This is a genomic window from Asticcacaulis sp. P4_H10, assembly GCF_056400965.1.
The window spans coordinates 1-52,879 of the sequence record NZ_JBFUKH010000006.1 but is presented as its reverse complement, the minus strand read 5'-3'; the positions used below and the strand labels follow the sequence as shown (position 1 = coordinate 52,879).

The 52,879-nt window shown below is 61.3% G+C and carries 64 protein-coding genes and 2 tRNA genes (1 of these 66 cut by a window edge); 8 read left to right on the top strand and 58 right to left on the bottom strand.

From position 1 onward, the window contains the following. Positions 1 to 152, bottom strand: the start of a protein-coding gene (locus AC1DON_RS11950) for a gamma carbonic anhydrase family protein (protein ID WP_476935026.1). Its footprint begins 370 nt before the window's first position; the window shows 152 of its 522 coding nt (coding positions 1-152); it begins with the start codon at positions 150 to 152; the stop codon falls past the left edge of the window. Positions 153 to 533: 381 nt separating this feature from the next. Here AC1DON_RS11950 and AC1DON_RS11945 point away from each other — a divergent pair, with 381 nt between their 5' ends. Next, complete coding sequence (locus AC1DON_RS11945; protein WP_476935025.1) at positions 534 to 1,316, top strand: PhoH family protein; 783 nt, start codon at positions 534 to 536, stop codon at positions 1,314 to 1,316. A gap of 54 nt (positions 1,317 to 1,370) precedes the next feature. Here the strand turns inward: AC1DON_RS11945 and AC1DON_RS11940 are convergent, their stop codons facing one another. Continuing rightward, complete coding sequence (locus AC1DON_RS11940) at positions 1,371 to 1,793, bottom strand: Lrp/AsnC family transcriptional regulator (RefSeq protein WP_476935024.1); 423 nt, start codon at positions 1,791 to 1,793, stop codon at positions 1,371 to 1,373. Between the two features lie 159 nt (positions 1,794 to 1,952). Between AC1DON_RS11940 and AC1DON_RS11935 the strand changes: the two genes are divergently transcribed. Together AC1DON_RS11935 and AC1DON_RS11930 are read left to right on the top strand one after the other, a co-directional pair. Then, the gene (locus AC1DON_RS11935; RefSeq protein ID WP_476935023.1) at positions 1,953 to 2,321 is read left to right on the top strand and encodes a RidA family protein; all 369 of its coding nucleotides are present in this window, start codon (positions 1,953 to 1,955) and stop codon (positions 2,319 to 2,321) included. Then, positions 2,318 to 3,199 (top strand): hypothetical protein, encoded by an 882-nt coding sequence (locus AC1DON_RS11930; protein WP_476935022.1) that lies wholly within the window; start codon positions 2,318 to 2,320, stop codon positions 3,197 to 3,199. Before AC1DON_RS11935 ends, AC1DON_RS11930 begins: the two co-directional genes overlap by 4 nt. Before the next feature lie 4 nt (positions 3,200 to 3,203). On the opposite strand, the gene AC1DON_RS11925 is transcribed toward AC1DON_RS11930, so the two are convergent. The 4 genes from AC1DON_RS11925 to AC1DON_RS11910 form a co-directional block, all read right to left on the bottom strand. After that, positions 3,204 to 3,875 (bottom strand): DUF1345 domain-containing protein, encoded by a 672-nt coding sequence (locus tag AC1DON_RS11925; protein ID WP_476935021.1) that lies wholly within the window; start codon positions 3,873 to 3,875, stop codon positions 3,204 to 3,206. Between the two features lie 34 nt (positions 3,876 to 3,909). Continuing rightward, a tRNA-Leu gene (locus AC1DON_RS11920) sits at positions 3,910 to 3,995 on the bottom strand. Between the two features lie 73 nt (positions 3,996 to 4,068). Beyond that, the gene (locus tag AC1DON_RS11915) at positions 4,069 to 5,544 is read right to left on the bottom strand and encodes a M20/M25/M40 family metallo-hydrolase (protein ID WP_476935020.1); all 1,476 of its coding nucleotides are present in this window, start codon (positions 5,542 to 5,544) and stop codon (positions 4,069 to 4,071) included. 22 nt (positions 5,545 to 5,566) lie between these two features. After that, positions 5,567 to 6,361, bottom strand: coding sequence for a competence/damage-inducible protein A (locus AC1DON_RS11910; protein ID WP_476935019.1), 795 nt, complete (start codon positions 6,359 to 6,361; stop codon positions 5,567 to 5,569). Here AC1DON_RS11910 and sfsA point away from each other — a divergent pair. Beyond that, positions 6,360 to 7,109, top strand: coding sequence for a DNA/RNA nuclease SfsA (sfsA, locus tag AC1DON_RS11905; protein ID WP_476935018.1), 750 nt, complete (start codon positions 6,360 to 6,362; stop codon positions 7,107 to 7,109). The two genes, AC1DON_RS11910 and sfsA, sit on opposite strands and share 2 nt — an antisense overlap. Here sfsA and AC1DON_RS11900 read toward each other — a convergent pair. After that, a complete protein-coding gene (locus AC1DON_RS11900; RefSeq protein WP_476935017.1) occupies positions 7,106 to 8,740 on the bottom strand; it encodes a phosphatidylglycerol lysyltransferase domain-containing protein in 1,635 nt (544 codons plus the stop codon). The two genes, sfsA and AC1DON_RS11900, sit on opposite strands and share 4 nt — an antisense overlap. 65 nt (positions 8,741 to 8,805) lie before the next feature. Further along, positions 8,806 to 9,516, bottom strand: coding sequence for an SPOR domain-containing protein (locus AC1DON_RS11895; protein WP_476935016.1), 711 nt, complete (start codon positions 9,514 to 9,516; stop codon positions 8,806 to 8,808). Positions 9,517 to 9,647: 131 nt separating this feature from the next. Here AC1DON_RS11895 and panC point away from each other — a divergent pair, with 131 nt between their 5' ends. Then, positions 9,648 to 10,496 (top strand): pantoate--beta-alanine ligase, encoded by an 849-nt coding sequence (gene panC / locus AC1DON_RS11890; RefSeq protein ID WP_476935325.1) that lies wholly within the window; start codon positions 9,648 to 9,650, stop codon positions 10,494 to 10,496. A gap of 1 nt (position 10,497) precedes the next feature. Here panC and AC1DON_RS11885 read toward each other — a convergent pair whose 3' ends face one another. Continuing rightward, on the bottom strand, positions 10,498 to 10,899 hold the full coding sequence (locus AC1DON_RS11885; protein WP_476935015.1) for a DUF1489 family protein: 402 nt from the start codon (positions 10,897 to 10,899) through the stop codon (positions 10,498 to 10,500). Between the two features lie 132 nt (positions 10,900 to 11,031). Between AC1DON_RS11885 and AC1DON_RS11880 the strand changes: the two genes are divergently transcribed. Beyond that, on the top strand, positions 11,032 to 12,924 hold the full coding sequence (locus tag AC1DON_RS11880) for a patatin-like phospholipase family protein (protein ID WP_476935014.1): 1,893 nt from the start codon (positions 11,032 to 11,034) through the stop codon (positions 12,922 to 12,924). 55 nt (positions 12,925 to 12,979) lie between these two features. On the opposite strand, the gene AC1DON_RS11875 is transcribed toward AC1DON_RS11880, so the two are convergent. The 4 genes from AC1DON_RS11875 to AC1DON_RS11860 form a co-directional block, all read right to left on the bottom strand. Beyond that, a complete protein-coding gene (locus tag AC1DON_RS11875) occupies positions 12,980 to 15,526 on the bottom strand; it encodes a lysozyme (RefSeq protein ID WP_476935013.1) in 2,547 nt (848 codons plus the stop codon). A gap of 143 nt (positions 15,527 to 15,669) precedes the next feature. After that, positions 15,670 to 17,148, bottom strand: a complete 1,479-nt coding sequence (gene mgtE / locus AC1DON_RS11870) for a magnesium transporter (protein ID WP_476935012.1) — start codon at positions 17,146 to 17,148, stop codon at positions 15,670 to 15,672. A 58-nt stretch (positions 17,149 to 17,206) separates the two neighbouring features. Beyond that, positions 17,207 to 17,291 (bottom strand) — tRNA-Leu (locus tag AC1DON_RS11865). 105 nt (positions 17,292 to 17,396) lie between these two features. After that, positions 17,397 to 17,648 carry a FliM/FliN family flagellar motor switch protein gene (locus AC1DON_RS11860; protein WP_425353176.1) on the bottom strand — a complete coding sequence of 84 codons (252 nt, stop codon included), beginning with the start codon at positions 17,646 to 17,648 and terminating at the stop codon, positions 17,397 to 17,399. Positions 17,649 to 17,751: 103 nt separating this feature from the next. Between AC1DON_RS11860 and lipB the strand changes: the two genes are divergently transcribed. Next, positions 17,752 to 18,468 carry a lipoyl(octanoyl) transferase LipB gene (gene lipB, locus AC1DON_RS11855; RefSeq protein WP_476935011.1) on the top strand — a complete coding sequence of 239 codons (717 nt, stop codon included), beginning with the start codon at positions 17,752 to 17,754 and terminating at the stop codon, positions 18,466 to 18,468. Here the strand turns inward: lipB and AC1DON_RS11850 are convergent. From AC1DON_RS11850 to rpsJ, 41 genes are all read right to left on the bottom strand, one after another. Further along, positions 18,452 to 18,859, bottom strand: a complete 408-nt coding sequence (locus AC1DON_RS11850; RefSeq protein ID WP_476935010.1) for a DUF805 domain-containing protein — start codon at positions 18,857 to 18,859, stop codon at positions 18,452 to 18,454. The two genes, lipB and AC1DON_RS11850, sit on opposite strands and share 17 nt — an antisense overlap. 74 nt (positions 18,860 to 18,933) lie before the next feature. Further along, positions 18,934 to 20,769 (bottom strand): TadE/TadG family type IV pilus assembly protein, encoded by a 1,836-nt coding sequence (locus AC1DON_RS11845; protein WP_476935009.1) that lies wholly within the window; start codon positions 20,767 to 20,769, stop codon positions 18,934 to 18,936. A gap of 186 nt (positions 20,770 to 20,955) precedes the next feature. Continuing rightward, positions 20,956 to 22,701, bottom strand: a complete 1,746-nt coding sequence (locus AC1DON_RS11840) for a vWA domain-containing protein (RefSeq protein ID WP_476935008.1) — start codon at positions 22,699 to 22,701, stop codon at positions 20,956 to 20,958. A gap of 168 nt (positions 22,702 to 22,869) precedes the next feature. Next, positions 22,870 to 23,694, bottom strand: a complete 825-nt coding sequence (locus AC1DON_RS11835) for an RluA family pseudouridine synthase (protein WP_476935007.1) — start codon at positions 23,692 to 23,694, stop codon at positions 22,870 to 22,872. A 40-nt stretch (positions 23,695 to 23,734) separates the two neighbouring features. Further along, the gene (locus AC1DON_RS11830; RefSeq protein WP_476935006.1) at positions 23,735 to 24,211 is read right to left on the bottom strand and encodes a DUF805 domain-containing protein; all 477 of its coding nucleotides are present in this window, start codon (positions 24,209 to 24,211) and stop codon (positions 23,735 to 23,737) included. A gap of 5 nt (positions 24,212 to 24,216) precedes the next feature. Beyond that, positions 24,217 to 25,503 (bottom strand): replication-associated recombination protein A, encoded by a 1,287-nt coding sequence (locus AC1DON_RS11825; RefSeq protein WP_476935324.1) that lies wholly within the window; start codon positions 25,501 to 25,503, stop codon positions 24,217 to 24,219. Between the two features lie 113 nt (positions 25,504 to 25,616). Then, complete coding sequence (locus tag AC1DON_RS11820) at positions 25,617 to 25,829, bottom strand: hypothetical protein (RefSeq protein ID WP_476935005.1); 213 nt, start codon at positions 25,827 to 25,829, stop codon at positions 25,617 to 25,619. Between the two features lie 151 nt (positions 25,830 to 25,980). Continuing rightward, a complete protein-coding gene (locus AC1DON_RS11815; RefSeq protein ID WP_476935004.1) occupies positions 25,981 to 28,701 on the bottom strand; it encodes a TonB-dependent receptor in 2,721 nt (906 codons plus the stop codon). 174 nt (positions 28,702 to 28,875) lie between these two features. After that, positions 28,876 to 30,327: a Do family serine endopeptidase gene (locus AC1DON_RS11810; protein ID WP_476935003.1), complete on the bottom strand. Its 1,452-nt coding sequence runs from the start codon at positions 30,325 to 30,327 to the stop codon at positions 28,876 to 28,878. A gap of 96 nt (positions 30,328 to 30,423) precedes the next feature. Then, positions 30,424 to 30,798: a VOC family protein gene (locus AC1DON_RS11805; protein ID WP_476935002.1), complete on the bottom strand. Its 375-nt coding sequence runs from the start codon at positions 30,796 to 30,798 to the stop codon at positions 30,424 to 30,426. A gap of 111 nt (positions 30,799 to 30,909) precedes the next feature. Next, on the bottom strand, positions 30,910 to 31,278 hold the full coding sequence (locus AC1DON_RS11800) for a DUF1801 domain-containing protein (protein ID WP_476935001.1): 369 nt from the start codon (positions 31,276 to 31,278) through the stop codon (positions 30,910 to 30,912). Then, positions 31,275 to 32,510, bottom strand: coding sequence for a TCR/Tet family MFS transporter (locus tag AC1DON_RS11795; protein WP_476935000.1), 1,236 nt, complete (start codon positions 32,508 to 32,510; stop codon positions 31,275 to 31,277). The genes AC1DON_RS11800 and AC1DON_RS11795 overlap by 4 nt, the downstream gene beginning before the upstream one ends. Positions 32,511 to 32,565: 55 nt before the next feature. After that, positions 32,566 to 33,834, bottom strand: a complete 1,269-nt coding sequence (locus AC1DON_RS11790) for an alkaline phosphatase family protein (protein WP_476934999.1) — start codon at positions 33,832 to 33,834, stop codon at positions 32,566 to 32,568. A gap of 155 nt (positions 33,835 to 33,989) precedes the next feature. Continuing rightward, positions 33,990 to 34,157 (bottom strand): hypothetical protein, encoded by a 168-nt coding sequence (locus tag AC1DON_RS11785; protein WP_476934998.1) that lies wholly within the window; start codon positions 34,155 to 34,157, stop codon positions 33,990 to 33,992. A gap of 252 nt (positions 34,158 to 34,409) precedes the next feature. Further along, complete coding sequence (rplQ, locus tag AC1DON_RS11780) at positions 34,410 to 34,826, bottom strand: 50S ribosomal protein L17 (protein WP_476934997.1); 417 nt, start codon at positions 34,824 to 34,826, stop codon at positions 34,410 to 34,412. A gap of 237 nt (positions 34,827 to 35,063) precedes the next feature. Continuing rightward, entirely contained in the window at positions 35,064 to 36,080 is a 1,017-nt protein-coding gene (locus tag AC1DON_RS11775; RefSeq protein WP_476934996.1) for a DNA-directed RNA polymerase subunit alpha, read from the bottom strand. A 72-nt stretch (positions 36,081 to 36,152) separates the two neighbouring features. After that, the gene (rpsK, locus tag AC1DON_RS11770) at positions 36,153 to 36,542 is read right to left on the bottom strand and encodes a 30S ribosomal protein S11 (RefSeq protein ID WP_192619740.1); all 390 of its coding nucleotides are present in this window, start codon (positions 36,540 to 36,542) and stop codon (positions 36,153 to 36,155) included. A 10-nt stretch (positions 36,543 to 36,552) separates the two neighbouring features. Beyond that, positions 36,553 to 36,921, bottom strand: coding sequence for a 30S ribosomal protein S13 (gene rpsM, locus AC1DON_RS11765; protein ID WP_476934995.1), 369 nt, complete (start codon positions 36,919 to 36,921; stop codon positions 36,553 to 36,555). 321 nt (positions 36,922 to 37,242) lie between these two features. Next, positions 37,243 to 37,803 (bottom strand): adenylate kinase, encoded by a 561-nt coding sequence (locus AC1DON_RS11760; RefSeq protein WP_476934994.1) that lies wholly within the window; start codon positions 37,801 to 37,803, stop codon positions 37,243 to 37,245. Further along, entirely contained in the window at positions 37,800 to 39,182 is a 1,383-nt protein-coding gene (gene secY, locus AC1DON_RS11755; RefSeq protein ID WP_476934993.1) for a preprotein translocase subunit SecY, read from the bottom strand. Before secY ends, AC1DON_RS11760 begins: the two co-directional genes overlap by 4 nt. A 141-nt stretch (positions 39,183 to 39,323) precedes the next feature. Then, the gene (gene rplO / locus AC1DON_RS11750) at positions 39,324 to 39,806 is read right to left on the bottom strand and encodes a 50S ribosomal protein L15 (protein ID WP_476934992.1); all 483 of its coding nucleotides are present in this window, start codon (positions 39,804 to 39,806) and stop codon (positions 39,324 to 39,326) included. 168 nt (positions 39,807 to 39,974) lie between these two features. Next, positions 39,975 to 40,151, bottom strand: coding sequence for a 50S ribosomal protein L30 (rpmD, locus tag AC1DON_RS11745; protein WP_476934991.1), 177 nt, complete (start codon positions 40,149 to 40,151; stop codon positions 39,975 to 39,977). 3 nt (positions 40,152 to 40,154) lie between these two features. Beyond that, a complete protein-coding gene (gene rpsE / locus AC1DON_RS11740; RefSeq protein WP_209726176.1) occupies positions 40,155 to 40,730 on the bottom strand; it encodes a 30S ribosomal protein S5 in 576 nt (191 codons plus the stop codon). A gap of 11 nt (positions 40,731 to 40,741) precedes the next feature. Beyond that, positions 40,742 to 41,095 carry a 50S ribosomal protein L18 gene (gene rplR / locus AC1DON_RS11735; protein WP_476934990.1) on the bottom strand — a complete coding sequence of 118 codons (354 nt, stop codon included), beginning with the start codon at positions 41,093 to 41,095 and terminating at the stop codon, positions 40,742 to 40,744. 3 nt (positions 41,096 to 41,098) lie between these two features. Then, positions 41,099 to 41,632 (bottom strand): 50S ribosomal protein L6, encoded by a 534-nt coding sequence (gene rplF, locus AC1DON_RS11730; RefSeq protein ID WP_476934989.1) that lies wholly within the window; start codon positions 41,630 to 41,632, stop codon positions 41,099 to 41,101. Positions 41,633 to 41,674: 42 nt separating this feature from the next. Further along, positions 41,675 to 42,073 (bottom strand): 30S ribosomal protein S8, encoded by a 399-nt coding sequence (gene rpsH / locus AC1DON_RS11725; protein ID WP_192619731.1) that lies wholly within the window; start codon positions 42,071 to 42,073, stop codon positions 41,675 to 41,677. A gap of 18 nt (positions 42,074 to 42,091) precedes the next feature. Next, a complete protein-coding gene (rpsN, locus tag AC1DON_RS11720; RefSeq protein WP_476934988.1) occupies positions 42,092 to 42,397 on the bottom strand; it encodes a 30S ribosomal protein S14 in 306 nt (101 codons plus the stop codon). Positions 42,398 to 42,415: 18 nt separating this feature from the next. Continuing rightward, positions 42,416 to 42,970, bottom strand: coding sequence for a 50S ribosomal protein L5 (rplE, locus tag AC1DON_RS11715; RefSeq protein ID WP_476934987.1), 555 nt, complete (start codon positions 42,968 to 42,970; stop codon positions 42,416 to 42,418). Next, positions 42,963 to 43,277: a 50S ribosomal protein L24 gene (gene rplX / locus AC1DON_RS11710; RefSeq protein ID WP_476934986.1), complete on the bottom strand. Its 315-nt coding sequence runs from the start codon at positions 43,275 to 43,277 to the stop codon at positions 42,963 to 42,965. The genes rplE and rplX overlap by 8 nt, the downstream gene beginning before the upstream one ends. Beyond that, complete coding sequence (gene rplN, locus AC1DON_RS11705; protein ID WP_192619727.1) at positions 43,277 to 43,645, bottom strand: 50S ribosomal protein L14; 369 nt, start codon at positions 43,643 to 43,645, stop codon at positions 43,277 to 43,279. The genes rplX and rplN overlap by 1 nt, the downstream gene beginning before the upstream one ends. Before the next feature lie 17 nt (positions 43,646 to 43,662). Further along, positions 43,663 to 43,899 carry a 30S ribosomal protein S17 gene (rpsQ, locus tag AC1DON_RS11700; RefSeq protein ID WP_476934985.1) on the bottom strand — a complete coding sequence of 79 codons (237 nt, stop codon included), beginning with the start codon at positions 43,897 to 43,899 and terminating at the stop codon, positions 43,663 to 43,665. Positions 43,900 to 43,911: 12 nt separating this feature from the next. After that, positions 43,912 to 44,118 carry a 50S ribosomal protein L29 gene (rpmC, locus tag AC1DON_RS11695; protein WP_192619725.1) on the bottom strand — a complete coding sequence of 69 codons (207 nt, stop codon included), beginning with the start codon at positions 44,116 to 44,118 and terminating at the stop codon, positions 43,912 to 43,914. A gap of 5 nt (positions 44,119 to 44,123) precedes the next feature. Then, positions 44,124 to 44,558, bottom strand: a complete 435-nt coding sequence (gene rplP / locus AC1DON_RS11690; RefSeq protein WP_476934984.1) for a 50S ribosomal protein L16 — start codon at positions 44,556 to 44,558, stop codon at positions 44,124 to 44,126. Positions 44,559 to 44,561: 3 nt separating this feature from the next. After that, positions 44,562 to 45,323, bottom strand: a complete 762-nt coding sequence (gene rpsC / locus AC1DON_RS11685) for a 30S ribosomal protein S3 (protein WP_476934983.1) — start codon at positions 45,321 to 45,323, stop codon at positions 44,562 to 44,564. Next, entirely contained in the window at positions 45,323 to 45,706 is a 384-nt protein-coding gene (rplV, locus tag AC1DON_RS11680; protein WP_209726158.1) for a 50S ribosomal protein L22, read from the bottom strand. The genes rpsC and rplV overlap by 1 nt, the downstream gene beginning before the upstream one ends. Positions 45,707 to 45,708: 2 nt before the next feature. Next, positions 45,709 to 45,987, bottom strand: coding sequence for a 30S ribosomal protein S19 (gene rpsS, locus AC1DON_RS11675; protein ID WP_476934982.1), 279 nt, complete (start codon positions 45,985 to 45,987; stop codon positions 45,709 to 45,711). A gap of 3 nt (positions 45,988 to 45,990) precedes the next feature. Beyond that, on the bottom strand, positions 45,991 to 46,827 hold the full coding sequence (gene rplB / locus AC1DON_RS11670; protein WP_476934981.1) for a 50S ribosomal protein L2: 837 nt from the start codon (positions 46,825 to 46,827) through the stop codon (positions 45,991 to 45,993). A gap of 14 nt (positions 46,828 to 46,841) precedes the next feature. Then, on the bottom strand, positions 46,842 to 47,138 hold the full coding sequence (locus AC1DON_RS11665) for a 50S ribosomal protein L23 (RefSeq protein WP_192619719.1): 297 nt from the start codon (positions 47,136 to 47,138) through the stop codon (positions 46,842 to 46,844). A gap of 5 nt (positions 47,139 to 47,143) precedes the next feature. Then, on the bottom strand, positions 47,144 to 47,776 hold the full coding sequence (gene rplD / locus AC1DON_RS11660; RefSeq protein ID WP_476934980.1) for a 50S ribosomal protein L4: 633 nt from the start codon (positions 47,774 to 47,776) through the stop codon (positions 47,144 to 47,146). Positions 47,777 to 47,778: 2 nt separating this feature from the next. Continuing rightward, positions 47,779 to 48,507 (bottom strand): 50S ribosomal protein L3, encoded by a 729-nt coding sequence (gene rplC, locus AC1DON_RS11655; protein WP_476934979.1) that lies wholly within the window; start codon positions 48,505 to 48,507, stop codon positions 47,779 to 47,781. Positions 48,508 to 48,519: 12 nt separating this feature from the next. After that, positions 48,520 to 48,828, bottom strand: coding sequence for a 30S ribosomal protein S10 (gene rpsJ, locus AC1DON_RS11650; protein ID WP_006273890.1), 309 nt, complete (start codon positions 48,826 to 48,828; stop codon positions 48,520 to 48,522). A gap of 430 nt (positions 48,829 to 49,258) precedes the next feature. Between rpsJ and AC1DON_RS11645 the strand changes: the two genes are divergently transcribed. Beyond that, positions 49,259 to 49,690 carry an META domain-containing protein gene (locus tag AC1DON_RS11645; RefSeq protein WP_476934978.1) on the top strand — a complete coding sequence of 144 codons (432 nt, stop codon included), beginning with the start codon at positions 49,259 to 49,261 and terminating at the stop codon, positions 49,688 to 49,690. Positions 49,691 to 49,697: 7 nt separating this feature from the next. Here the strand turns inward: AC1DON_RS11645 and AC1DON_RS11640 are convergent, their stop codons facing one another. From AC1DON_RS11640 to AC1DON_RS11625, 4 genes are all read right to left on the bottom strand, one after another. Continuing rightward, complete coding sequence (locus AC1DON_RS11640) at positions 49,698 to 50,843, bottom strand: GNAT family N-acetyltransferase (RefSeq protein WP_476934977.1); 1,146 nt, start codon at positions 50,841 to 50,843, stop codon at positions 49,698 to 49,700. 350 nt (positions 50,844 to 51,193) lie between these two features. Beyond that, on the bottom strand, positions 51,194 to 51,823 hold the full coding sequence (locus AC1DON_RS11635; protein ID WP_476934976.1) for a glutathione S-transferase family protein: 630 nt from the start codon (positions 51,821 to 51,823) through the stop codon (positions 51,194 to 51,196). 106 nt (positions 51,824 to 51,929) lie between these two features. Then, a complete protein-coding gene (locus tag AC1DON_RS11630; protein ID WP_476934975.1) occupies positions 51,930 to 52,379 on the bottom strand; it encodes a hypothetical protein in 450 nt (149 codons plus the stop codon). 220 nt (positions 52,380 to 52,599) lie between these two features. After that, positions 52,600 to 52,879: EF-Tu C-terminal domain-related protein (locus AC1DON_RS11625; RefSeq protein WP_476934974.1), on the bottom strand; the 280-nt coding region annotated here is incomplete at its 5' end.

Sequence of the window (52,879 nt, the reverse complement as noted above, 5' to 3'; positions counted from 1 at the left end):
ATTATCGGCTCATTGTCGCCACGCACCACCGCGTTGAACCAGATGCTGGCGCCCTCATTCATGACGACATCACCTAAGACCAGGGCGCCCGGCGCAACCCAGGCTGTCTCGGCCAAACGCGGCTGTGTCCCACCCAATCGATAAAGCGGCATGACCAACTCCCGGCGCGCAACCATGACAGTTCTGCGAAATTCGCGCCTTATGGTTAATTTTCATCATTCGGTAATGTTCGGAGCAGATTCTCATAGCAACCTTACGGCAGAATCAGCTTTACTCCCTAAGGTACGGCGATGGAGGAATCCCCGCCGGTACAAAGGCTTTGTACCTTAAGAGGTCCGAGTGGCAATACCGCGTTCGATGTTGGGCATTGCACTTCCGCCGCCGCCGACCTTCGGCCCCGGCGGACCTTCGCGGTTCTGCCTTTTTCTGTTCCCTATCTCGTATGTCACGGCGACGCCACTTATGGCCTCGCCTTTTTTCATGCCTTTTTGCGGCCGGCACAGCCGCGCAAGGCAATTTGAAGGAGCATGTTCATGACCAAGCGATCCGCCAAGCGTTTCCTGCGTGAAGGCCACCTGGACGAGTCGGCCTTTTCGACCGATTCGAAAGTGCGTCGGCTGAACGTGCATGTCGGCGGCGGCGGCGGTGGCGCCTGGTCGCCGATGGGCAATGCCAATGATGAGCGGGAACAGGGCTACCTCAAAACCATAAAACCCAAATCCGAAGGCCAGGCTGCCCTGCTCAGCGCCATCGACGAAAAGAACCTGGTCCTGGCACTGGGCCCCGCAGGCACCGGCAAGACCTACCTAGCCATCGCCAAGGCCGTCGAAGCGCTGGAAAGCGGCAAGGTTGGCCGCATCGTCCTGTCGCGCCCGGCGGTCGAAGCCGGCGAATCGATCGGCTTCCTGCCCGGCGACATGGAAGACAAGCTGGCGCCCTACCTGCGCCCCCTCTACGACGCCCTCACCGACCGCCTCAGCATGAAGCGCGTCAAGGCGCTGATCCAGGAAGGCCTGATCGAAATCGCCCCGGTCGGCTATATGCGCGGCCGCACGCTCAACAACGCCTTTGTCGTCATCGATGAGGCGCAGAACTGCACCTATACGCAGCTCAAGATGCTGCTGACGCGCCTGGGCTGGAACTCAACCATGGTCGTCACCGGCGACCCGGCGCAGTCCGACCTTTTGACAGGGCTGTCGGGCCTGGCCGATGTCGCCGACCGCTTCGAACCGCTCGACACCATCGCCGTCGTCCGCCTGAAGGACAAGGACATCGTCCGCCATCCGCTGGTCGCCACCATGCTGGGCGTGCTGTAATCTCCGGGCAGCATGAACGGCAAAAGGCGGCAGGTTCTCCTGCCGCCTTACTTTTTACCCCGCCTTGTCCCGCTTAAGGATCAGAAAAGTCCGCGCTCGAACGACGCCGGGCAGCACCGACAGACGGTCACGGGCATCGTTGAGGCCGGCAGAATTCATGTGCGATATCTCGACAAGGAGGTCGATTTCGCCTGCCAGGGAATAACAGCGGTCGACCGCCGGGTCCGCGACAATGGCCGCCACCGCCTGGGGCATGGGCGTACTGGCAAGTTCCAGGCAGACCATGGCCGCCACCCCACCGACCTTTTCCAGCGCTATCTCGGCCCGGTATCCCGTAATCAGTTGCTCCGCTTCGAGACGCGCAATGCGCGCCCGGATCGAACTGCGGGCAAGCCCAATCTTTCCGGCGATGGTCTTGAGCGGCGCCCGCGCATCCTGGCGCAAAAGGGCGACAATCTGACGGTCGACATCATCCATGCTGAGGTCTCGATGGTTCAAATGGCGGCGAAACCGCCATTCGGGCGGAAGACGCAGGCGCGTTGCCCGACTATTTAAATAGGCATGCTAAACCGGCGCTTTGCAATCACGCTTTTACTCAACGCCCTGTATGCGCCGGGTGCAACGAAAGCCAGGCCTGTGAAAATCGAACCCATTCATCCCGAAAACACCTCCTACGCTCAGGCCGTGCAAGTCACCTCACCCAACCGGTGGCTGTTCATCAGCGGCCAGGTGCCGGCCGATGAAGACGGCAATGTGCCTGGCGATTTCAGCGACCAGGCGCGGCTGGCGTGGCGTAATGTTGTCAGGCAACTGGCGCATGCCGGCATGACGACAGACAACCTCGCCAAGGTGACGATCTTCCTGTCCGACAGAGGCTATCGCGCAGAGAATACCACGGTGCGTCATGAGATTCTGAAGGGCCATAAGCCCGCGCTCACCGTCGTTATTGCCGCGATATTCGACGAAGCATGGTTGATCGAGATTGAGGCCGTGGCTGTCGCATGAGATTGTCTTTTCCCGCCTGCCTCATCGTCGTGGCCGCACTTGCCGGCTGCACATCCAAAGCCTCACTGCCGGCGTCTGAGGCCCAGCGATGGACCCCCCAAGCGATCGCCAGCGACCAGTACGAAACCACGCCGACCTTCACGGCCGATGGCCGCGAGATATACTTTTTCAAAGCCGATCCGGCCTTCAGCGCCTACAGGCTTTACTGGTCGCGATGCGAAGCAAACGGATGGAGCCCGGCGATGCAGGTGCCCTTTGCAGCCCCGCCCCCGGCGATCGAATCCGACCCCGGGATCACGCCGGACGGCAAACGCCTGTACTACATATCTACCCGCCAGGCGCCGGGCAGCGACGATTTCGATATCTGGTACGTCGATCGCGTAAGCGATGGCTGGGGACCACCGCAAAGACTGCCCGCGCCAGTCAATTCGACGGCCTCGGAACTGCTTCCCCGTGCCGACGCGTCGGGAAACCTCTATTTTGGCTCAGCACGCGACGGCGGGCATGGCGGCGGCGACATCTACGTCGCGACTCAGCGCAACGGCCGGTGGCAGGTCGCCAATGTCGGCGCACCTGTCAGCACCGCGGCCTTTGAATACGAAGCGGAAATCTCACGCGACGGCCGCACCATGGTGATCGTCGCCGATCGGGGCGACAAATCGCATCTCTACCGCTTCGAGAAGACCGGAGATGGCTGGGTGGAGCGTGGGCGTATTCCCGCAAAGCCCGACGTCTTCCAGGTAGGCCCGCTGCTGTCGCCCGACGCTAAGCGGCTGTTGTTCGCACAGGCCGATCCGCAGCGTTCGGGTGAGATGTATATTGTCGACCTTGTCCCCAAAGCCGAGGAAGCCTGGCCGCCGAAATGCAACGGCCGTTAAGCCCTCATCCAATCAGGCTGGCGGCGAGATTGATCGCCACGGCCAGGATGGTGGTATTGAACGCAAAGGCAAAGACGCAGTGGCCGAGGGCCAGCCTTCGCATACCCTTCGAAGCTATGGCGACGTCCGCCGTCTGCGACGCCGCACCGATGATGAAGGCGAAATAGGCAAAATCGAGATAGTCCGGCGTACCGGTCTTGTCAGGAAAAATTAACGGCGGCTCCGAATCCCGCTGGATCGCCAGGTAATAGCCGTGGGCGTAATGCAGGGCGAAGATCGTATGCACAAACAGCCAGGTCGTTAGCAGCGTAGCCGCCGCAAGCAAAAGCGCCAGCAAACGCAGTCGGCCGTGCAGTCGCGTCGCCTCGGATAACTCCGTGGCAATGGCGGTGATACACACCAGTACCGCCAGTCCGGTAAGGATCAGGATCGCCTGGCGCCCGACATCCTGAGCCGCGGCACGCTGGCGGACGTCTTCAGCATCACCACCAAACATGATGCGCGCCGCCATCAGGAGGTACAGGGTGGCTGATGCGTTCCAGGCGATGAGTATGGCCTGCGACACCCGCAAATGAACCAGTTGGGTAAGGCCAAGAGCAAGTACGACCGCAAAAGCAGCCGCAGCGACAAGCCAGGGGTGGCTGCGGACGACACGAACAAAAGGATGACCAGGCATCGACAAGACTCCGCTAAGTCGGCCTCTGCGAAGTTGGTGCGGGCGGCCGGACTCGAACCGGCATGGGATTGCTCCCGACGGATTTTAAGTCCGTAGCGTCTACCATTTCGCCACGCCCGCGTTTCATCTGCTCAAATATTTTGGGGCAGAAGGACAAGCCTTCTGCCCCAATTGGCCAGTCAGGTAAAGGCCCTTACTTCTTGATTTCGGGGCGCGTGAAGGTGACGCTGGTGTTAGCCATCATCCACACCGTTGCCGTCCAGGCTGCGACGTTCTGCTTCATCTGCGCCGGATCGATGCGTTCGATGACGTCGTTAGCCGTGTGGTGAACGTCGAAATAATCGTAACCGTCCTGCTCGAGGTCAAACGCCGGCACACCCGATTCGTGCAAGGGGCCGCTGTCGGTGCCGCCAGTTGGCACCGCCTTGGCGTCGATATAGACGGCCAGCGGATAAAGGACATTGCCGAGATTGGTCAGGAAGGCCTTGTCCTCGGTCGGCATCAGGCTGATCGCATAGATCTTGCCGGCGCCGAAATCCGATTCGCCTGCGGCAATGAAGTTGGGCAGGTTGTCGCGATAGGTGTCGCGGAACTTGCCGCCGCCGGCGTCATTGAAGCCGTCCGGCTGCGACACCTCTTCCGAGCCCCAGAAAACGACGCGAATGGTGCGCTTGGGTTTCAGTCCGGAATCGATGATCGTCTTGGCCGCCGCCATGGTGATGGCCAGGCCGGAGGCGTCGTCGATGGCGCCGGTCCCTAGGTCCCAGCTGTCGATATGGCCGCCCATGGCGATGACTTCATTGGGCTTTTCAGTACCGACAACGTCAGCCACGACATTTTGCGATTGGCCGAGGCCAAGGAACTTCGCGCCGCTGGCCATGCGCAGACGCAGCGGCCCGGCCTCACCCTTGGCCTGCATCTTCAGGATGCGTCTCAAGGCTTCTGCGTCGGGCGTGCTGATCGCCATGGATGGGATGCCCTTGCCGTCGGACCAGGTCGTAGCGCCGGTATGGGCAAAACGGTCGGTCTCGGTGCCGAGTGAACGCAGGACAAAGCCGACTGCGCCGCGTTTCTGGGCGACACCCGGGCCGCCGGAACGAACGCTGCCGGACATGCGGCCGTAGCCAGAGCCGTTGCTGGCGCGCGCCATCGGCTGAAGGATGACGACGATCTTGCCCGCGACGTCGGTCTTGCTGTCGAGAAAGGCCTGGTAGGTTTCGAACATGACGGCTTCGGCGTCAGCGACACCGGCCGTTGAGCCGCCAAGCGCCGTACCGACCAGCTTTTGCGGGAACGGCGCGGTGATCTCGATGCTTTCGGCGCCACGTTCCCAGCCGTAGAGCGGGAAGGTCTGGATGTGGACGTTCTGGAAGCCCATCTTCTTCAGCTCTTCCGCCGACCATTCCGCCGCCTTGCGCTCGGATTCGCCACCGGCCGGACGGGCGCCGAAGCGCGTCGTCATCTGGGCGACGAAGTCATAAGCGACTTCGGACTTCAGGGCGGCGTCGCGCAAGGCCGCAGCCTGGACTTCGACGGGTTCGGCGCCAAGTGCCGGCGCAGGCGCCGCTACCGGCTTGGCCTTGGGCTTTGACGCTGCGGTTGCGCTGACGGCGCCCATCCCGGTTGTAAGGGCAAGAGCGGCCAGCAGGCCTGCGGTCACGGTTTTCATATCATGCGTCCTTTTGATTTTCTTACCCGGTAATTTCTTCGAGACTGGCCTGCGGATTGCGCTTGCGGCTCTCTTCGACCACAGGCTCTAACGCGGCCTTCAACTCGGAAACGGCAGCATCGAGTGTGTCGGGGTTCTGGCCGCGCACCACCAACTGCGTGCCGAACTCACCCGGCAGCAGGCCAAACGGATAGCTGCCCAGCGACAGGTCGGCATAACGCTTGTCGATGTCGCGCAGGGCATCGGCAGCCCAGCTTTCGCCGACGAAGTTGAGGCGCAGCGTGCGCGACAGAACCTTGCGCCCGGTCCGGAGACGCGGCGCGACATCGGCCAGCATGCCTTCCATGATCTTGGGCACGCCGGCCATGACGAAGACATTGCCGATCTGGAAGCCAGGCGCCGCCGATACCGGATTTGCAATCAACTCAGCGCCATGCGGAATGCGCGCCATCCGGCGGCTGTTGTCGTTCAATGTCCAACCGGCCTTCTCGGATCGCTCCTGCAGCAATTTCAGCGCCGCGGGATGCTCGCTGATATCAACACTGAAGGCCTTGGCCATGCAGTCGGCTGTGATGTCGTCGTGCGTCGGGCCTATGCCGCCGGTCGTCAGGACGTAGTCATAGGTCACGCTCAGGCTGCGCACCGCCTCGACAACCTGGGCTTCATCGTCGCGCACCATGCGCACCTCATTGAGGTCAATCCCCATTGCCCCCAGAAAACGGGCGATTGTGTTGACGTTCGAATCCACGGTACGACCCGAAAGGATTTCGTCGCCGATAATCATGATGGCGGCGGTTGGATTGGAAGTCGTCGTCATGGATAAAGCTCCGGAAGGTCCGCTGATCCGCTTCGCCGGTCTGAAAACAGGCCGGCTGCGTATGCGATACAAGCGATTCTTCGCTGATGTCGAACTGGATGAGGAAGTAATTACGGGTGAGACCACTACAGCACACTGCCCCAACCCGGGCAAGGTGCTGGGGCTGCTTGAGCCCGGTAATGACGCACTGCTGACCTTTGTCGGTGACCCAAAGCGTAAATTGCAATACCGGCTTGAGGCGCTGCGGGCCAAAGACGCTTTTGGGGGTGTTTGGGTCGGCGTCAATACGCAATGGCCGAACCGCGTCATTCCCGTGGCTATCCGTGCCGGCCTGATCCCGGAATTGTCGGGCTATGCCGACCTGCGCCCAGAGGTCAAATACGGCGTCAATGCGCGTATCGACCTGCTGGCGGCCGGGCACGCAACGCAGCCGGATGCCTATATCGAGATCAAGAATGTCCATCTGTCGCGTAACCCCGGTCTGGCCGAATTTCCCGACTGCGTGACCGAACGGGGCGCCAAGCACCTTTACGAACTGATCGCGATGATCCACGCCGGCTTCCGCGCCGTCGTCATCTTCTGCGTCCAGCGCCACGACGTGGAACGCTTCGATATCGCGCGCGACTGCGACCCGGGCTTTGCGCGCGCCTATGACGCCGCGCGCGCCGCAGGTGTCGAATTTCTGGCGACCAGTTTTGAGCTGGCGCCCGACGGCCTGTATTTCCACCGCGCCTTGCCGGTCGCTTAGGCGTCGTCGTTTTTGGCAGCCGGCTTGTTGCCCAGCGCCACCACCGCCATCAGGGCCGCCCCAAGGGCCTGTTCCTGACCAGGTACGGCCATGTAGCGCGGCTCCCAGCGCGGCTTGAACTTGTCCTTGTAGGCGCGCAGCCCCTGAAAGTTATAGATGTCGCCGCCCAACTGGTAGATCACAGAGGCGATCTTGGGCCAGGCGCTCGACAGCGGCCGCGCCTCAAGCCCGGCCAGCGGCGCCAGCCCCATGCTGAAACTGGCATAGCCGCTTTCACGGGCATGGTTGATCAGACGCAGGAACAGGTATTCCATGATGCTGGGCGGCGACTGCGGATGATAACGCATGAGGTCGAGCGTCAGGACAGTGCGCGACTGCAACGGCCACAAATTGGCAAAGGCCATGATCTCGCCGCCGATCCATACCACCGCCACCGGCGTCAGTCGCATATAGTCGGGATCAAAACTGCCGAGCGAATAGCGCTTTTCCTTGGCGTTCTTGCTGTCGAGCCAGGCGTCCGACACCACCTTGAGGCGCGCCATATGGGTATCAAGCGCTTCAGGCGCGATGACTTCGAACCGCGCTTCCAGTGTCTCGTATTTCTTGAGCGTTTGCCGGAAGCCATAGCCCTTCTTGCCCGACAGGTCGAAAGCGGCCGCGTCAACCATGGCCTCCTCACCGATCTTGTACGGCCTGAGGTCCAGGTCGATCATCAGCGGCAGGACGCCCGGCCCCACTTCGTAAAAGCTGAGACGCGCATTGGCCAGCGACGCCATTTCCTTCAGCTTCCACGCCAGGTCTTCCGCTGCCCGCGCATCACCGACCGGCTCGCCCATCACGACCCATTGCCGCCCCGACGTGCCGTACATCAGAAACGCCGTGCGATCGTCGTTCCAAAGGATGTGCTTGTCGCGCAGCAGGGCCAGCCAGGCCTGCGGGTGGGTGGCGTCGGCAATGACTTGTTGGATGCGGTCGGCGTCCTCATCGTCCGGCAGCGGCGGCAGCCAGCGCGCGATGCCGAACAGGCGATAGAGCATGAAGACCGCTATGGTCACGGCGACGATCACCAGCCCGCGCAGGAAGCGCGAAGCGTTGCCGTGATAGGCGAAGTCGCCCCACAGGGTGTGGGCGTAGGGTATGTGTTTATAGAGGTAGAAACCGGTCCAGACGATGGTTCCTAGCGTCGCCACGGTCACGATGATCCATAGCGGGTTAATGGCCATGGTCAGCAGGCTGGAGCGGCGGTTGAAGGCACGATGGCAGGGCAAGAGCAGCAGACCGCACGCCGCCATGGCCATCGCCGGCACCACAGCCAGTTCGCGCGTCAGGCTGAACAGGGCCCCAAGCCAGAACAGGGCCAGGGCGCCGTACCATGCCGAATCGATCCGTTCCCAAAGTCCGCGCGCCAGGAACAGCATCAGCACGCCGATGGCCGCGGCAAAGGCGTGCGACAGTTCGACGAGCACAAGCGGCAGCCAGCGCCGGATCAGCGGCATGGTGGTTGGATTAATCGGCGCGAAGTCGGCGATGAGCAGAAGCGCCCCGGCCAGGAAGATCAGCACGGCGAAGACACGCGGCACCATACGGCTGGCTGTGTCCAGGACGATGCGGTGAGCGGGGCTGGGTGTCATGCGGCGGAAGATCCTTCGCGCCGGGTTATAGCGTCGAATGAAGGATTCGGCAGCTACTTAAAAGTTTAGCCCGCGCGGGCGCACCAGCTGTCGCGGACGTCCAGCGCGTCGCACAGGCCGCGCGCTTGAGCCTCAGTCTTCACCGGCCCGACCTTTAGCCGGACCAGCGACTTGCCCGACTGTGTCACGACCTTTTCATACGACGGCTTCAGGCCTTCGGCCGCCGGGTAGGTGTCGCGCAGGCTTTCCCAAGCCTGCCGGGCTGCCAGCAAGGTGCCGAAAGAGCCAACCTGGATGTTTTTCGCCGCGACTTTTGCGACTTCAGGCACTGGGGCCTTGGCTGCAACCTCGGGCATTGCGGCTTTGGCGACCTCGGGTGCAGCAACCGCAGCGCTGGCGCGAATGGCTTCACGCGCCACGGCCGCAACGGGAATATCGGGCAGTTCCCGCGCGACCTGGGACAGATCGAACACCACGCCGGACGGGCGGGCATCCAGCGGCGCACCGTCGGGGCGCTCAATGTCGAGCGGATCGACCACGGCGATTTCAAGCCTGTCGCGCTTGCGGTCGAACAGGCCGTCATCATTGACGGTCAGGTCCTTGGCCGTCTTGACGGCCAGCGAAATGTCCTTGGGCGAAACCTTGCGCGGATCGGCGGGCGTATCCTTGACAGCGCGGGCGTCGACCTCGATCGCCTGGATACGCGCCCACATCTTGTTCTGCGACCGGTCGTCGCAGCCCGTCAGGCCGGCGACACCCATGAGTGCGGCGCACAAAATTATCACTTTACGAGGGGGCATCAGGTCGGCCATACACGCTAGTCTTCCAGATCGCCTTTAAATCGGCGTTAGAGAAAATGGTTAAGACGTCGGATTTCACGATGCCGGTCACTCATCCCCCCAAAAACATGCCCTCACAAACGCCTGCCGTCCTGGTCACCGCCCGCACGGTTCCTGAGTTGCGCCTTGAGATAGCGCGTCTGAAACAGTCGGGAGCGAGGGTCGGTTTCGTGCCCACCATGGGGGCGCTTCATGAGGGCCATCTGGCGCTGGTGCGTCATGCCCGTTCCCTCTGTGATGTGGTGGCGGTCTCGATCTTCGTCAACCCCCTGCAGTTCGCCCCCACCGAGGACCTCGACCGCTACCCGCGTCAGGAGGCCGCCGACCTGGCCCTGCTGGACAGCATCGGCTGCGATCTCGTCTATCTGCCGACGCCGGAAATCCTTTATCCGAAAGGCTTTGTCAGCCGGATTGAAATGCGCGGCCCGGCGCTGGGTCTCGAGACCGATTTCCGCCCACAGTTCTTTTCGGGTGTGGCGACCGTTGTCTCCAAGCTGTTCCACCAAGTCCAGCCCGATGTCGCCGTCTTCGGCGAAAAGGACTATCAGCAGTTAGCGGTCATTCGCGCCATGACGCGCGATTTCGACCTGGATATCGAGATTGTTGGCCATCCCACCCTGCGCGAGGCCGACGGCCTGGCCCTGTCGTCACGCAATGCCTATTTGAGTGCGGAAGACCGCGCCGTGGCGCCGAAGCTTTACCAGGCGCTGCAGACGATCCGCGACAGCGCCGATAAGGCGAAGGCCATCGAGACGGCCAAGGCTAAGCTTACGGCGGCCGGATTCGGCAAGATCGACTATATCGCCCTGCGCGACGCCGATACGCTGGGCGAGATCACACAGGATACCACCGCGCAACGCCTGCTGGCCGCGCTCTGGCTCGGCAAGACGCGTCTGATAGACAACATAGCGGTTTAGCCTACCAGACCCCCGCCTCTCTTAGCGCCTTAGCCAGTTCCGGCGGCATATCCTGTTCGTGCTCGGAAACATCGCGCGGCGCGTCGGCCGGCTTGAGGTAGCGCCAACCCTGGAACGGCCGGCGCGGCTGGGCCTCGGTCGGGATGTGTTTTGTGTTCAGCCCGATCATCCAATGCGGGTTTTCCTTGTCGTCGGCCGCGTCGAACGAGACGATTTCGCGCCGGCACAGGATCGATCCCTTGATCACCCAGTACAGCGATCCGCCGTTCAGCAGTTCCTCATAGCGCGTCGGCCGGTTGCGCGTGTGGATGTAGGACACGGTGCCGCGCGCCTGCTCCCATCGTAGCAGATCCTCCACACTGTCGGCGCCGACACACAGTTTGACAATATGGATATCACTCACGGTTAACCGCCTTAAACCTTTAGAAGCCAATTCAGGCGCACCCTATATAGGATGAGATACGCGCCGTTCGACAGATATCAAAACATATCGTTTACATATTTGCCGACGCCATAAGCTGCTGTTGTGAATCGCATGAATGAGATCAAGACCGAATCGTCGCTGCAGGAGGCATTAGAGGGCCTGTTCGGCACATCCTTAGGCGAAGGCGCCAGCCTGGTTTCCTTGCCCGGGGGCTCTCGCCTGTTCAGCGCCGGCGACGAATCAGACCACCTGTACCTGCTGCGCTCGGGCCGACTGGGCGTCTTCCGCCACGACGAGGATGTCGACGAACAGAGCCTGATCGGTATCATTCGTCCCGGCGAACCGGTCGGCGAAATGTCGCTGATTGCCGGCACCTACCACACCTCAAGTGTCATGGCCCTGCGCGATTCGGACCTGCTGGCCATGCCGCGCGCCGACTTCCTGAAGGCAATCGATTCGCGCCCCGAACTGCTGCTGGCCCTGTCGCGCAAGATCATCGACCGCGCCCGCCGCACCATCCCCAATGTCACGCCCAACGTCTTCGCCTTCTTCGGCCTGTGCGAAGCCAGCATCCATCCTCTGGTCGAGCGCGTCGCCACCCAGGTGCGAGCGCTGGGCTACAAGGTCGCTGTGCTCGACAAGAGCTTCCACGGCACAACGCCGGAAGCCTTTTCGCGCATCGAGGCCGAGAACGACTTCGTCCTGCACGTCGCCGAAAAGCACGAAAGCCACTGGCGCCTCCTGAGCGCGCGCCAGGTCGATCACGTCTTCCTGGTGGCTGATGCCGAAACAAAGCCGGACCTGTGGCAGACCGAGGGCGAGAAGTCGATGCTTCACCGCGCTCCAGACCTGCTGCTGCTCTACCCGGAAGGTGTGGCCAAGGCGCAGGTTCCCGGGCGGACAAATGCCTGGCTCGGCGCTATCAAGCCTAACCGCTGGTTCCACGCCCATCCCCACGACGTTGCCGACATCGCCCGGCTGGCGCGCATCATCGCTGGCCACAGCGTCGGCGTGGTGTTTTCCGGCGGCGGGGCACGGGCCTTCGCGCAAATCGGTGCCATTCAGGCCCTGCGTGAAGCGCACATCCCCGTTGATTTCGTCTGCGGCTCGTCCATGGGCGCCATCCTGTCGGCCTGCCTGGCCATGCAGTGGGATGACGAGGAGATCGAACGCCGCATGCGCGACGCTTTTGTCGATTCGTCGCCGCTCGACGACATCGCCTTCCCCTTCATCGCCATGACCTCGGGCAAGAAGGTCGACGAACGACTGGAAAAGCACTTCGGCGAGATCATGATCGAAGACATGCCCCTGCCCTACTTCTGCCTGTCGACCAACCTGACCTCGGGCACGCTGAAGGTCCACAAGACCGGGCGTCTGCGCGACGCCCTGCGGGCCTCGATCTCGTTGCCCGGTGTGCTGCCGCCGGTTGTTCAGGATGGCGAAGTGCTGGTCGACGGCGCCGTCATGCGGTCCTTCCCGGCGACCATGATGCGCAACACCCATCTGGGTACAGTTATCGGCGTCGATGTCACCCGCGCGCGCGGCGTCGATCCCAGGGCGCTGTCGGTGCCCAAGAAGCTGACCTCGTGGTTCGCGCGCGGCGACTGGCGCCGCGGCCCACCGATCGTCTCTGTCATGATGCGATCTGCCACCATCACCACTGCTGCCGATCTGGCACAGTCGCGCGCCGCCACCGACCTGTTGATCATCCCCGAACCCGACGGCGTCGAGATTCGCGACTGGAAGGCCTACGACAAGGCGGTCGAGAACGGCTACCAGACGACGGTGCACATCCTCTCACAACTGGACTGCCCGGTGACGACGCTGCGCAAGACCGGCCGCAGCATCCATCCGAACGTCCCGGCCTTCACGCCGGACGACAGCTTCGCCCACGCCGTGGCACAGATCCCGGAAAAACCGCCGGAACGGCAAAAGACAGTCAAGCCGGCCTCAAAGGCCGACCGCAAGCCGCTTCCGAAGGCCAACAAGCAGGCTGAACAATAAAAAGGAGGGCGTCGGCCCTCCTTTTTCGTTTCTGGTTTTTTGCTTCTGTGGAGAGTTAGTCCTTCAGGCCGCCCAGGCGCTTCATGATCAGCCACACCGAGACGCAGACGAACAGGATACCACCGGCGGCCGACAGAACTGAGATCATGGTCAGGTTGGCTTCACTGCCAAGGATGCGGGCCACATTCGGATCGAAACGGGCGCGATAGTAGGTCGCAGCGGCGAAACCGAGGCAGCCCAGGCCCATGGCGCTGAAAAGTATCCACCAGAAGGTCGAGCGGATCATCTTCCACCACGATGCGCCTTCTTCGTTGGCTTCGTCGACCGTCAGAGCCACACGGCCATCGCCGTTGGTCCAGTCGCCGTCGTGACCGAAGGCATCTTCGAAGCTTGCGTCAACGACGGCCGCCTGCGGGGCCTGTACCGGCGCCGGTTGCACGGGGGTCGACTGTGACGTCTGATAGCCTGGCGGCAACGGGCGTTGAAGCTGCTCGCGCCAGTTCAGGCTGTCGCTTTGCGGGGCTGCTTCCGCCTGAGGGGCTGCCGAAAGATCGACAGGCTTCGGTCGCGGGACCTCAACGACAGCATCGTCCTTGGGGATCGGACGCGCATAAGGGTTGAGCGCCGTGATCTGGGGCGGCGGCATATTGGATGCCGACTGTGCGGGCTTCAGGGCAAAGCTTACGACCGACGGGAGAGGTTCGTCATCGGGTTCTGGCTCGGCAGCCTTTGGTGTCTCGATCGGCGCAGGCTTGGGTTCCGGCGTCACCAGGCGCGGCGCGGGCATGGGCTGCAGCGCCGGCTGGGCGACGGGTTGGGGAGCCGGAGCGGGCTTAGGCGTCTGCGGCGTCAGCGGACGGCCAAGACCACCCGCACCATACGGCGAATAAAGGCGCATCAGCGCAGCGGCGGCCTCAGCCTTGCGCGCCTTTTCTGCGTCTTCAGTAGATGTGGCGTCGGCGGCGGGTGCTGCGGTCTGGGCGCTGGCCTTTTCGGCTTCGGCGCGTTCACGCTCAAGGCGTTCCTTGTCGGCGCGCTCGCGGTCCAGACGCTCTTGTTCAAGACGAGCCTGTTCAGCACGGGCAGCTTCGGCACGGGCCTGCTCTTGACGTTCAGCCTCACGGCGCTCGTCGTCCAAGCGCTGTTGTGCCAGACGTTGCTGTTCCTGGCGCTCGCGTTCTTGCTCAAGGCGGGCCTGCTCGAGGCGGGCAGCCTCGGCCTGCTCGCGCTCAATGCGCTCGGCATCAAGACGCATGGCTTCCAGACGGGCGGCTTCGCGCAGGGCGAATTCCTGCTGTTCGCGTTCCAGACGCTCGCGCTCAGCACGCTCAGCATCGAGACGCGCCTGGGTCTGAAGGTCTTCCTGGCGAGCCTGCTCAAAACGGGCCTGTTCCAGACGCGCCAGTTCCGCGCGGACCATTTCGTCGCGCAAAGCGCGTTCGCGCTCCTGGCGTTCCAGCTCAAGCCGCGCTTCTTCGATGCGGGCCTGTTCAAAACGCTGGGCTTCAAGCCGTTGCAATTCCTGCAGGCGCGCCTCCTCGCGCAGGCGGGCATCCTCACGCTGACGCGCTTCTTCGGCCAGCCGCGCCGCGGCCAGCATCTCGGCCTGGCGCTGGGCTTCCTCGCGCATGCGCTGCTCGACCACTTGCTGCTCCTGACGGCGCAACTCTTCCATCCGCAGCTCTTGCTGACGCTGCTCCTGAAGTTTCTGGTCCTGAAGTTTTTGGTCTTCCTGGGCACGGGCGATGGCGGCCTGGATCTCAGGGCTCATCGCCGGTGTCGTGTCGTAGGTGTAGGGCGTCGGGCTGCTGGCGTAGGGCGACGCGCTGTAGGGCGGCGGCAGGGTCGCTGCAGGAGCCACCGGCGCGGGCGCGACCGGAGCGTTTTCAACCGGACGCGGCGCAAAGGCCGCCAGATCGATGACCTGGCGTTCGATAGGCTGGGCAACAGGCTGCGGCGAAGCGGAAATGTCGAAGGTGGCAGGCGTAGCAACCGGCGTCGGCATGACGGCTGGCGCTTCGCCGACCGGGTGCGCGGACAGCATGCCGTTGCGATCCGGCGCATTGAGCTCGGCCGGAATGGACGGCTGCGCGTCGGCCATGTCTTCCATCGGACGGACCAGCAGTGACGGCGCATTGCCGGTGACGTCATCCGGAGTCAGGAAGAGGTTCTTTTCAGCCGCACGACGGCGGATCAGCGGTGCCAGCACATAGGTCTGGCCGTTGAATTCGGCCGAGCGCCAGGCGTCCATGGCCAGGGCCGCTTCGGTCATGCGGCCTTCGTTGATGCGCTTAAGGACGGTCGATTGGGCGAAGTTGTCGACGCCGATATTGAAACAGAAGGAGACGAGCGCGTCGAACGGGTTCTGGTTCAGCGGCACCAGAACCAGGTTGTTGATCGCATCGACGATCGGCAGCAGGTCGAAACGCAGCAGGGCATCGGCGTCTTCCTGGGTGCAGGTGGCGCCTTCCCGGGCCGAAAAGGTGTGACCATAACCCAGTGTCCAGCGGCCGTCGGGCAGACGGGCCGCGGTTGACCGCAGGCCTTCAAAACTCTTGATCAGCTCGACCCCGGCGCGGGAAACCTTCAAACGCGCTCTCATCCCTAATCCTGACCCAAAATGGTCCATACGGAGCGGAATCGTCGCCCCAATGCCCCAAAACAAAACGCCCAATAGCGTGACAATCGTTAACTAGCAAACCACATACCGCGCGGGACTTACAAGAGGATTGTGACAGATACCTATCAGGCCAGTCTTGGGAGGAGAATCATGGCTGCCAGGCCCAGGAAGCTGAAGAATCCGACGCAGTCGGTAACCATGGTCACGAAGATTGGTGAGGCGACTGCCGGATCGCGTCCGATCTTCGACAGACCCAGCGGGATAAGCGTTCCGGCCAGTGCCGCCGCCGTCAGATTGATCATTACCGCCGTGCCGATGACGACGCCGAACAGGACGCCCTGCCACAGACTGGCGGCAACCCCCAGGGCTACGGCGATGGCCGTGCCGTTGATCAACCCCACCCGTACCTCACGCCACAGGGTCCGTGGGGCATTGGCCGCCGTCAGCTCACGCGCCGCCAGCGCCCGGACCGCGACGGTCAATGACTGGGTGCCGGAATTGCCCCCGATCGACGCGACGACCGGCATCAGTACGGCCAGGGCCACCAGCTTCTGGATTTCGTCCTGGAACATCAGGATCAGCGACGACGAGATAAAGGCGGTCAAAAGGTTGATACTTAGCCACGGCAGGCGCGACTTGACCGTGTCGAACACGCCCTGGCGTCGGCCGCTTTCGGAAACACCGGCCAGGGCCAGCATGTCTTCCTGGCTTTCTTCCTGGATGATGTTGACGATGTCATCGACCGTGATCTGTCCGACCAGGCGGCCCGAAGCATCGACAACCGGCGCCGAGATCAGGTGATACTTCTCGAAGATGTAAGCGACCTCTTCCTGGTCCTGATCGACGGTGATTTCGGTCGTCGGTTCCATCAGGTGGGTCAGCGGCAGTTCGCGCTTCGAGCGCATCAGCAGCGACACCGGCAGGGCGCCGACCGGCCTGTGGCTGGGATCCAGCACATAGATGTCGAAGAACAGTTCCGGCAAATCGGCGCCGTTCTCGCGCATGTGGTCGATCGTCTGGCCGACATTCCAGAAGCTGGGCGCAGCCATGACTTCGCGCTGCATCAAGCGGCCGGCCGTCTCTTCCTCGAAGGTCATCGAGGTGACGAAGGCTTCGCGCTCCGATTCCGGCATGGCGGCCAGAACGGCCTTCTGCTGGTCTTCCTCCAGATCTTCGAAAACGGCGGTGGCGTCATCGGAATCGAGTTCCTGCAGCACCTCTGCGATATCGGCCGTGTGCAGGGTCTCGATGACCTCCTCGCGGATATCATCATCCAGTTCGGGCAGGATTTCGGCGAGGGCGTCCGCCGGGATCCACGGGATCACCTGCTCGCGATAGTCTTCGGACAGGAAGCCCAGAAGGTCGGCAACGTCGGCCGGATGCAGGGCGTCCAGCAGTTCGCGCAGGCGCATGCCGTCACCGCGATCGGCGGCATCGATGACCAGGGTGATATATTGCGGATTGAGCGCGTAGTCGTCCTTGAGCGCGAAATCCTCGATCTGCTCAGGCGTCATCAGCTCGCCGCCGATGTCTTCGTCGCGGCCGATCTTGATGTCGTTTTCAGAATCGCCTTTCTTTTGAGCGGTGTCGGACTTCTGGCTCATGGCTCAGGCCTCCCCTTTTGGCGCTCTACGCGGCGCCGCGCTCAAAAACTCATCCGGATGGTGCGGTCAAGAAGACTCGAACTTCCACGCCTTGCGGCACAGCGACCTCAACGCTGCGCGTCTACCAATTCCGCCATGACCGCACGTCATCCGGAGAGGCGCGGGCATAGCAACACTGAAAGCGTTTGTGAAGGGCTTTGTCTGAAAATATCGGCGTGCCTGTGAATATTCACGTCCGGAACAGGATTTTACGACCCCAGAGCCATGTAATCATACACATCGGCCTGGCGCGTCACGACGATCGAGATCTTTTCTTCGAAAATCTGGATTTCGCCGCGCGCCACCGGATGGTTGTTCGCCAGGATCCACACCTCGTCGTGTTCGCGGGCATCGAGCGGAATGACCGCCCCCCGGCCCATGCGCAGCAATTGCTGCATCGGCAGGACGGAACGGCCCAGCAGGACGGAAATTTCGACGGGAACGGCGCCAACCTGGGAAATCGTCACACGATACCTTGCTTGAATTCGAAGCGGTTGCCACCCCATATTTGCGGTGGCGGCATCGGAGACTTGCGTCCGGGGCCAATTTGATAAATGACAAATCATGCTTGACGACGCGTTAATTCCGCCACCTTTTTTATTGGGCGATGACAGCCCGGTCCCCGAATGGATCGTGGCGGAGGGACTCGTCCCCTACCCTGACGCCGTGGCCTTCATGGAGGCCCGTGCCTCTGCCATCGCCGCCGGCGAAGCCCGGGAGTGCATCTGGCTGGTCGAGCATCCGCCGCTCTATACGGCCGGCGTGTCGGCGAAAGAGGCTGACCTGATCGCGCCCGAACGCTTTCCGGTCTTCACGACGGCGCGCGGCGGGCAATATACCTATCATGGCCCCGGCCAGCGCGTGGTCTACGTCATGCTCGACCTCAACCGGCGCAGGAAGGACGTCCGCCTGTTCGTCGAGGCGCTCGCGCAGTGGGTGATCGACACCTTGTGGCGCTTCAACGTCGAAGGCCATATCCGCCCGGGGCGCGTCGGCGTCTGGGTCGAGCGCAAGGATAAGGGCTACAGCCCCCTGAGCGAAGACAAGATCGCAGCGATCGGCATCAAGCTCAGGCGTTGGGTCAGCTTCCACGGCATCAGCCTGAACGTCGAGCCCGACCTCAGCCATTTCGGAGGCATCGTGCCGTGCGGTATTACCGAGCACGGCGTCACCAGCCTGCTCGACCTGGGCCTGCCGGTAACGATGGACGATGTGGACTACGCGCTGCGCATGAGCTTTGAGGCCATATTCGGTCCCGTAGAGGTCAGACCTGAGTCTTGAGTCGATACAGCGTCCGGCCATAGCGGTTGTCGCCGCGCTCACCCGGCATGACGCACAGGTCGATCACCGCCCAGACAAGGACTGCGACAGCGATAAAGTCAAAGAAGCCGACCGGGCGCGGCCAGACCATGACCACCGCGACCAGAATCACCGCCGACCACCAGCCGGACCGGCCACGGTCGTGCAGGCGCTTCGACAGGAGGCAGGCGCCGCCATAGATCAGCGCCGGATAGACGATCCAGCCGGTAACGAACTGCAGTGGCCCGGACACCAGCGCCTCATAGAATGCCAGCACAAGCAGCAGCAACGCCGCCCCTATCAGGAACGGCGTCTGGCGGACGCGGCCTTCGGCGGACAGAAACAGGTGGGCCCAGTCGATCTTCGAGTTCATGCAAACACTTCTCAAAATAAGAGGCGACTGTCGCCAGCCGCCCCGGTAAAGTCAAGTGTGGCCGTACGCCTCGCCTACTCAGTCAGACGCGTCTTCTTGATGGCCTCAAACACCGCCGACAGGGCGGTATTGATCTGGGCGGCGCTGGTCAGGTCGTAGAAGTAGTCGGGGCGCGTGGCGCATGTACGCAGCATGTCCGAATTGCCTTCGATGACCTTGATAACGAAGACGGTTATGCCCTTTGCCTTGGCGTTGGTACAGGCCAATGCCGTGCGGGCGTCGATCGTCGCCGTATTGTTGCTGGCAGCGCTGCCGTTGTTCTCGCCGTCGGTCACGACGATCATGTACTTGCGCGTCGTTTCATCATTGAAGGCGACGCCGCCGGTAAAGGGCTCGCTGGGCGACAGGACTTCCATGCCCCATTGCACGCCGATCGTAACATTTGTCCGGGTGCCGTCCCCGCCCGACGTCAGGCTCGACACGAAGGTTCTTGCCGTCGCGATATTGTCACTCAACCCTTGCACGGCTTTCAAGGAATTATCGGCACAGCTCCGGGCGATGTAAAGGGTATCGACATTGGCGGGGTTCGGCGCATCTGCCTGGGTGTCGTACGGCGCCTTGCGATCGATGACGCAGCCCGGCCAGCCGGCGCGGTTCTCGCTCATGGCCGGGATATTTTCCCAGCGCGTGCCCTGGCCGCTGAATATGCTGTTGACGGAACGTGACAGCGCGGTGGATGCGCCGTAGCCGTTGCCGTAACTGGCACTATAGGTGATCGTGCCTGACGGCAGGTCGACAAAGCAGCCGGTCGTGCCGCTGTAACAGGTGTTCTTCTTGTTCTGAGCGCTCTGATAGTCGCCGTGCGTCACGGTGCCGCCGCTCGATCCCTCGAAATACTGCGTGGTCGTCGTCTGCGTCGAACTGGAGGTCGATGTCGTGCCGGTTTCCGGGTTCACCGTTGTCGTCGGCGTCACGGTCTTGGTCACGGTAATCGTATAGGTCGTTTCCGCGAAGCTGTAGGCTATGCCGGCATATTCGGCGACCATATAGGTGTTGTAGTAGGTACGCTCGACGCCGCCGACCGTCAACTTGTACGTCTGATAGTAGGCCTTGACCGTCTTCTTGCACTCTTCGACATTGGCGCTGGCCTTACAGACCTTGCCGTAGGTATCCCTAACCGCGTTGCACAGATTGCCGTTGGTGCCGCTCTTGCAGCCTTCGCCAACGCTTTGCGTGCCATAATTGATATAGGTATAGGTTGTGCTTGGCGCCAGTCGGACCTGGTGATGGAACGGCACGATGGCGACCTTGGTGCCGGAAACGTTCTTGCCGTCGACCAGGAGGCTCGACAGGACGCTGTCGATCGAGCTCTTCAGATTGACCATCTTGTTATTCTTGGCCATCGATCCGGTGGTGTCGAGCACCAGCGCAATCTCCGACTTCTGCATCTGCGACTGTGCCTTGGCGACGACCTTCACATCGAAGTTGTCGATGCCGATGAAGCCGGCGAAATAGCTCGTGACCTTGGCCGAGACCGTGTAGGTCTGATCCACCGTATTGCCGGTCGTGCTTTTGAGCAGCGCCTTGTTGATCGCGTAGACGGACTTGTCGCTGAAATTGTCGCTGAACGCCTTGTCGGCCGCGATCTTGCGCGTATCGTCCGCCGTAGCGTAGCTGAGCGACATGGAGCGCAGGAGAGCGGCATCAGCGGCATCCTGGAGATGCTTGCGCGCGCTGTCGACACGGGAGAAGTCGATGGCGCCGCCGATGGCGCCGAAGATGGCGAATGCCGACAGGCCGAAGATAACGGCCGTGTTGCCGGCGCGGCTGGCGCCAAAGCGCCGCAACGCACCGATAAGTTTCCGGTACGATCCAACGATAGCAGCCCGGTTTACGAGAAGCGATGTCAAGCTCATGGTCCTTGCCAGTCTACAAGTGGGACGACTGTAGCGGTAAAATCTTAAAATCGGGAAAATCCGGGAACGAAACAACGTAAAGCGTTCCATTCCCGAACATTCACGAAATTATCATCACGCTAAATGCAAGGAACAAGCCATAATTACACAAGTACCGCAGAAACAATACTTAATGAATTGTTAATTAGTCAATCGGATTTTCTTTATGGACTTCATGATCTTGCCCAAGGTTCCACTCAGTTCACTGGCGTTGGACAGGTTGTAATAATAGCCGGTATTTGACGCGCAGGCCTGAAGCTTGTCCGAATTGCCTTGTTCCAGTCGGATGGTGAAGACAGTGATGCCAAGATTTTTGGCATTGGTGCAGGCAAGTGTCATGCGCGCGTCGATCGTCGCTGCGGTCGTCGTCCAGCGGTTCTGGGTATTCAGGCCGTCGGTCAGCACCACCATGTACTTGTTGACCGTCGGATCGGTAAAGGCCGCACCGCCCTGGAAAGGCGCCGACGGCGACAGGACTTCCATGCCCCACTGGATGCCAATGGTGACATTGGTATTGCCGGCCGGCGTCATTTTCTTGGCGTAGGCGCGGACCGAAGCGATATCGGTGGTCAGCGGCACGATCGGAAGCAGGCTGTTGGTGGCGCACTTGGCTGCCGGATATAGGGTCGCCGCGTTGCTGGTCAAAGGTGCATCCGACTGCACGTCATAGGGTTGGGTCCGATCGACAACGCAACCCGACCAGTTGGCCGTACCGACGCCCAACAGATCGTCATTGGTCGTGATGGTGTTGTTGTCCTTGATCGTCGAACCCGTGGCGCCATAACCGCCCGTATAGGGATAGCTATAGGTGATGGTGCCACTGTACTGGCTGTAGTTGTTGTAGCCGGCGTAGGATGGCGTCACGCCCGACGTGCTTGACCAGTAGTATCCGTTGGTCGTCGAATTCCCCTGCTGGCTGGCCGACGAATTGCTCGCGCTGAAAGCCGCGACCCGGTAGTAGCTCAGGTACCGCGTGTTATTTGAGCAGTAATTATAGCAGTTGCTGTTGTAGTACGGATTATTGAACCACGTCGTCGTATAAACGTAATAATAGCCGTTGTTGTACTTCGTATAATTCGACGCATTGGTCGCGCAGGTGGTTCCGGCAGAGTTCGAATAGTTGTTCGTCACCCAGCTGCACAGGTTCTTGGCATTGGTCGTGACGGCATCGCACTGGCCAGCGGTCAAAGTGGTGCAGGTATAGGTCTGGCTGACAGAGGCAAAATTGCCGGCATAGCCCGTCATGCCATTGGCGTCGCTCAAGGCGACCTGGGTGTCGAACGGCACCAGGGCGACCTTGGTCGTGCCAAGATTGTTGCCGGTCACCGGATCGACCAGTGTCGCCAGGACGGTATCGAGGCTGGTCTTCAGCGTCGCCATCTTGCTGTTCTGGGCCATGGAGCCGGTATTATCGAGGACGAAGACGATTTCAGCGGTATTGATGGTTACGCCCGCCTTGGCGACAGCGCTGATCGGAATGGATTCGACACCCACCAGTTTCAGCAGATAGGCCGGAACCACGGCCGTCGCGCTGTACTTCATCACATTGACGTTGTTACTGGTCTCGGTCGTCAGGTCGCCGTCGGCGCCATAGGTCTCGAGGTTCGTTCCCTTGGTGTTGGCGCTGAACGCGTGGTCCGCGGCGGTCTGCTGATTGCTGAGCACCCCGGTCGCGTCGAGCGCGGCGGCAATGGCGGCGCTGTCGACAGCGTCCTGCAGGTGCGCCCGCTCCGTCAGCACCCGGCTGTAGTCGATTCCACCGCCGACCGCCGCCAGGATCGGCACGGCCGCCACGGCAGCGATGATCGACACATTGCCGCCCTGGCCGGCACGCACGCCGAGCAGCCGCCGCAGCGTACGAAGAAGAAACTTGCCAATGATTACCATCGCCCCACCTGGAACTACGCGGTCAATAATCGGCCAACCTTCTGCGGCCTGTAAAATAACAGGCCAAAGGTATCATTCGCCAAATTAGCGAACGATAAAAACTCTTGGTGAATGGATGATTAAGCGTGCATTTTCAGCGCTTTAAGTGATCACGCTGCTCGCAAACCCTTACCCAGTCAAAGGCAGGTTGAGGTCGAGCGCCGCACATAACGCTGCCATGTCTTCCGCCACCGGCGCGGACAGGGTCTTGTCACCGCCGGCCGGATGCGGAAAGGTCAGGGTCAGGGCGTGGAGCATCAGCCGCGGCACGCCACGGCCCTCCAGGCTGAGCACGCCGCCGTAGCGCGCGTCACCGGCGATCGGACAGCCCAGATGCGCCAGGTGGACGCGGATCTGGTGCATGCGCCCTGTATGCGGCATGGCGCGCACCAGTGCGGCGTCCCCGGAACGCCCCAGGACCTCGAAGGCCGTGCTGGCGGTGAGCGCGTCAGGGTGATCGGGTGCGCAGACGCGCGACCAGGCTTCGCGCCCCTGCTCTTCCCGGCGCAGCGCCTCGTTGACCTCGAAGCGGTCCGGCAGGCGGGCGGCATGGGAGACAATGCACAGATAGGTTTTGGCGAAGGCGCGGCGGATCATCGCCTTGCCGAGGAAGGAGGCCACGGGCGTCGTCTTGGCGACCAGCAATATGCCCGACGTGTCGCGGTCCAGCCGGTGGATCAGCTTGGGCCGCTTGCCGTTCGAACGGGCAAAGGCCCACATCAGGTCGTCGAGATTGTGGTGGTCACCACGCCCGCCCTGGCTCGACAGGCCGGACGGCTTGTTGAAGCCCATGATATCGGCGTCTTCATAGATCACCATCGCCTTGACCCAGGCGACGTCGGCGTCGGAGATATCACGCGGCAGCTTGGACGCGGGAATGAACTTCGGCACCTGCGCCGGGCTGGGCTTCCGAGCTTTCAGCGCCTTCAGATGCTGGGGGGAGTGCTTGACCATGGCAAGCCGTTAGCGGCCTGGCGCGGCTTCGTCAAATCAATCAGAAGACGCCCACCGCCAGATCGTCGTCCTGAGTCGGCTGACAGAACCAGTAGAGCAGTATCACGTAACCAAAAACCAAACCTATGAGCAGCCAGAAGCCACTCATATTCAGGTCATGAAGACGGCGTACACACAGGCTAAGCGCCGGGATACTTACCGCCACCCAAACGACGGGTACAGCGTAAAGCACCCACTCGCTGTTAGACACCACTGAAACCCAGCCAACGGCAAAGACAACACTCATCCAGACGGCGATCAGAAAAGCCTGCGTGCTCCAAAACTCTTTGCGTCCACTTCGTCCCTGAAAATCGAAGCTTCGGGCTATCTCCTGGGTCACCGCCTGCACCGGCGTTGCGACCGGCCTGGACGCACCAAACCGGTTGAAAGTGGTACCCACCCGGCGAAGAAATGGAAAGGCGCAAAGAAATACAACGCTCCCGATGGCAAACAGGACCATCAGGAGAAAGATAAGCATAAAGATCAACGGCGTTGCTTCTGGTCGCGCAGGGCCGCCCACGCTTCGAGCCTTTGCCGGACCTTGCCTTCGTGGCCATCGCCCTTGGGATCATAGAAGCGCGGGCGCTTCATGCCGTCCGGGAAATAGTTCTGACCCGAAAAGCCGTCAGGATCGTCCGGGTCATAGATATAGCCCGCACCATAGCCGATATCCTTCATCAGCTTGGTCGGCGCATTGAGGATAACCGCAGGTGGATCGAGGTGCCCTGACTCCTTCGCCAGTTGCTGGGCCTTCTTGAAGGCGGTGTAGATGGCGTTCGACTTGGGCGCTGAGGCCATATGGACCACCGCCTGGGCCAGGGCCAGTTCGCCTTCGGGTGAGCCTAGCACTTCGTAGGTGTCGCGGGCGGCGTTGCACAGCAGAAGCGACATGGGGTCGGCATTGCCGATGTCTTCCGATGCCATGCGGATTAGCCGCCTGGCGATAAACAAAGGATCGTCGCCGCCATTCAGCATCCGCGCCAGCCAATACAGCGCCGCATCCGGGTCCGAGCCGCGCACCGCCTTGTGCAGGGCCGAGATCAGGTTGTAGTGCCCTTCCCGGTCCTTGTCGTGGTTCGGCCGGCGTTTCTGCAGGTGCGCCAGCAGTTCGTCGCTGTCGATAGGCGCATCAAAACCCATATGATCGAGGGATTCGACCAGGCTGAGGATGTAACGGCCATCGCCATCGCTGAGCAGTTTCAGCGTCTCGCGCGCCTCTGGCGTCAGTGGCAGCTTATGACCGATATGATCTTCGGCGCGGTCGATGATCTGATCCAGCGCCGCATCATCCAGGCGGCGCAGGACAAAGACCTGGGCGCGCGACAGAAGCGCCCCGTTCAGTTCAAACGACGGATTCTCCGTCGTCGCGCCGATCAGGGTGACGACGCCCGCCTCGACATAAGGCAGGAAGCTGTCCTGCTGGGCGCGGTTGAAGCGATGGATTTCGTCGACAAACAGGACGGTGCGCGCCCCCATGCGGTGGCGTTGCTGTGCTGCCTCGAACACCTTCTTCAGGTCCGCAACGCCGGAAAAGACGGCGGAGATCTGCTGGAATTCGTAACCCGCCGCTTCGGCCAGCAGGCGGGCGATCGTCGTCTTGCCGACACCCGGAGGGCCCCACAGGATCAGGCTGGGCAAGAAGCCGCGCTCGATCAGCCGCGAAATGGCACCGTCGGGCCCCAGCAGGTGGTCCTGGCCGACGACCTCAGAAACGGCTTTCGGCCGCAGGCGATCCGCCAGCGGCTTTGAAGCCTCGTCGACCTTGGGCATGGCGTCACGAATGACGGGCTGGGTGTCGCCGAACAGGTCGGCAGTCGGGGAAGCGGCCATGAAACAAATATAGAACAATTGTCCTGTGTTTCAATGACCTTTCATAATCCCGGTTATCGGCCGTCGCCGAATTTCGTCGTCGTGGCCTCTTTGGCCTTTAGTGCCGCCTGGGCGTTTTTCGACAGGGTAACCTCAAAGGCCGGCCCGAAGCTGTCGCCACCGGACTTGCCCGCGGCTGATACGTATTCGACCGGCTTCGGCTTCAGGACATATTGCACCCTGGCCGAGCCCTGGACGTCCCCAATCGCTGGAATGGCACCACTCATTGGCATGCCTCCACAACGCCGGATCATGCTCCGGCAAGGTCACGCTACACCTCCCGGCTTAAGTCCAGCCTAAGCAAGAGCGTTAACGGCAGGCATAAAAAAGCGCCGCTGCTTACGGCAGCGGCGCAGGATCTGGAGCATTGTCCAAGCGTTAGAAGTTGAAACGGATACCCGTCGAATAACGCGGACCGAAGCGTTCATGCTCGATCGGCTTGTCTTCGGTGCCGCCATAACGCACGGCTGGCTGGTTGCCGATGTTCGACGCGTCCATGTACCATTCCAGGTTTGTGTTGATCTGGTAGCGGACCGACAGATCGATTTCCTCGTCGGCTGCCCAGTAGACGTCGCCATTGTCTGCAGCAACCACATTGGCGCCGGCCAGCTGGTAGCCACCGATATCCTGGACCCAGTCCGTACGGTACTGATAGGCCAGGCGAACGGTCACGCCGTACTTTTCGTAGATGGCCTGCAGGTTATACACGCCGTCAGAGGTACCCGGCAGGCTGACGGTACGGGCCGGAACGCCGTTGGCGGCAGGAACCGTCACTTCCGAATTGGCAAGCGTCGCCGAGGCCCGGACACCGAAGCCACCCAGCCAGGCCGGCAGGTTGTTTTCAGCAACAAAGTCTTCCGCTGTTTGCGACACATAGACTTCGAAGCCGCTTAAGCTGCCGTTGCCGCCATTACGCAGGGTCGTCAGGGTATAGCCCGAACGATCGGTCGCGCCGGAATTCAGCACGTCGCGGTTAAAGACGCCGGTCTGGCTGAACAGAACATCCTTGATGTCCTTGTAGAAGAAGCCGGCCATGACGAAGCCGTTCTTCGGATACCATTCCAGATAGGCGTCGAAGCCTGTCTGCTTTTCAGGCTTGGCGTCAGGGTTGCCGCCGCTGATCGTCTGGTTGGCGTCGCTGTAGGTGAAGTTCGGGCGCAGGTCGTCGAAGTCAGGACGCGAGGCCGTCGAGGTCACACTGAAGCGCGCCTTGAGGTCGTCACGGAGGTTCCAGTTCACGTGGACGCTCGGATAGGCCAGCGTGTCTTCGCTTTCGGTATGAACCACGCGGTAGTCGGCCGGTCCGCTGGCAGCGAAGTTGACCAGGGCTTCCCCGGTGTTCTGGACCTTTTCGACGCGCACGCCGTAGACCAGGTTGCCCCAGCTCATGTCGGTCGTCGCCATGACGTAACCGGCCGTCTGGGTTTCGGTCACGCGCCAGAAGTTCTGGGCGGCGGCCGTATCATCGCGCACCAAAGCGCCGGCGGCATCGGCGGCAGCGACGAAGGCCTTGGTCGTTTCCTTGTCCGTGTAGTTGAAGGTGTAGCCCAGCTCCTGCTCACCCTTGTACGGAATGGTCGAGGTCAGGCTGGTGTAGGTCGGGGCCGTGATGCCCTTAGCCGTCAGGGTCGTGGGCGTACCGGTATACTGAACCGGGGTGTTCTTCTTGCGGCGCGCCGTGATCAGGCCGCCAAACTCGACCTTGGTGTCGCGGCCGAACAGCTGCGTCCTGCGATCGACATCGATCTTGGCCGTATCGGCGATCGTCAGTTCACCGCCCTCGATACGGAAGACCGAAGTCATCGGCGTCGAGAAGGCTTCGGCCGACTGCGTGGCCGCTCCCTTGGTGCGCGCCGTGTCGGTGCCGCCGGTCGTGAACAGGTGGACGGTGTTATGGTCCGGGTCGCGGAAGTCGTAATCGACGGTCGGACGCGCGCTGAACGTCGACGGGCTCTGGAAGGCGAAGCCGACAGGCTGGTCCGCACCGTTTGAAGCCTGGGTCTGGTTGACGCGCCACGAAATGTCGAAATCGCTCCAGCGATGCTCACCGCCGAAGGTCGTCGTACCAAGCGATTCCTTCGAGTCGCGGTAGTCGACGCGGCCGTTCAGGCGCGCGCCATAGACGGTGCCCTGGGTCGGGTCATTGGCCGTGAAATAGGCGTCGCTGTTATAGGCAACCTTGGCCGCGCTGGTGCCCTGGTCGAGACGCACGATGAAGTTGTCGCGCAGTTCGTCGTCGTGGAACTGGGTCCAGATGGTCGAGGCGAAGACCGTGTTGTTATCGTCGATCTTGTAGTCGGTGCGCAGCGACAGCGAGTCGTTGTAGCGCGTCAGACGGTAGTTCTTGTATTCGAACTCGCGGGCGAAGCGCTTGCCCGGCGCGGCGGCGCGTTCCGGCAGATAGGGATCGACTTCCCAGTTCTCGGTCGCCATTTCGCGTTGATAGTGTGAGGCCTGGGCAACTACGCCCAGCTTGCCATTCAGGAAAATGTTGGAATAGACGAAGTTCGCGTCGTATTCCTGACCGCCACCCAGGGCGACCGTGCCGAGCCCCAGCTTGCCGGTGATCTTCTGGCCGGCGTAATCAAAGGCGCGGCGGGTACGAATGTCGATATTGCCGGCGACCGTGTCACCCGGCATGGACGGCACGATGGCCTTCTGAACGGTGACCTGCGACGCGATGGCCGACGGGATATTGTCAAAGCGCGAGTCGCGCCCTTCCGCCGATACGACGCCCAGGCCGTCGAACGAGATGGTCGCCCAGCGGCGCGGCATGCCGCGCAGGTTGACGTAGCGGGCCTGGCCCTGGTCGCGCTCAACGCCGACGCCGGGGAGACGGCCGATGGCGAAGGCAATGTTCTGGTCCGGCAGGTCGCCGATAGCGTCGGCCGACAGGACGCTGACCAGCGAGTCGGAGGCCTTCTGGACGCGCAGGGCGGCGGCTTCGCTTTCGGCCAGTGGACGGCGGCTATGAACGACGACTTCCTGCGCGTCATCACCGGCAGCTTCGGCAGCCTGCGCCTGTGCGTAGCCGGCAAACAGCGCCACGCCCGTCATAAGCGCGGCCTTAAACGCTGCGCCCTTCATCGAAAAGGTCATTGGTATCCCCAGATCCCAGACGGCCGGACCTCCGGCCGTCATTGCTGAGGGCCGTTAGGGGGAATTTGTGACGTCGCCGCTACAGAGCCATGTCAGTTTGGTGACAGATGCCTGTCAGGCCCGTTTTGAGCCGTCATCGCAGCGAGGTGTTGCAATGATGTTGCAGCACACATGTCAGCGGAATTGTGCCGTGATCTGTTGCCCGTTGCGGATGATCGTGATCCGCCAGCCGCGCGATCCGGCCTTGAGGACACTGTCGAGCTGGCTGGTTGTCTCGATGTTCACACCATTGACGGCGCGGATGATATCGCCCGGTCGCAGGCCGACGCTTGCGGCATAGGTCCGCGTCCCTTCCAGTGAGAACACCAGCACGCCCTTGGGTGCATCGAACGGATCGACACCCAGTTCGTCGGCAACGGCCGGCGAAAGGTTGACGACCTTGGCGCCAGAGAACGGGTTCTCGCCCTTCAACAGGCGTTCGTCGCGCGGTGGGTTGGCCGGCGGCGCCGACGCCTTGATGCGCAGGTCGGCCGGGCGATTGGCGCGCAGGATGGTCAACGGCACGGTCTGGCCGATCGGCACAAGGCTGATGCGGTAGCGCAGGCCCGACTCGTCATTGACCGGCTGGCCATCGACATTGAGGATGATGTCGCCGGTCTTGAGACCCGCCGCGTCGGCGGCGCTGCCGCGGTAGACGTCGGAGACCAGCACGCCTTCCGGCCGGGTCAGGCCCAGGCTGCGGGCGATCTCGCTGGTTACGGCATTCCCCTTGGCGCCCAGCCAGGCGCGCTGGACCTGGGTCTGGCCGCCGACGGCCGAGGCGACGACGCGCGACACCTGGGCGGACGGAATGGCGAAGCCCACACCGGCCGAGCCGCCGGAGCGCGACAGGATGAAGGAGTTGATGCCGATCAGCCGGCCGTTCATATCCACCAGGGCGCCGCCGGAATTGCCGGGGTTGATGGCGGCGTCGGTCTGGATATAGGCGCCCTCCCCCGACCCGACCTGGGTGCGATCCAGCGCCGAGATGATGCCGCTGGTCACCGTCTGGCCGACGCCGAACGGGTTGCCGATCGCCAGGACCAGGTCGCCGACCTGCTGGTCGCGGTCGTCGTCCATCTCCAGCGTCGCGAAGGTCTCGTTGGGCGCCTCCAGCTTGAGCACGGCCAGGTCGGTGCGCGGGTCGGCCAGCAGCAGCTTGGCGGGATATTCGCGGCGATCGCTGAGCACCACCATCAGCGAGGTCGCGCCTTCGACCACGTGGTTATTGGTGACGATAATGCCGTCCTTGCGAACGATGACGCCCGAGCCCAGCGACTTTTCGGTGCGGGCGCGCGGCACGGCGCCGAACATTTCCCAGAACGGGTCGACGCGCTGGCGCGATATGCTCTCGGCATAGACGTTGACGACGGCCGGCGCGACAGTCCGGACAACCGGGCCGAACGACGCCTTGACCTCCTGCTGCGAACTCGGCACGCGACGCGGCTGGACAGGCGCCGTTTCCTGGTTGAAGCCCGAGCCCGAATATTTCTGCGTATCCTGGGTTTGGCCCGGCCCGCACGCCGCCAGCATGGCAAGGGCCGACAAACCGGTTAAAAGGGATTTGGAGAGGGCGCTAAGCTTCATTTACGTGAATTCCAGGACGAAGGTTCCGGATCAAGATTTAGAGACTAATGCGGCGGTATCAAGGCTGGAGCACGGCGCTGATACGCCCATTTCGCTTTAAGCCGGCTTCTGGTCGAACTGGGCAAAGAACAACAGGATGCCAGCAGGGTCGATGACGTGGGTCGCGACCGCGCCGTAGGCCTCGCGGCGCGGTGCGTGCACGGTCACCTCGTCGAAACCGCCTTCTTCCTTTACGCGCTTTGCCGTCTCATACCAGGCCTTCGCGTCGTCGACGACCAGATGGACCATGGTGTTGTGCGCCCACTGCTCGACAAAGGCGTTCTGCAGGAACAGGTGTGACGCCCCCAGTTCCATCAGCGACAGGTCGGCGTCCTGGTAGACCGCGGTCCAGCCTAACCGCGTATAGAAGTCGATCGAACGGCGGAAATTCTTGGTGGCGAGGAATGGTCGCTGGTCAATGATGGTGGGCATTCAGCAGGTCTTTCGGTGTCAGTTTCAGGGACCTTAGCAAAGAAGATACGTGCCGCCGACATATAGGATGCGTTCATTGCTCGCTAACGGACATTGAAGCGCAAACGTCCGCTAAAGCACGGCGGTCCAGGCCCTGATGACCGACGCCACATCCTCTCGCCGCGCTTGTATCGCGTCCATATCGGCGAATTTCATCGTCGCCCGGTCCGGAGCCAGCCATTCCAGCAGGCCGGAAGGGTCAGCGACCTCCGCCATCGGCGCCGTCTTTACCTTCGCACCTCTATGCAGAATAACCTGGATACCGGTCCTGGCGCGAAGATGAAACGTCGCGAACCAATCCTTGTAGAAGAAGCTTGGCGCATTCCATTTGATTCCTTCGGTGATCCCAGGGGCGGCCTTGAGAATGATCTGCCGGACCGCTTCGATTTCGGCCTTGTTCGGCGCCACAAGCGCTGCCATGAAATCATCGACGACGTTCATGCCTCAGGGGCCTTCTTCGGCGCCGCCTTGACGCCGAAGGCCAGCAGAAGGCCCAGAAGCACGAAGGTCGCCGCCAGCAGGAAGGATGCGCCGCTGAACATCTTGGCCACGGTCGGGTGCGTCACGTACGAGAGCACGGCGCCAAAGGCCAGCGGCGCGAAGATGGTCGCCATGGACGACAAGCTCATATTGGCGCCCTGGAGTGTTCCCTGCTCCTGTGGCGCCACCCAGCCGCTCATCAGGGCCTGGATATTAGGCGTGGTCAGCCCCCACATGGCGCCAACGGGCATGAAGGCAACAAAAATCGTCCAGTCCGGCGCCAGCGCATAACCCGTGAACGATATGACGCCACAGAAGATGCCGAGATACATGGTGCGCACCTCACCGATCGCCTTGACGATAATGCCCGTCAGCCCGGCCTGGACGACGGCCGACAATACACCGACACCCGCCAGGCAATAGCCGACCTCGGCTGGCCCCCAGCCGAAGCGATAGCCGGCAAATAATACGAAGGTCGTTGGAAAGACGCTGTGGGCGAACATCATCAAGAGGTTCATCGCTGCCAGGCGCAGGGTTTGCCCCGAACGCGCCAGGAAGCGAATGGCGCCGATGGGGTTGGCGGCATGCGGCTCGAAGGGCTTGCGCCTGTCCTTCGGCAGCGATTCGGGCAGGACAAAGAAGCCGTAAAGGAAATTGAGCAGGCTTAAGGCGGCCGCCACGAAGAAGGGCAGATGCGGATTGATGCTGCCCAGCGGCCCACCCAGGCCAGGCCCGACGACGAAGCCGATGCCGAAGGCTGCGCCCATAAGGCCGAAGACCTTGGCGCGGCCTTCTTGCGGCGTCACGTCACTCATATAGGCGTAGGCCGTTGAAATGCTGGCGGCCGTAATGCCGCTGACGATCCGACCGGCCAGCAGCCACCACAGATTGGGCGCCAGGGCCATCAGCAGATAGTCGATGCCGGTGCCGAAGTTCGACGCCAGGACAACCGGCCGGCGGCCGATACTGTCGGACAGGGCGCCCTGTACCGGCGAGAAGATAAACTGGGCCAGTCCCCACGCCGCGCCGAAAATACCGATCCACACCGCAGCCTCGGACACCGAGCCGCCCAGAAAGCCCTTGATCAGTTGCGGCAGCACAGGAATGATGATGCCGATCGACAGCATATCCAGAAACACCGTCACCAGGATGAAGGCAGCGGCGGCTTTACGCGGAGGCGGTGGATTGGACATGCATCTTCCCTGTTTTTCCCTCCTTAACCCAAGCCGCGCCTATCGGCTACCCGAGTTATTTCAGCGCCGGCCTTAAGCTCTTGAGTGAGCCATTGCTGCGTTCCGGCCTGATGCGGAGGAGCTTCGCTTCCAGGCTATAGACATCCACATTGTCAAATCTTGGCAGTGTCACGCCGGAGCGCATATCCGGGCCGTTCGCAACGAAGACGGCCGCCATATCCGGCGCATCCGGATCGTAGCCGTGGTTGCCCAGGTCGCTGCCGATATCCTTGAGCCCGGCGACCTGCCAACCCGGATCGGCTAGGCACAGGATCTCCGGCACGCGAGGATGACTTCCGAACTTCAGGCGCCTTGGGATGTCCGCCTTATGCCAGCATTTCATATGGTCCTGACGCGTCCTGATCAGCCTGTCTTCAACCAGTGCCGCGGCATCCGGCGCCCGGTTCAGCATCGCGAACGCGCCCCAGTAAACCAACTGATATCTTGGATCCTGTTCCACCCCAGGCGCCAGTGCGGCTTTTCCCAGCAGATCCGAGAGGTAGTAGGTCCGATCGGGTGACACGGCCGCCATGCCATGGTCCGATACGACGACGATGTTGGCTTTGATTCCGCGGGCCGTTAGCCCCTGGGTCAGGGCGCCGATCGCCGCATCGGCGCTGACGACGGCGTCCAGGGTCTGCCTTGCCTCGGGTCCGAAATCGTGACCAGCCTCGTCGACCTCGTCGAAATACAGGAGATAAAGGTCCGGCCGTTCAGCCGCCGGCAAGTCGGCGAGTTCCAGCAGGCGATCGACACGGCCCCTGCTGCTCACGCCCTTTTCCCACGGCCTTGCATAGGTTGGCCGCAGGCCCTTGATCTCGGCTTTGGCCCCCGGCCAGAAAACGAGGCTCGCCTTCAGGCCGGCTGTCTGCGCGCTTACCCAGATGGGGGCACCATCCTTCCACCAGAAGCCGTCCGCATCCTTGGATTTGGTGAACCAGGCCGCACCGGGGTCGGTCCCGGTATTGGGATGCGTCGGATCGAACATATTGTTCGCGATCATACCGTGATGGTCCGGGACCAGTCCCGTGATCAGGGTATAGTGATTGGGAAACGTCGCGCTTGGGAAGGACGGCCGCATCGTGCCCCGTGCGCCCGACGCCGCCAGCTGGCTGAGGTTCGGTGTCAGTCCGCGATCGAGATAGTCGGCGCGAAAGCCGTCAATGGATACCAGCACCAGCGGCACGCGCGCGGATGATCGGTCGCTCCCTGGCAGGCCCGCACATGCCTGCAGCAGAGCCGACAGCGCGAACAGAACAAGGATACAGGCTTTGCGCGGCAGCATGGCGCCTCCGGAGTACGAACGCCGCCATTGTCGAGCCCTGACACGGTTGGTCAAGCCGCAGACTGTGAATTTATTACGACGGAAACCAAAAAAGAAGCCGCCGGATTAGACCGGCGGCTTCCATGCTTATGAGAGGCTTAATCTAAGCGCCCGGATCAGTCGCTGGCCCGAATGCGATCGAGAACCGGCTCAGAAAAGACAGACATTTCTTCCAGAACCGCGGCTTCAAGCGTCATGTCTTCACTCAATGCGAAATCGCCCGATACACCGTGCATCGTTTCGGCGGGGTCGGCCACACGGCTTTCATAGTCGTTAGTCAACATATTGCCCTCCTGATTTTGAGATAGACCTGATGGAAAAGTTTGGCGGGCACCTGCTGCTCGAAACAAGCCCCCGTAGTGCAAGGCTAGCCCGCTTTTACGCATAAGCGAAATAACAGCTCATGACATATCATCACAGGCTCGTTAACTGAGATAACCAGAGTCTTAACGCGCCAAGGCCATAGCCCTGACCACGCCGAAACACAAAAAAAGCCCCCGGAAACCGGGGGCTCTCTTGTTTGGATCGAATGATCCTTATTCCTCGTCGGCAGCGGCCGTGAAGACCGGGCCCGAATCCTTGCCCTTGGCGGTTTCATCGCGTTCGACGAACTCGATGACGGCCATCGGGGCGTTGTCGCCGTGACGGTAGCCAGCCTTCAGGATGCGGATATAGCCGCCGTTACGGTCAGCGTAGCGCTTGGCCAGGACGTCGAACAGCTTGGCGACCTGGGGCACGTCACGGACGCGCGAGATGGCGATACGGCGGTCGTGCAGCGTGCCCGACTTGGCCAGGGTCACCAGCTTTTCGACGAAGGGACGCAGTTCCTTGGCCTTCGGCAGGGTGGTGACGATCTGTTCGTGCTTGATCAGCGAAGCCGACATGTTGGCGAACATGGCGATACGGTGAGCGGTCGTACGACCGAGTTTGCGATAGCCGGAGCCGTGACGCATGAGTAAATCTCCATAAGACCGCGTAGCGCACAGGCTGATGCGCGGCCCCAAAAACGAGCCCGAAGACAAAGGTGAAAGGCCGACGGCCATCACCCGCTTTGAGCGTCCGCAAAGCAGGTTTGCGGAGATTACCGGGACAAGGTTTTGGTCTTTCCCGATAAGCCGGAACCGAAAAAAACAGTTCCTATAAATAGGAAACCCGGATGATCGCTCATCCGGGTCCATATTTCCGAAAGATCAGATTTGATCTTCGAACTTCTTCGCCAGGTCTTCGACATTCTCCGGCGGCCAGTTCGGGATGTCCATGCCGAGGCTCAGGTTCATGGAAGCCAGGACTTCCTTGATTTCGTTGAGCGACTTGCGGCCGAAGTTCGGCGTGCGCAGCATTTCCGATTCCGTCTTCTGGATCAGATCGCCGATATAGACGATGTTGTCGTTCTTCAGGCAGTTCGCCGAACGGACGCTGAGTTCCAGTTCGTCGACCTTCTTGAGCAGGGCCGGGTTGAACGGCAGCTCAGGCTTGCCTTCTTCAACGACCGGCGCCTTCGGCTCTTCGAAGGTGATGAAGATCTGAAGCTGGTCTTGCAGGATGCGGGCCGCGAAAGCGACCGCGTCAACCGGCGTGACAGCCGCATTGGTTTCGACTTCCAGCACCAGCTTGTCGTAGTCGAGCGACTGGCCCTGACGGGTAGGCTCGACCTTGTAGGCGACCTTCTTGACCGGCGAATAGAGGGCGTCCACGGCGATCAGGCCGATAGGCGCATCTTCCGGACGCAGACGGTCGGCCGGGACATAGCCCTTGCCGTTCTGGACTGTGAACTCCATGCGCACGGAAGCGCCTTCGTCCAGCGTACAGATGACGTGGTCAGGGTTCAGCACTTCGATGTCAGCGGGGGCATCGATCTGGCCGGCAGTCACGGGACCTGCGCCATTGGCGCGCAGAACCATGCGCTTGGGGCCTTCGGCGTGCATGCGCAGCGCCAGTTGCTTGATGTTAAGGATAATATCGACGACGTCTTCACGGACGCCTTCGATGGAGGAGAATTCGTGCACCACGCCGTCGATCTGGACGGAGGTGACGGCCGCGCCTTGCAGCGAGGAGAGAAGCACGCGACGCAGCGCGTTGCCGAGCGTCACACCGAAGCCGCGTTCCAGCGGTTCGGCGACCAGGCGCATTTTGCGGGAGGGGTCGGAACCCGCTTCGACTTGTGGCTTCTCAGGACGAATAAGCTGTTGCCAGTTTCTTTCGATCATTTACGTCCCTCAAGACAGGAAAGGCCGCCCCGGCAAATGAGCCAGGGCGACTGATAAAACAGGAAGTACGTATTAAACGCGACGGCGCTTCGGCGGACGGCAGCCGTTGTGCGGGATCGGCGTCACGTCACGAATGGTCGTGATGGTGAAACCAACCGCCTGAAGGGCGCGCAGAGCCGATTCACGGCCCGAACCCGGACCTGCGACGCTGACTTCCAGCGTCTTGACACCGTGTTCGATTGCCTTGCGGCCGGCGTCTTCAGCGGCGACCTGAGCGGCGTACGGGGTCGACTTCCGCGAGCCCTTGAAGCCCATCATGCCGGCCGACGACCACGACACGGCATTGCCCTGTGCGTCGGTGATGGTGATCATGGTGTTGTTGAACGACGCGTTGACGTGTGCCACGCCCGACGTGATGTTCTTGCGTTCGCGCTTTTTAACGCGTGAAGGTTCTTTGGCCATCGGCTAATCCTTACTTCTTCTTGCCGGCGATCGGCTTCGCCGGGCCCTTGCGCGTACGAGCATTGGTGTGCGTGCGCTGACCGCGGACCGGCAGGCCCTTACGGTGACGCAGGCCGCGGTAGCAAGCCAGGTCCATCAGACGCTTGATGTTCATCGAGACTTCGCGGCGCAGGTCGCCCTCGACCGTATAGTCACGATCGATGGTTTCGCGGATCTGCAGCACTTCGGCGTCCGTCAGCTGGTTAACGCGGCGGCTGTCTTCGATACCGACCTTCTGGACGATTTCGCCGGCGTTCTTGGCGCCGATGCCGTGAATATATTGAAGCGCGATGATAACGCGCTTGTTGGTCGGTATGTTGACGCCTGCGATACGGGCCACGAGGTGATCTCCTGCAACGCGCCCCCATGCTTACGGAGCGCATTTCTTAATACGAAAGATGACACGTATGCGTCCCCTGCCCTGCCGGTCCCGGCGAGGAAGAGGCCCATACGCGTGTTTTCGCGGAAGCTGCCCCTTATAGAAGGGTTTTCGCTCCCGTCAATGGTTCAGCGCGGAAAAATGCAAGAGAAATGTAAAGCTCTCACATATTCTTTACTGTTATTTCCGCTCAAGCACCGCGCGACTTATCGCACCTGCTCAAGCAGTCCGTCGGCCTTGCCAGAGACCTGAAATGAAGGTCCCAGGAAAAGCCTACAAAGCTTAGCTCAGCGCGCCCTCGATGCGGGCGGCGATGTCGTCCACCGGTCCCATGCCATCGACCTCATGGAGTTTCCCCTGAGCGGCATAGTAGGGCAGAAGCGGCGCGGTCTGGGCGTTATAAGCCCCCAGGCGCACCTTATAGGATTCGGGGTTGTCGTCAGGGCGGCCCTGATCGGCAAAGCGCTTGGCGATACGATCGACCAGCGCGTCATCATCTACCTTCAGACGGACGACACGGTCGATCATGGCGCCGCGCGCCCCCAGCATCGTGTCGAGTGCCTCGGCCTGCGCCACGGTGCGCGGAAAGCCGTCGAAGATGGCGCCACCAGCAGCTTCAGCCCGCGGCAGGTTCTCTTCGATCAGGGCGATGACGATGCCGTCGGACACCAGTCCACCGCTCTGCATGATGCCTTCGACACGCTGGCCCAGCTCGGTCTTGGCGGCAATGGCGGCGCGCAGCATGTCTCCGGTGGAGAGCTGCACCATGCCACGGCGCTCGACGAGCAGCTTGGCCTGGGTTCCCTTGCCGGCGGCCGGCGGTCCGAACAGAATGATATTCATCGGCCGGCTCCGCGCGGCAAGCTGGCCTTGGCCGCGCCCCTGGCTTTCGACTTCTTGATCAGGCCTTCGTACTGGTGCGCCAGCAGATGCGACTGAATCTGCGCCACCGTGTCCATAGTCACCGTCACAACGATAAGGATCGAGGTCCCGCCGAAATAGAAGCTGTTGCCCAGGTTGGCGATGAGCGCTTCCGGCAGAAGGCAGACAATGGTGATATACCCGGCGCCGACGACGGTGATGCGGGTCAACACGAAGTCGAGATACTCCGCCGTCCGCTTGCCCGGGCGGATGCCTGGCAGGAAGCCGCCGTACTTGCGCAGGTTCTCAGCCGTTTCATCCGGATTGAAGACCAGCGAGGTGTACAGGAAGCAGAAGAAGATGATCATGGTGGCGTACAGCCCCATGAACAAAGGCTGGCCGTGGGTCAGTTGCCCTGACAAGGACGGCAGCCAGCTCAGCCAGGACGGAATCTTGTCCGGGTTCTGGCCGACAAAAGCCATGACCGACGTCGGCATCAGCAGCAGCGACGAGGCGAAGATTGGCGGAATAACGCCCGCGGTATTGACCTTCAGTGGCATGAAGGAGCTTTCGCCGCCCATCATACGGTTGCCGACCTGGCGCTTGGGGTACTGCACCAACAGACGGCGCTGGGAGCGTTCCATGAAGACGATGAAGACGATCGTCGCCACCAGCACCAGCAGCAGGACCAGCAGCACGAACGGCTGGATCTGGCCTTGCTGAGCCTGCCCCAGAAGCAGGGTCAGGGTCTTGGGCAGGACTGCGACAATACCGGCGAAGATGATCATGGACGAGCCATTGCCGATGCCGCGCGAGGTGATCTGCTCACCCAGCCACATCAGAAACAGTGTGCCGGCCGTCAGAGTCGTCATCGCCGTAACGATGAAGAAGATCGGGTTCTGCTTGTCGATCGTCATGCCGCTCTGGAACATGGCCGAAGCGATGCCGAACGACTGGATCAGGGCCAGCACGACCGTGAGATAGCGGGTATATTGGTTGAGCTGCTTGCGGCCGGCCTCGCCGCCCTCCTTGCGGAGCTTTTCCCAGGGCGGATAAACCGAGCCCATGAGCTGCACGATGATCGACGCCGAAATGTACGGCATCAGGTTCAGCGCGAAGACGGCCATGCGTTCAACGGCACCGCCGGCGAACATGTTCATCATGCCGAAAATGCCGTTGGCCTGGCCCGAAAACGCTTGGGCGAACGCCGCAGTATCGATGCCCGGCAGAGGGATATAGGTCCCCAGGCGGTAAACGATCAGCGCGCCCAGCGTGAACAGCAGGCGCTTGTGCAGGTCGGTCGCCTTGGCAAAGGCGCCGAAATTCATATTTGCGGCTAATTGTTCAGCAGCTGATGCCATAAAAATCCTCGAATTCAGCGAGACTTACAAAGCCTCACATCCTATCCCCACATGGGAAGACGGCATCAGTCGGCGGCGAATCTGTGAAACGCCCCCTGCCCGGCCCTCAGCCCATATGGGGTATGGTCATCAAAACGTCAATCAGGCTTCGGCGGTCTTGACGGGACGCTTTTGCGTCAGCTTGCCACCGGCGGCTTCGATGGCCTTGGCAGCCGATGCGGACGCCGACCAGACAGTGATGTCGAGCTTGGCCTTCAGTTCGCCTTCGCCCAGAACACGGACGCCGTCCAGTTCGCGGCGGATGACACCGGCGGCAACCAGGGCCGCGCCGTCAACCGGCTTGGAGGCATCGAGCTTGCCAGCGTCGATGGCGTCCTGCAGACGCCACAGATTGACTTCAGCCAGCTTGAGGGCGAACGGGTTGTTGAAGCCACGCTTAGGCATACGCATGTACAGCGGCATCTGGCCGCCTTCGAAGCCCAGCAGCGAGACGCCGCTACGCGACTTCTGGCCCTTCACACCGCGACCGGCGGTCTTGCCCTTGCCCGAGCCGGGGCCACGGCCCACGCGCATACGGCCCTTGGTGGCGCCTTCGTTGTCACGGATTTCGTTCAGCTTGGTCATGTTGCCTATCCTCTAAAGAGCGCAGGGCATCGCCCTACTCGGCTTGAAAACAAATTATGTCGCGGTCACCCTGCGGCGATACGCAAACGAAGCGCGCCTGTTACAGCACGCCTCTCAAAGAATCAAGGGCGCGGATGATATCCGCGCCCTCGACAATCTTATTCAACCTTAGTCGACGACCTGCACCAGGTGGGCGACCTTGGCAATCATGCCACGGACAGACGGGGTGTCTTCCAGTTCGGAGACGCGGCCCATCTTGTTCAGGCCCAGGCCGGCCAGCGTCGCGCGCTGGTCCTTGGTGCGGCGGATCGGCGAACCGGTCTGCTTTACTTTGACGGTAGCCATTAGTTAGCCCTCCAGAGCTTCGGGCGACGAAGCGCCGTCATTACGGCTCTTCAGCAGGTCAGCGACCTTCTTGCCGCGCTTGGACGCGATCTGACGGGGCGAAGACTGCACCTTCAGCGCTTCAAACGTGGCGCGAACCATGTTGTACGGGTTGGAAGAACCGAGCGACTTGGCGACGACGTCCGAAACACCCAGGGTTTCGAGAACGGCGCGCATCGGACCGCCGGCAATGACGCCCGTGCCCGGAGGGGCAGCGCGCATCTGGATCTTGCCCGCGCCCCAACGGCCGTAACCGTCATGGTGCAGCGTGCGCGATTCACGAAGCGGAACGCGGATCAGCGACTTCTTGGCTTCTTCCGTCGCCTTGCGGATGGCTTCCGGCACTTCGCGTGCCTTACCATGACCGTAGCCGACGCGGCCCTTCTGGTCACCAACGACCATCAGCGCAGCGAACGAGAAACGACGACCGCCCTTGACGGTAGCCGCAACGCGGTTGATGGCGACGAGCTTTTCAACGAATTCCGAGGGTTCCTCGGTACGATCGCGGCGCTCACCGCGGTTTTCACTTGGACGTGCCATGAGGATTACCTTTAGAAGTTAAGACCGGCTTCACGCGCGGCTTCCGCCAGCGCCTTGATACGGCCATGATAGATATAGCCGCCGCGATCGAAGACGACGTCCTTGACGCCCTTTTCGATTGCGCGCTGCGCAACCAGCTTGCCGACTTCCGAAGCGGCGGCCTGGTCCGAACCCTGCTTCTTGTCGCCTTCCAGCGACGAAGCGGCAACCACGGTAACGCCGGTGGCGTCGTCGATGATCTGGGCATAGATGTTCTTGTCCGAACGGAAGACCGACAAACGCGGACGACCATTGGCGAGGCTCTTGAGGCGCGTACGATTGCGTTGCGCGCGGCGAGCCATTTGCTGACGAGGAGACAGGGCCATGACTTACTTCTTCTTGCCTTCCTTGCGGCGAACCTTTTCGCCGGCGTACTTAACACCCTTGCCCTTGTAAGGCTCAGGCGGACGGATCTTGCGGACCTTGGCGGCCATTTCGCCGACGGCCTGCTTGTCGATACCGATGATCTTGATTTCGGTCTGCTTCGGCACTTCGAACTTGATGCCTGCGGGCGGATCGATGACGACCGGGTGCGAGAAGCCGAGCGACAGCTCAAGCTTCGTGCCTTGCATGGCGGCGCGGTAACCGACGCCGACCATTTCAAGCCCGACTTCGTAACCGTCCGTGACGCCCTTGACCATGTTGGCGATCAGGGTACGCGACAGGCCCCACATCGCCTTGTGGCGCTGCGTTTCGCCGCGAGGCGTAATGTGGATGACATTACCCTCTTGCTTGACTTCGATCTCTTCGACGACCTTCCAGTCGAGCTGGCCCTTGGGGCCCTTTACGGTCACGTCCTGACCCGACAGCGTGATATTCACACCGTTCGGGACAGAAATGGCCTTTTTACCGATCCGAGACATTTTAAAACCTTTTGTGCCTTAAGTGTCCTCAGACCACGTCTATTAATAGACGCGGCAGAGAACTTCGCCACCGACGTTAGCTTCGCGGGCGGCAGTGTCAGACATGACGCCCTTGGGCGTCGACAGGATCGAGATCCCAAGGCCGTTCTTGATCGGCTTCAGGTCCTTGATCGACGAATAGACGCGGCGGCCTGGCTTGGACACGCGGGCAATTTCCGCGATGACCGGCTGGTCGTCGAAATACTTCAGTTCGATTTCGAACTGCGGGAACTCACCCGGAACTTCCAGAACTTCGTAGCCGCGGATGTAGCCTTCGTCCTTGAGGACGTCGAGCACGCGGCCGCGCAGCTTCGAAGCGGGGGTCAGCACCTTGGAACGCTTGCGCATGGCGGCGTTCTTGATGCGGGCGATCATATCGCTGAGAGGATCATTGACGAACATGTGTGTAGTCCCCTTCCCTTACCAGCTGGCCTTGGTCAGACCAGGAATCTGGCCTTCGTTACCAAGCTTGCGCAGGGCGATACGGCTGATCTTCATCTTGCGATAGAAGGCGCGCGGACGGCCCGTCAGTTCGCAACGATTGCGGATGCGTGTCGGGTTCGAGTTACGCGGCAGCTTGGCCAGCTTCAGGCGCGCATCGAAGCGCTCCTCAAGCGGCAGGCTTTCGTCATTTGCGGTCGCCTTGAGGGCCTCGCGCTTGGCAGCGTATTGCGCGACCAGCTTCTTGACCATCTCGTTGCGATTGACAGCGGATTTCTTTGCCATTTGTGTCTCTCTCCCGCCTTACGAAATGAACGGGAACTGGAAGTGCTTCAGAAGCGCCTTGGCTTCCTTGTCACTCGTGGCCGTGGTGCAGACAACGATGTCCATGCCCCACATCTGATCGATCTGATCGTAGTTGATTTCCGGGAAAACGATGTGTTCCTTCAGGCCCATGGCGTAGTTGCCACGGCCGTCGAAAGAATTGCCGTTCAGGCCGCGGAAGTCCTTCACGCGCGGCAGCGCGATCGTGATCAGGCGGTCGAGGAATTCGTACATACGTTCCTTACGGAGCGTCACCTTGGCGCCGACCACCATGCCTTCGCGCAGCTTGAAGCCGGCGATGGATTGACGGGCACGCGTAGGCGCAGGCTTCTGGCCGGTGATGGCCGCCAGGTCCTTGATGGCCGAATTGACCTTCTTGGAGTCGGCAGTCGCTTCACCGATACCCATGTTCACGACGATCTTGTCGAGCTTGGGGATCTGCATTTCGTTCGTGTAGCCGAACTCTTCCTTCAGGGCGGCCCGGATCGTTTCCAGGTAAACCGACTTGAGGCGCGGGGTGTAAGTATCAGCCATTGATGACATCTCCGGTCGTCTTGGCAACGCGGACCTTCTTGTCGCCTTCGATCTTGAAGCCGACACGGGTCGGCTTGCCGTTCGAATCGACGTGGGCGACGTTGGAAACGTGCAGCGACGCTTCCTTGTTGACGATGCCGCCGTTCGGGTTGCTTTGCGACGGGCGGGTATGGCGCTGGACCATGTTGATGCCCTGGACAACAACACGGCTGTCTTCGGGGAGGACCTTCAGGACGGTGCCGCTGCGGCCCTTGTCCTTGCCGGTCAGGACAACAACGTTGTCGCCCTTCTTAATCTTGGCAGACATTAGATGACCTCCGGAGCCAGCGAGATGATCTTCATGTGGTTCTTGGCGCGAAGTTCGCGCGGGACCGGCCCAAAGATACGCGTGCCAATGGGCTCGCTCGACTTGTTTACGATAACGGCGGCGTTGGTGTCGAAACGGATCACCGAACCGTCCTTGCGCTGGATGTCCTTGGACGTGCGAACGACGATGGCGCGCAGGACGTCACCCTTCTTCACGCGGCCGCGCGGAATAGCTTCCTTGACCGAAACGACGATCAGGTCGCCCACCGAGGCGTAGCGGCGCTTCGAGCCGCCCAACACCTTGATGCACATGACCCGGCGAGCGCCAGAGTTGTCGGCGACATCCAGGTTAGTTTGCATCTGAATCATGACTTAAACTCCTGGTTTCACGCTTCGCGCGGGAGGACTTCCCACGTTTTCAGCTTCGACTTGGGCGCGCATTCGATGATACGAATGATTTCGCCGGCCTTATAGGTATTGTTCTCATCGTGAGCGTGATAGCGCTTCGACTGACGCACCGTCTTCTTAAGAACGGGGTGCAGGATCGTGCGTTCCACCTTCACAACCACGGTCTTGTCGCCCTTATCGGAAACAACCAGACCTTCAAGAATGCGTTTGGGCATGGTCTATCCTCTTTAGGCAGACTTCGCCGCGGCCTTTTGAGCCGTCAGCAGGGTCTGAATGCGCGCGACATCCTTGCGGATTTCGTTGACGCGGTGGGTCTTCTCGAACTGGCCCGTTGCCTTCTGAAAGCGCAGGTTGAACTGCTCTTTCTTCAGGCTCAGGAGTTCTTCGTGCAGCTGGTCGGTTGTCTTGCTGCGCAGATCAGCGATCTTGGTCATATCAATTACTCCGCAGCGGCGGCAACGCCGGCATCGAGACGAGTCACGACGCGGGTGGAAACCGGCAGCTTCGCAGCGCCCAGACGCAGCGCTTCACGCGCGATGTCGTCCGGCACGCCGTCGATTTCAAACAGGATACGGCCTGGCGCCACGCGGGCGGCCCAGTAATCCACAGCCCCCTTGCCCTTACCCATCCGGACTTCGGCCGGCTTGCCCGTGACGGGCAGATCCGGGAAGATACGGATCCAGACGCGGCCTTGGCGCTTCATCTGGCGGGTGATGGCGCGGCGGGCAGCTTCGATCTGACGGGCGGTCAGACGATCCGGCTCAACGGTCTTCAGGCCATAGGAGCCGAAGTTGAGCGTATAGCCACCCTTGGCATTGCCGTGGATGCGGCCTTTGAAGGCCTTGCGGTACTTTGTGCGCTTAGGAAGCATCATGGCTTAGGCCTCCTTGTTACGATCGCGGCGCGGGCCGCGGTTGTTACGATCGCCACGATCGCCACGTTCAGAGCGTTCGCTCGACGACGGGCCGGCCGCTTCCGCAGTCCAGCGCTTGTCCTGCGCCATCGGATCATGTTCAAGGACTTCACCCTTGAAGATCCACACCTTGACACCAATGATGCCATAGGTGGTCAGAGCTTCGGAGAAGCCGGTGTCGATGTCGGCGCGCAGGGTGTGCAAAGGCACGCGGCCTTCACGGTACCATTCCATACGGGCGATTTCCGCGCCGCCGAGACGGCCCGACAGGTTCATGCGGATGCCCTTGGCGCCCAGACGCATGGCGGACTGGATCGAACGCTTCATGGCGCGGCGGAAGGCCACGCGGCGCTCCAGCTGCTGAGTGATCGATTCGGCAACCAGTTGCGCGTCGACTTCCGGCTTGCGGATTTCGACGAGGTTCAGGAACACTTCGCCTTCGGTCAGCTTCGACACGTCCTTGCGGAGCTTGTCGATGTCAGCGCCCTTCTTACCGATCACGACGCCCGGACGGGCGGCGTAGATGGTGACGCGGCACTTCTTGTGCGGACGCTCGATGATGATGCGGCTGACGCCGGCAGCATTCAGCTTTTCCTTCAGTTCCTTACGGATCTTCAGGTCCTGGTGCAGCAGCTTGGCGTACTCCGTACGGGCCGCGAACCAACGCGAGTCCCAGGTACGGTTGATGCCGAGGCGCAGACCGATCGGATTTGCTTTCTGACCCATTATGCGGCCTCCTGACCGAGTTCACGAACGACAATCGTCAGTTCGGAGAACGGCTTCATGATACGCGACGAACGGCCGCGAGCCCGCGAAGCGAAACGCTTCATGACGATGCCCTTGCCAACGAAGGCCTCGGCGACAACCAGGTTGTCGATGTCGAGGTTGTGGTTGTTTTCGGCATTCGAGATCGCCGAATAGAGCGCCTTGCGGACGTCCTTGGCGATACGCTTGCGCGAAAATTCCAGTTCGTTCAGGGCGCGTTGAACCTTGAGACCGCGGATAGAAGCGGCGACCAGGTTGAGCTTCTGCGGCGAGATGCGCACCGAAACCAGCTTGGCGCGGGCTTCGTTGGCTTCAACGCGGCGAGGATTCTTGGTCTGCGACATGATTACTTCCTCTTCGCCTTCTTATCGGCGGCGTGACCGGGGAAGTTGCGCGTCGGCGAGAACTCGCCGAGCTTCATGCCGACCATATCCTCGCTAACGAGAACCGGGACATGCTTCTGACCGTTGTAAACACCGAAGGTCAGGCCGACGAATTGCGGCATGATGACCGAACGGCGCGACCAGGTCTTAACGACTTCCTTGCGACCCGAGCTGAGCGCGGTGTCCGCCTTCTTCAGAAGGTGGCCATCCACGAAGGGGCCTTTCCATATGGAGCGAGCCATGGTTTAGCGAGCCTTCTTGACGTGACGCGAACGGATAATGAACTTGTCCGTTGCCTTGTTGGTACGAGTTTTGCGACCCTTGGTCGGCACACCCCACGGGGTAACCGGGTTACGGCCGCCCGAGGTCTTGCCTTCACCACCACCGTGCGGGTGGTCGACGGGGTTCATGGCGACGCCGCGGACGTGCGGGCGGAAGCCCATGTGACGCGTGCGACCAGCCTTACCCAGGCTTTGGTTCATGTGGTCAGGGTTCGACACGGCACCGACAGTGGCCATGCAGGTGTCGAGCACCATGCGCAGTTCACCGGAACCGAGACGGATCTGAGCGTAGCCGGCATCTCGGCCGACCAGCTGGGCGTAGGCGCCAGCCGAGCGAGCCAGCTGGCCACCCTTGAGCGGCTTCAGTTCCACATTGTGGATGATCGTGCCGATCGGCAGCGCGCGCAGCGGGGCGGCGTTGCCTGGCTTCACGTCAACCTTGTCGGACGCGATGATCGTATCACCGGCCTTAAGGCGTTGCGGCGCCAGGATATAGGCCTTCTCACCGTCTTCGTAGACGATCAGCGCGATGAATGCCGAACGGTTCGGGTCATACTCCAGGCGCTCAACCGTACCCGGCACGTCGAACTTGCGACGCTTGAAGTCGATGATGCGGTAGAGCTTCTTCGCGCCGCCGCCACGGAAGCGGACAGCGATGCGGCCACCGGCGCCACGGCCACCGGACTTGGTCAGACCTTCGACCAGCGACTTTTCGGGCTTGCCCTTGTGCAGCTCGGAACGGTCCACCAGAACGAGCTGGCGGCGGCCGGGCGAGGTCGGATTAAATTGCTTCAAAGCCATTGTTCAATCTTTCCTTACAGGCCGGTCGTGATGTCGATCACCTGGCCTTCAGCCAGGGTGACAATCGCTTTCTTGACGTCGCTGCGGCGGCCTTTGATGCCCTTGAACCGCTTGGTCTTGCCCTTGGTGACAATGGTGTTCACCTTGGTGACCTTGACGTTGTAGATAGCTTCGACGGCCGAAGCGACTTCGTCCTTGGACGCGTCGAGGGCGATCTTGAAGACGACCTTGTTCTGTTCAGCCAGAATCGAGGCCTTTTCAGTGATGTGCGGCGACAGCAGCACGTCGAAATTGCGGATGGTAGCAGCCATAACTCTTAGGCCTCCACTGCGAAGCGAGCTTCGATAGCTTCAACCGCCGCCTTCGTCAGAACCAGCTTTTCACGGCGCAGGATGTCATAGACATTCAGGCCCGCGGTCGGCAGGACGTCGATATTGGGGATGTTGCGCGAAGCCATGGCGAAGTTGGCGTCGACTTCCGGACCGGTGATGAACAGCGCGTTCTTCAGGCCCAGCTTCTCAAAGGAAGCCTTGAGCGACGAAGTCTTAGGGCTGTCAATGGCGGCCGCGTCGAGGACGATCAGCGAACCGTCACGGACCTTGGACGACAGGGCGTGACGCAGGCCGAGGGCACGAACCTTCTTTTGCAAGTCGAAGCCGTGATCACGGACGACCGGACCGAAGGCGCGCGAACCACCGACGAACTGCGGCGCACGGCGCGAACCGTGACGAGCGCCGCCGGAGCCCTTCTGCTTGTACATCTTCTTACCCGTACGAGAATTCTCGTTGCGGGTCTGCACCTTGTGCGTACCGGCGCGGCGCTTGGCCAACTGCCAGTTGACGACGCGCGCCAGGATGTCGGCGCGAATATCTGCAATCCCGAAAACGAGATCGGAGAGATCGACCGAGCCAGCCTTGGAGGCGTCGAGCTTGATGACGTCGAGTTTCATGATTATTCAGCACCCTCTTGAGCAGGGGCTTCCTCAGCAGCGGGAGCCGCAGCAGCAGCCGACTTAATCGCGCCGGGGAATTTCAGGCCGGCAGGCGCCGCCTTCTTTACCGCGTCGCGGATCTTGACGTAGGAGCCTTCAGCGCCTGGAACCGCGCCACGGATGAACACCAGGCCGCGCTCCGCATCGATGCGGGCGACCTGCAGGTTCAGGGTGGTGACGGTTTCGACGCCGAGGTGACCAGCCATCTTCTTGCCCGGGAAGGTACGCCCCGGATCCTGGCGCTGACCGGTCGAACCATGCGAACGGTGCGAGACCGAGACGCCGTGGGTCGCACGCAGACCACCGAAGTTCCAGCGCTTCATGGCGCCGGCAAAACCCTTACCGATGGTAATGCCCTGGACATCAACGCGCTGACCTTCGACGAAGTGATCGGCGGTGAACTCAGCACCGACCTCGATCAAGGCGTCTTCCGTAACGCGGAATTCCGAGAGGATGGCCTTAGGCTCAACCTGAGCCTTGGCGAAACGAACGCGCTCGGCGTTCGAGGTGTTCTTGGCCTTCTTGGTGCCGGCACCGAGCTGCAGGGCGACATAGCCGTCCTTGCTCTGGGTCTTTTGCGCAACGACCTGACAGCCGTCGAGCGAAAGAACTGTGACCGGAACGTGCTGGCCAGCTTCGTCGAAGAAGCGGGTCATGCCGAGTTTTTTGGCGATCAAACCTGTACGCATCTGAGCCGCCCCTTAAATCTTGATCTCGACGTCGACACCAGCCGACAGGTCGAGCTTCATCAGCGCGTCCACGGTCTGCGGGGTCGGATCGACGATATCAAGCACGCGCTTGTGCGTGCGGATTTCAAACTGCTCGCGCGACTTCTTGTCGACGTGCGGCGAACGGTTCACGGTAAAACGCTCGATAAGCGTAGGCAGGGGAATCGGGCCCCGTACGGTGGCACCAGTGCGCTTGGCCGTGTTTACGATTTCGCGCGTGGAATGATCCAGGACGCGGTGATCGAAGGCCTTGAGCCTGATGCGGATATTCTGACGATCCATATCGCTCGTTTTCCTCAAAGGGGCGTTTAACGCGTCCAGTGAACCATTTCAAAGACCAGCCCGTAACCGAGGTTCCCGAAGGAGGCCCACCAGTCCGGACGCGTAATCCGCAAAAACAAAGCCCAACAGCGGGAAACCCCGCCGCGGGCCATTGATCAAACCATCCATTGTCTCTTTATATAGAGGTTGCCGGACGGCCTGGTTATTATGCTTGCAGACCGCGTCTAACGCTTCAGCGCCACAGCCGATCTAACAGAGTGCGCGTACATACTTGCGAGGGGCACGTACGTCAAGAGGCGATTTCACGAAAGCGGGGATAAAATAAGCTTTTGCGAAAAACGCCAACGCCCTCCCCGCTTAAACGCCACATTGAAAAATTGCAATCGCACTGACCATGTGAGCGTTCATTTATATGAACCGGAGACGCGCCATGAAACATCTGTTGCCGCTTTGCCTGTCCGCTGGCCTCCTGGCAGCATGCGCCAGTGACGGCGTCTACAGTGCGGCGCCGCAAGCCGAGGCCAGTTTTCAGCTGGCCGGCAAGGAATGGGTGCTGGTGGAACTGAACGGCCAGACTGTGGCCGAATCGGAGCGGCCGACGACGCTCAATCTGACGACGGACAATAAGATAAATGGCCACGGCGGCTGCAACCGCTTCTCCGGCAGCTATGAGATCCTGCCGGAAAAGCGTATACGTTTCAGCGGCGTAGGTTCCACGCGCATGGCATGCGCTGAGGGCATGCAGACGGAAGCTGCCTATCTGGCGGTGTTCAACACGGCCGACAGCTATACGCTGACGGGCTCGACCCTGTCGCTCGACCAGGGGCGGACCACGGCCCTGGCGCGTTTCGTCGCCAGGTGAGCGCGCCTTAGGCGGCCTTGTCGGTAAAGCGCATAACGGCACGCTGTGTCAGGCTGAGCAGCGCCCTGCCCCACCCTGTCATGCCGAGTTCCGTGGCGCGGATCAGTTTCATCCGGCGGCGCAGGCTGAGGCGCGCCGTCTCGAACTCGGTCTCCGCCATCGGCAGTGCCTTGGCTGCGACATTGATAAGTGCACTTATTAGCATCGGATGCGGCGTATATTCGCCTTCCAGGCAAATCCCGCCATCGGTCGTTAACGGTGATTTGTAGTCCTCGCCACCGGTACCAAAATCGAATCGCTTGTAGCCCTGGTCAGCCATGTGACGAATGATGGCGACCGTCAGCACGATGCCCACCGAGTAGCGATAGTAATACGGGTCGTAGGCCGGGAACCACAGGTGAATGTCCTCGCCGTTGGCGAGGCAGATTTCGGCGGCGACGATGCGGCCGTCATTGCGGAAGACACCAGCGCGCAGTCCGAAGCGCTCATCGTCGTAGGCCGCCAGGTTGTCGAGCAGGGTTCGCGTCCAGCCACAGTCGAAGACGTCGTGCATGCCCGACTTGCGATACTGGTCGCGCTTGATGTCCAGCACCCAGTTCAGCAGGTGCGGCGTCACGCGCTCCCAGCTGAATTCAAAACCGCCGAAATCCTTTTCGATATTGCGCTGGCAGCGCGAAATGTTCTTGAAGAACTTGTGGTGCGCAGCGTCCTGCGTGCCCCACCAATGGTCGAAGCCCTGGCTGGCGTCCGCCACACGGCGCGTCAGCTTCACGCCCGGCGCGCGCTCCGTCATATTGCCGACCCAGCCCTGGAATTCGAGATGGCGCGCGTCTGCCGCGCGCAGCAGGGCTTCGAAATCGATGCTGACACCCAGCTTGCCGACAATACCGTGATAGTCGCTGAGCGGCGCGCCCAGCGGCTGGAGGGTGCCCGAACGAACCTGATAGGCGAAATAGCCGGCGACTTCGCCACCTTGCCAGATACGGGCGACGCCGGCGTGCGGCACGTCACGGCCGATCGCCTTGACGTAGCGCAGATCGAAATACGGACCGTGCAGGTCTGGCCGCTCGCTCAAGAAGGCCGTCCACAAGGTCTCGTCTTCAGGCGTCAGGTCCTGAGGACGGATGATCTCGATGCGGTTGGTCTGCGGCATGGTCGTCCATCTGGCAAGGTAGCGATTTGCCGGCGACGATAGCGCAACATGATTGAAATGCCGGAAACGAAGGTAGTTAATAAAGGCTAGTGTCCTGGTTCTGAAATTCGCTCGCATTTGATATCGACCTCGGGCGAATTTCAGAACCAAAAGGACACTAGCAACTCATAGATTCTAGTGTCGTTCTCGATTTCGAAGTTCGTTTCGGAGGGCGATATCAAAATCATACGAACTTCGAAATCACGACACTAGAGCATGATGCGTTTAGGTCGAACCGTCATCATGCTCTAGGTTTTTGTTTTGTCGCGATATTTAGCCAAAAACCGCTGCACACTCTTTGGCATATCGCTCTAGCTGGACGATGGCCCTATAAACGGTTGCGAGATGCTGTCGAAGATCGGCAAGGCCTCGCAGGCCTCGCTATGGGCGATCAGCGCCGGCCACCGCTGCCAGTCAATGGCGTCTCCGTGGGCTTCGCGGGCATGGCGGACGGCGCACCCCAGCGCAATGTCAGCATGGCCCATGTAAGACCCAAGCAGCCAGGGCGTCGTCGCCTCGGCGCGGATGGCGTTCAACCTGTCGAGTACGGCAGGGATCTGGATTTCCAGGCGGCTTAGCCAGATGTCGGAGGTCTGCTGATGCAGCACCTTTTCGTAGAACAGCGCCACGCATTTGTCGGAAAACCCCATGGCCAGGGCCATGTAGTAAAGTGCCTTCTGTCGTTCCGGGCCGGACTTGGCGATCAGATGGCCATCGCCCTTCTGCTCCTCGACCCAATCGAGGATGCAGGCACTCTCGATAACGACGCTGCCGTCGTCGAGCACCAGGGTCGGGACGCGCCTTAGGGGATTGAAAGGCGCAATCCTTTCGCCGTCGCCGAAGGTAGACCACGGCCGGTGCTCGAATACAAAGCCATACAGCGTCATGGCGATGGCAACGCGGCGAACAAAGGGAGAGTCGTATTGGCCGATCAAGATCATGAATGCCTCCTGTTAAGGCATGATAGAGACAGACCAGCGCCTGGCGCCAGACCAGCACCTCGCCAAAGTCCGCAAACGGACTGACAAATCGCGATAAAGCGAAAAGCTATTTTAAATTATAGCTGATCCGGACGCGGTCTATGACCTCGTTCACGCCATAGGACACCGTGGCGTCATTAGCGGCCAGCAGGCAAGACACCTGCATGGTCAGCCTGGGCTGTTCGGCCACTGGCGTCTGCGGCGCCTCGTGGGTAGAATAGGCTGGCGTGTGGCTGGCGCGGAAATACGCAAAGCCCTGTGACTGACACAGCTCTGCCGACTGATAGAGGGTCATGTCGCGGACGTATTCGGTCGAACTCCTGGCATCGCCGCTGTCGCCGATATAGACCACGTCATAAAGATTATCGCCGCGCTTGACCGCGCCCACTTCGACAGGTGCCGGCTCCGGTTCCGCGACGGCTACGGGGGCAGCCGGCTTATGAACGCACGCTGACGCCAGCAGGCCAATAGCGGCCAACCCGACAAACGCCCGCTCCAAAGCAACGACTCGACCCATGACACCCCGATCTCTGAACACGGACATAGGTAGCACTGACGTATAAAGTGTCAATGCGGATCGTTGTCAGGGGCGGGTTTCTTACCTCCGCCCTGCCTCCGCCATAAACAAAAAACCCTCCGGTTTGCACCGGAGGGGTTCTGTTGTTCTGGCTGTCCCCTCACCGCTTGAACTCTGATGAGCTCAGTCGCGATTCCGGGTCCAGGGGCCGTGCCCTTGGTTACTCGACGATCTTCGAGACGACGCCGGCGCCGACGGTGCGGCCACCTTCACGGATAGCGAAGCGCAGCTTCTCTTCCATGGCGATCGGGGTGATCAGTTCGACGTCCAGCTCGGCGTTGTCGCCCGGCATGATCATTTCCACGCCTTCCTTCAGCTTCACGATGCCCGTCACGTCCGTCGTACGGAAGTAGAACTGCGGACGGTAGTTCGTGAAGAACGGGGTGTGGCGGCCGCCTTCTTCCTTGGTCAGGATGTAGGCTTCAGCGATGAACTTGGTG

Excerpts from the sequence above, each read along its gene's own strand:
- AC1DON_RS11945 (WP_476935025.1), top strand. The coding sequence starts at position 534 with ATGACCAAGCGATCCGCCAAGCGTTTCCTGCGTGAAGGCCACCTGGAC.
- AC1DON_RS11940 (WP_476935024.1), bottom strand. The coding sequence starts at position 1,793 with ATGGATGATGTCGACCGTCAGATTGTCGCCCTTTTGCGCCAGGATGCG.
- AC1DON_RS11930 (WP_476935022.1), top strand. The coding sequence starts at position 2,318 with ATGAGATTGTCTTTTCCCGCCTGCCTCATCGTCGTGGCCGCACTTGCC.
- AC1DON_RS11925 (WP_476935021.1), bottom strand. The coding sequence starts at position 3,875 with ATGCCTGGTCATCCTTTTGTTCGTGTCGTCCGCAGCCACCCCTGGCTT.
- AC1DON_RS11915 (WP_476935020.1), bottom strand. The coding sequence starts at position 5,544 with ATGAAAACCGTGACCGCAGGCCTGCTGGCCGCTCTTGCCCTTACAACC.
- sfsA (WP_476935018.1), top strand. The coding sequence starts at position 6,360 with ATGGATAAAGCTCCGGAAGGTCCGCTGATCCGCTTCGCCGGTCTGAAA.
- AC1DON_RS11910 (WP_476935019.1), bottom strand. The coding sequence starts at position 6,361 with ATGACGACGACTTCCAATCCAACCGCCGCCATCATGATTATCGGCGAC.
- AC1DON_RS11900 (WP_476935017.1), bottom strand. The coding sequence starts at position 8,740 with ATGACACCCAGCCCCGCTCACCGCATCGTCCTGGACACAGCCAGCCGT.
- panC (WP_476935325.1), top strand. The coding sequence starts at position 9,648 with ATGCCCTCACAAACGCCTGCCGTCCTGGTCACCGCCCGCACGGTTCCT.
- AC1DON_RS11880 (WP_476935014.1), top strand. The coding sequence starts at position 11,032 with ATGAATGAGATCAAGACCGAATCGTCGCTGCAGGAGGCATTAGAGGGC.
- AC1DON_RS11875 (WP_476935013.1), bottom strand. The coding sequence starts at position 15,526 with ATGAGAGCGCGTTTGAAGGTTTCCCGCGCCGGGGTCGAGCTGATCAAG.
- mgtE (WP_476935012.1), bottom strand. The coding sequence starts at position 17,148 with ATGAGCCAGAAGTCCGACACCGCTCAAAAGAAAGGCGATTCTGAAAAC.
- lipB (WP_476935011.1), top strand. The coding sequence starts at position 17,752 with ATGCTTGACGACGCGTTAATTCCGCCACCTTTTTTATTGGGCGATGAC.
- AC1DON_RS11850 (WP_476935010.1), bottom strand. The coding sequence starts at position 18,859 with ATGAACTCGAAGATCGACTGGGCCCACCTGTTTCTGTCCGCCGAAGGC.
- AC1DON_RS11840 (WP_476935008.1), bottom strand. The coding sequence starts at position 22,701 with ATGGTAATCATTGGCAAGTTTCTTCTTCGTACGCTGCGGCGGCTGCTC.
- AC1DON_RS11835 (WP_476935007.1), bottom strand. The coding sequence starts at position 23,694 with ATGGTCAAGCACTCCCCCCAGCATCTGAAGGCGCTGAAAGCTCGGAAG.
- AC1DON_RS11830 (WP_476935006.1), bottom strand. The coding sequence starts at position 24,211 with ATGCTTATCTTTCTCCTGATGGTCCTGTTTGCCATCGGGAGCGTTGTA.
- AC1DON_RS11825 (WP_476935324.1), bottom strand. The coding sequence starts at position 25,503 with ATGCCCAAGGTCGACGAGGCTTCAAAGCCGCTGGCGGATCGCCTGCGG.
- AC1DON_RS11820 (WP_476935005.1), bottom strand. The coding sequence starts at position 25,829 with ATGAGTGGTGCCATTCCAGCGATTGGGGACGTCCAGGGCTCGGCCAGG.
- AC1DON_RS11815 (WP_476935004.1), bottom strand. The coding sequence starts at position 28,701 with ATGACCTTTTCGATGAAGGGCGCAGCGTTTAAGGCCGCGCTTATGACG.
- AC1DON_RS11810 (WP_476935003.1), bottom strand. The coding sequence starts at position 30,327 with ATGAAGCTTAGCGCCCTCTCCAAATCCCTTTTAACCGGTTTGTCGGCC.
- AC1DON_RS11805 (WP_476935002.1), bottom strand. The coding sequence starts at position 30,798 with ATGCCCACCATCATTGACCAGCGACCATTCCTCGCCACCAAGAATTTC.
- AC1DON_RS11800 (WP_476935001.1), bottom strand. The coding sequence starts at position 31,278 with ATGAACGTCGTCGATGATTTCATGGCAGCGCTTGTGGCGCCGAACAAG.
- AC1DON_RS11795 (WP_476935000.1), bottom strand. The coding sequence starts at position 32,510 with ATGTCCAATCCACCGCCTCCGCGTAAAGCCGCCGCTGCCTTCATCCTG.
- AC1DON_RS11790 (WP_476934999.1), bottom strand. The coding sequence starts at position 33,834 with ATGCTGCCGCGCAAAGCCTGTATCCTTGTTCTGTTCGCGCTGTCGGCT.
- AC1DON_RS11785 (WP_476934998.1), bottom strand. The coding sequence starts at position 34,157 with ATGTTGACTAACGACTATGAAAGCCGTGTGGCCGACCCCGCCGAAACG.
- rplQ (WP_476934997.1), bottom strand. The coding sequence starts at position 34,826 with ATGCGTCACGGCTCCGGCTATCGCAAACTCGGTCGTACGACCGCTCAC.
- AC1DON_RS11775 (WP_476934996.1), bottom strand. The coding sequence starts at position 36,080 with ATGATCGAAAGAAACTGGCAACAGCTTATTCGTCCTGAGAAGCCACAA.
- rpsK (WP_192619740.1), bottom strand. The coding sequence starts at position 36,542 with ATGGCCAAAGAACCTTCACGCGTTAAAAAGCGCGAACGCAAGAACATC.
- AC1DON_RS11760 (WP_476934994.1), bottom strand. The coding sequence starts at position 37,803 with ATGAATATCATTCTGTTCGGACCGCCGGCCGCCGGCAAGGGAACCCAG.
- secY (WP_476934993.1), bottom strand. The coding sequence starts at position 39,182 with ATGGCATCAGCTGCTGAACAATTAGCCGCAAATATGAATTTCGGCGCC.
- rplO (WP_476934992.1), bottom strand. The coding sequence starts at position 39,806 with ATGACCAAGCTGAACGAAATCCGTGACAACGAAGGCGCCACCAAGGGC.
- rpmD (WP_476934991.1), bottom strand. The coding sequence starts at position 40,151 with ATGGCTACCGTCAAAGTAAAGCAGACCGGTTCGCCGATCCGCCGCACC.
- rpsE (WP_209726176.1), bottom strand. The coding sequence starts at position 40,730 with ATGGCACGTCCAAGTGAAAACCGCGGTGAGCGCCGCGATCGTACCGAG.
- rplR (WP_476934990.1), bottom strand. The coding sequence starts at position 41,095 with ATGGCCCTGTCTCCTCGTCAGCAAATGGCTCGCCGCGCGCAACGCAAT.
- rplF (WP_476934989.1), bottom strand. The coding sequence starts at position 41,632 with ATGTCTCGGATCGGTAAAAAGGCCATTTCTGTCCCGAACGGTGTGAAT.
- rpsH (WP_192619731.1), bottom strand. The coding sequence starts at position 42,073 with ATGTTCGTCAATGATCCTCTCAGCGATATGATCGCCCGCATCAAGAAC.
- rpsN (WP_476934988.1), bottom strand. The coding sequence starts at position 42,397 with ATGGCAAAGAAATCCGCTGTCAATCGCAACGAGATGGTCAAGAAGCTG.
- rplE (WP_476934987.1), bottom strand. The coding sequence starts at position 42,970 with ATGGCTGATACTTACACCCCGCGCCTCAAGTCGGTTTACCTGGAAACG.
- rplX (WP_476934986.1), bottom strand. The coding sequence starts at position 43,277 with ATGTCTGCCAAGATTAAGAAGGGCGACAACGTTGTTGTCCTGACCGGC.
- rplN (WP_192619727.1), bottom strand. The coding sequence starts at position 43,645 with ATGATTCAGATGCAAACTAACCTGGATGTCGCCGACAACTCTGGCGCT.
- rpsQ (WP_476934985.1), bottom strand. The coding sequence starts at position 43,899 with ATGCCCAAACGCATTCTTGAAGGTCTGGTTGTTTCCGATAAGGGCGAC.
- rpmC (WP_192619725.1), bottom strand. The coding sequence starts at position 44,118 with ATGACCAAGATCGCTGATCTGCGCAGCAAGACAACCGACCAGCTGCAC.
- rplP (WP_476934984.1), bottom strand. The coding sequence starts at position 44,558 with ATGATGCTTCCTAAGCGCACAAAGTACCGCAAGGCCTTCAAAGGCCGC.
- rpsC (WP_476934983.1), bottom strand. The coding sequence starts at position 45,323 with ATGGGTCAGAAAGCAAATCCGATCGGTCTGCGCCTCGGCATCAACCGT.
- rplV (WP_209726158.1), bottom strand. The coding sequence starts at position 45,706 with ATGTCGCAGACCAAGAATCCTCGCCGCGTTGAAGCCAACGAAGCCCGC.
- rpsS (WP_476934982.1), bottom strand. The coding sequence starts at position 45,987 with ATGGCTCGCTCCATATGGAAAGGCCCCTTCGTGGATGGCCACCTTCTG.
- rplB (WP_476934981.1), bottom strand. The coding sequence starts at position 46,827 with ATGGCTTTGAAGCAATTTAATCCGACCTCGCCCGGCCGCCGCCAGCTC.
- AC1DON_RS11665 (WP_192619719.1), bottom strand. The coding sequence starts at position 47,138 with ATGGCTGCTACCATCCGCAATTTCGACGTGCTGCTGTCGCCGCACATC.
- rplD (WP_476934980.1), bottom strand. The coding sequence starts at position 47,776 with ATGAAACTCGACGTCATCAAGCTCGACGCCTCCAAGGCTGGCTCGGTC.
- rplC (WP_476934979.1), bottom strand. The coding sequence starts at position 48,507 with ATGCGTACAGGTTTGATCGCCAAAAAACTCGGCATGACCCGCTTCTTC.
- rpsJ (WP_006273890.1), bottom strand. The coding sequence starts at position 48,828 with ATGGATCGTCAGAATATCCGCATCAGGCTCAAGGCCTTCGATCACCGC.
- AC1DON_RS11645 (WP_476934978.1), top strand. The coding sequence starts at position 49,259 with ATGAAACATCTGTTGCCGCTTTGCCTGTCCGCTGGCCTCCTGGCAGCA.
- AC1DON_RS11640 (WP_476934977.1), bottom strand. The coding sequence starts at position 50,843 with ATGCCGCAGACCAACCGCATCGAGATCATCCGTCCTCAGGACCTGACG.
- AC1DON_RS11635 (WP_476934976.1), bottom strand. The coding sequence starts at position 51,823 with ATGATCTTGATCGGCCAATACGACTCTCCCTTTGTTCGCCGCGTTGCC.
- AC1DON_RS11630 (WP_476934975.1), bottom strand. The coding sequence starts at position 52,379 with ATGGGTCGAGTCGTTGCTTTGGAGCGGGCGTTTGTCGGGTTGGCCGCT.